We start from the raw sequence: 57671 nt of genomic DNA, 5'->3' as shown, positions 1-57671 counted from the left end.
GGGCGCTGGACAGCACGCCGGAGGCCATGCCCGCGTCGGCTGGGTCCGTCCGGGCCAGCACCGCGTTGAGCGACGGCGTGATGAGCAGCCCTCCCCCGACGCTCTGCAGCATGAGCGTCGGGATGACGACCGCCGGCGTGAACGGCAGGCCGCCGATCAGCACGGCCGCGGTGGTCGCGTACCCGATGGCGAGCACGACGGCCCCGATCTCCAGGACGCGACGGCCGTACCTGGGCACGAGCCGGCCGGCGACCATGCTGAAGACGAAGAAGGTGAGGGCGGCCGGCGCGTACACCAGCCCCGCCCCGAGGGCCGGCATGCCGAGCCCGTCCTGCAGGGAGATCGAAAGGACGAGGTAGTACGACGAGAGCAGCGCGTAGATCGCGAGGACGAGGGGGATGCCGACGGAGAACGACCGCGTGCGGAACAGGGAGATCCGCACCAGCGGATCGGCCGTCCTGCGCTCGACGAGGACGAAGAGGGCGAAAGCGGGGACGGCCGCGGCCAGGCAGGCCCAGGTCCACCAGGGCCATCCCGCCTGGCGGCCCTGGATGAGCGGGAAGGCCAGGAGGAACAGCGCGACGCTGAGCACGACGACCCCCGGCAGGTCGAGCCGGCGCGCGAGCGGCGCCCGTGACTCCGGCAGGAGCCTGGCCGCGAGCAGGATCGTGGCCAGGCCGATCGGGACGTTGATCCAGAACACGGGACGCCAGCCGGAGCCGAGCAGGTCGGCGCCGATCAGCAGGCCGCCGACGAGCTGGCCGCAGATCGTGGCGAGCCCCATGACGGCTCCGAGCACCCCGTACGCGCGGTGCCTGCCCTGCTCCGGGACCAGCACGGTGATGACCGCGTAGACCTGCGGGAGCATCAACGCGGAACCCAGGCCCTGGACCAGACGGGCCGCAATGAGGACCGGCGCGGCCGGGGAGAGCGCGCACGCGACGGACGCCACCGTGAAGAGGGCCATGCCGGCGACGAAGGTCCGTTTGCGGCCGCACAGGTCGCCGAGCCGGCCTCCGGTCACGAGGAACACCGCATAGGTGAGCTGGTAGCCGACCAGGATCCACTGCAGCTCGCCGCCGGAGGCGCCCAGGTCGGCCTGGATCGCCGGTCCCGCGACGATGACGATGTACGAGTCCAGAAGCGCCATGAACGCGCCGACCAGCACGATCGACACGGCGGCCCATGGCATGGCGGCCGCGGTGCGAGGCGTTGTTGTCATAGTCACGAAGAAAACGTACGATCGTTCGTACTTAAAGGCAAGTGACATGATGAGGGCTCATGAGCGAGCTAGAGCAACCCGCCCCCGCGACGGCCGCGATCTCCGACCAGCGCCTCCTGCGCGGCGCGCGGGCCAGACAGACGATCACGCGCCACGCCGTGGACGTCGCGTCACTGGAAGGGCTCAACGGGCTCAGCATCGGCCGGCTGGCCACCGACCTCGGGCTCAGCAAGAGCGGGGTCGCGACGCTCTTCGGGACGAAGGAGAAGCTGCAGCTCGCCACCGTGGCCTCGGCGCGCGAGGCGTTCCGCGACGCCGTCATCCGGCCCGTTTCGGACGTGCCGCACGGCGTGGCCCGGCTGCGCGCGCTGACCGAGCGCTGGATCTCCTACGCCGAGACGCCCCTGTTCGCGGGCGGCTGCTTCTGGGCGGCGAACCTCCCCGACTTCGACAGCCGGCCGGGGCCGGTGCGCGACGCGCTGGTCGGCCACCACCGCGACTGGCTCGCGCTCATCGTCGGCGAGCTGCGCGGCGCCGCGGCCGCGGGCGAGATCGCCGACCTGGACGCCGAGCTCGCGGCCTTCCAGATCGACGCGGTGCTCATGGCGGCGAACACCGCGCTGCGCCTCGGCGACGAGGAGGCCGTGAACAAGGTCCGCCGCGTGGTCGAGGGCTTCGCGGGTGCACGATCATCCTCGTCCTGACCTGGGCTTTGCCAAAGGGACGAATAAGGGACAGCAAAAATCCCCAAATCTCTCTAGTCCGGAATAGAGGACCCGAGCCGTGGATAGGGACATAGAGAGGAATTCGCGTCCTGCTAGGAGGGATCATGGCCGTCACCCAGCCGCGAGGGCGCACGACCGCCGGACCCGACGGGAATGGCACCAAGCGGTTCAGCCTGGACCTGCCGATGCTCGGCATCCAGGTCAAGCAGCCCGAAATGCGGATGCCACACATAGAAATGCCGAACATCGAGATGCCGCGGATGCAGATGCCACGCATCCCGATGCCACATGTCAGCAAGCAGGAGCTCGGTCACTACGTCGACGTCGCCCGGACATTCCTCCCTCCACCCGAACGCATGGCCTATTACGGAGCGCTCGGCGCGCTCGTCGCGGTCGGGATGCTCGAATGGCCCGTCGCCGCCGCCATCGGCGCCGGGACGATGATCGCGCGGCGGGGAATGCCGCGGACCACGTACGGCCGGCCGCGCACGACCACCACACCGACCGGTGAGCCGGCGGCCCGGAAGGAGACGACGACCCCGAGCAGGCGGACCACGACCGGGACGACCAAGCGGGCCACGACCGCCACGCGGCGTGGAACGGCCGGGACCACGACCACCGGCACGACCACCGGCAGGCGCAGGGCCGCCACGACCGGCGGCACGACCGGCACCACTGGCACCACCGGCACCGCCAAGAGCACGACCAGAAGCACCGCCGCCAAGCCCGCCACGACGACCGGCACCACCACAAGGCGCAGGGCCGCCACGACCAGCGGCGCCACCGGCACCACCAGAAGCACGGCCGCCAAGTCGTCTACGACGACCGGCCGCACCACCGGCAAGAGCACCGGCACCACGAGAAGCACCACGCGCAAGCCGGCCGAGACCGCCGGCACCACCACCAGTTAGACCACCTCGACTTCGAGCTCGACAAGCAGGCGAAAGAGCACCGAGCAGGTGACCACGACGCCGTAGACGGGAGACCACATGGCGTTGTTCGGCCTGCTCAACGCTGGCACGCTGCTGAACATGTTCCCGGAGCCGGTGCGGAGCGTCCTCCCGCGCTCCCGCCGGGTTCAGCCGTGCCCGGGCGGAGCTCGTATCGAGTTGCGCAACATCGGCGGCCCGCGCACCGAGCGCCGCGCCCGCGAGCTGGAAGATCGCCTCAGAGCGGTGGGAGTACCACGCGCCGAGGTGAACGGGGCGCTCGGCTGCGTCTTCGTGGCCTGCGACGTCACGACGGACGACATGGACAAGCTCGTGGCCGTCGTGGAGGAGTTCGACGAGGACGGGGACGGCGCCCCCGCCCCCGCCCGGGACGGCGCGGAGCAGCAGGACCGTGCCCTGGTCAGCCTCGGCCTGCACCTGGCCGGCACCGGGCTCGCCCTGGCCGCCCGGCTGGCCGGCGTCCCGCGGCTGTCCACGGCCGTGCCCGGCCTCCTCACGCTGGCCGAGCACACCCCCCGCGTACGCAGGGAGCTGGAGGAGCGCATCGGCAAGCCCGGCGCGGACGCGGTGGTCGCGGTGACCCGGGTCGTCTCCCACACGCTGGCCATGCGGCCCATGTCCCTGCTGGTCGACTCCGTCGCCGCGGCCGGCCGCTACATCGACTCGCGTGCCGGGCTCAAGGCGTGGGAACAGCGCGAGGAGCAGTTCGCGGCCGTGAGGGGGGCGTACCGCCACACCAGGGCCGCCGCGGCGCCACGCCCGGCCCGGCTCCCCCACGGGCCCGTGGAGCGCTACGCCGACGCCGCCAGCGCGATGTCGCTGGCGGGTCTCGGCCTGACCACGGTGCTCAGCAGCGACCGCGAGCGGGGCCTGTCCGTGCTGATCGCCGGCATCCCCAAGGCCGCGAACCTCGGCAGGGAGGCCTTCGCCAGCGCCGTCGCCCGCGCTCTCGCCGGGCGCGGCACGATCGTGCTCAACCGCGACGTCCTCCTCCGCATGGATCGCATCGACACCGTGGTCCTCGACGCAGGCCTGCTCACCACGGGCGCGTGGGCGATCGACGACGTGTCCTCGCTCGGCCCCGACGTGGACAGGGACGATCTGTACACCCGGCTCTACGCGCTGATCGACCTCGCCGACCCTTCGGCCCGGCGCGAGCGCGACGGGTGGAGCGCCGAGCCCCATGAGGCGGAGGACCGCACCACCGTCATGGTGAAACGCGACGGGACCCCGATCGCCCTGGTCCACCTGGTCCCCGAGCTGCATCCGCTCGCCGAGGCCCTGGTCGCGGCGGCGCGGGGCACCTGCGAGGTGGTCCTGGCCGGCGGGGAGCCCACTCTCGCCAGGCGGCTGCGCGTGGACCGCGAGGTCCACGCGCAGCGGCTGGGCGCGTCCGTGCGGGCGCTGCAGGCGGAGGGCCGCGCCGTGGCCGTGGTCTCGCAGCGGGGGCGGAGCGGGCTGCGCCAGGCCGACCTGGGCATCGGGGTGCTCGAGGGGGCGCGGCGGGTCCCGTGGGACGCCGATGTGATGGGCGGCCTCGAAGGCGTGCACCTGCTGCTGCAGTGCCTGCCGTCGGCCAGGAAGGCGAGCGTCCGTGCGGTGCTCGTGGCGGCCGCCGGCTCGGTCGTGGGCACCGGACTGGCGCTCCTCGGCCCGGCCACGATCGCCGTCGGACGTGCCAACCTGGCCCGCGACTGCACGGCGCTTGCCGCCCTCGCGGCCGGTGAGTGGACGGGACGCGGCGCCGGGAGCAGGCCCGCGCCGATACTCGCCGACCACACGCCCTGGCACGCCATGGCGGCCCGCGACGTCCTGGCCAGGCTCGGCACCTCGTCCGAGGGGCTGAGCGAGGCGGAGGCCGCGCGCCGCAGGACGGGCCCGGCATGGCCCGCGGCGGCCGGCCCGGAATCCCTGGTCAGCGCGACGCTGCACGAGCTGGCCAACCCGCTGAGCCCGGTCCTGGCCGCGGGCGCGGGGGTGTCGGCCGGGGTCGGCTCCGCGCTGGACGCCGTGCTCATCTGCGGCGTGATGGTGGTGGACGCCGTGCTCGGCGGCGCGCAGCGGCGCAACGTCGCGCGGGCGCTGAACCGCCTCACCGAGACCACCGCCGTCCGGGTACGGATCCGCCGTCCCACGGGCTCCGTGGCGGGCTTCGCCGACGACCTGGTGCCCGGGGACGTGATCGAGCTGCGCGCCGGCGACGCCGTACCGGCCGACGGGCGGCTGATCCAGGCGGCCGGGCTGGAGATCGACGAGTCCACCCTCACCGGCGAGTCGCAGCTCGTCACCAAGTCGGACACGCCGACCGCGGCGCCCGCCGTCGCGGACCGCACCTCGATGGTCTACGAGGGCACGACCGTCGCGGCGGGCCACGGGTTCGCCGTGGTCGTGGCCACCGGAGCGGCCACCGAGGCGGGCAGGACCGCCAGGCTCACCCAGGAGGGCCCGCCACCGAGCGGGGTCGAGCTGCGCCTGCGCGCGCTGAGCCGCCGGATCCTCCCGGCGGCTCTCGGTTCCGGCCTGCTCCTGATGGTCGTCGAGCTGGCCCGCGGCTCGGGGCTGTCGCAGGCGCTGGCCCCGGCGGTGAGCATGATGGTGGCGGCGGTCCCCGAGGGGCTGCCGTTCGTCGCCACCGCGGCCGAGCTGGCCTCGGCCAAGCGGCTGTCGGCCCACAACACGCTGGTGCGCAACCCGTCCACGATCGAGGCGCTCGGCCGCGTGGACGTGCTCTGCTTCGACAAGACGGGGACGCTCACCGAAGGCCACATCAGCCTGCGGCGGGTGTCGGACGGCCGGGCCGAGCAGTCGGTGGAGGAGGCCACGCCGCAGCTGCGGGCCATCGTGGGTGCGGCGCTGCGCGCGGGCCCCAGGTTCGAGGGCGGGCGGGCCATTCCGCACCCCACGGACCGCGCGATCGTGGAGGGCGCCGGCAAGCTCGGCGTCACCCCGAGGTACGGGCTGCGTACGTGGCACCGCGTGGACGAGCTGCCCTTCGAGCCGGCCCGCGGCTACCACGCCGTCCTCGGCCGGTCTGAGGCGGGCCAGCTGCTGAGCGTCAAGGGCGCTCCCGAGATCGTGCTCACCAGTTCCACGAGCATCGTCATCGACGGGGAGGCCGTGCCGCTGGACGATCGGATGAGGCGGCAGCTGGAGGAGGAGGTGGACCGGCTCGCCCTGCGGGGCTACCGCGTGCTCGCCGTCGCCGAGCGCCCCGCCTCCAGCCGCGCCGACCTCGACGAGTCGCGCATCGAGAACCTGCGCTTCCTCGGGTTCCTGGGCCTGGCGGATCCGGTGCGCCCGACGGCGAAGCGGAGCGTGGAGGACCTGATGCGGGCCGGCGTACGGGTCGCCATGCTCACCGGCGACCACCCCAGCACGGCGGAGGCCATCGCCGCGGAGATCGGCGCCCTGAACGGCCTGCGCGTGATGACCGGCCCGGAGCTGGAGCAGCTCGACGACGACGTGCTGGCCGAGGAGCTGCCGAAGGTGGCGGTGTTCGCCCGGGTCACGCCCGAGCACAAGGCGCGGATCGTCACCTGCTGGCGCAAGGCCGGCAAGGTCGTGGCCGTGACCGGCGACGGCGCCAACGACGTGCCCGCGATCCGGCTCGCCGACGTGGGCGTCGCCCTCGGGTCGCGCGCCGCGCCGGCCACCAGGGCCGCCGCGGACATCGTCGTGGTGGACGACCGCATCGAGACGATCATCGACGCGATCGTCGAGGGCCGGGCCATGTGGACCTCCGTACGCGACGCGCTGGGCATCCTGCTCGGCGGCAACGTCGGGGAGATCGCCTTCACCCTCGGGTCCAGCCTGCTCACCGGGCGCAGCGCGCTCAACGCTCGCCAGCTGCTGCTGGTCAACCTGCTCACCGACATGCTGCCCGCGATGGCGGTGGCCATCAGGCCGCCGAGCGCCGGGAGCCCCGAGAAGCTGCTGGCCGAGGGCCCGGAGGCGTCGCTGGGCGCCGCGCTGACCAGGGACATCTACCTGCGGGCCATCACCACGGCCGTGGCGGCGGGCGCGTCCTGGGTGCTGGCCCGGATGACCGGCACCCGGGGGCGGGCCGATACGGTGGGGCTCATCGGCCTGGTGGCGGCGCAGTTGCTGCAGACCCTGGCGCTGGGCGGCCGGGATCGCACGGTGGTGCTCGCCGCGGTGTCGTCCCTGGTGGCGCTGGGCGTGATCGTTTCCGTGCCCGGCCTCAGCCAGCTCTTCGGCTGCCAGCCCGTGGGGCCGCTGGCGTGGGGCATCGCGCTCGGGTGCGCCGGGGCCACGGCCCTGGTGGCGGCCAGGATCGAACGGTCGAACGCTCCGGGATAGCCATCTGTCGTTCACCCTATGGACATCCGGATTATCACCGTATATACATCTTTCTACCCAAATATGACTTGAAGCGTAGTTTCAATGAAGAGGTAGAGAGTTGTCCGAATTCCTGGCCTCCCTGCTCGCCAAGGCCGCCATGATGCTCCTCGAGGCCCTGCTCGCACGGTTCATCCAGAGCCTCGCCGCGTCGTTCTTCAGCCCGGCGGGCGTCCGGATCGCCTGACCGCCCCCGCGCCCGCCCGGCGTCCTCGCTTGCGTACACCGTTCCGCATGAGTACAGTGTTCGCATAGAAGGAACGCCGTACGCAGCGCGGGGAGATGACTGATGTCCAAGAGCACGAGCTGGGACATGAAGGGCACCTGGGACAGCAAAGGTGCCTGGGACAGCAAGGGCCGCTGGGAAGAGCACGAGCGGCCCGGCCTGTCACAGGCGGGGCTGGACCGGATGCGGCAGGTCCTGGCCGGACACGTCGGGTCGGGGGCCGTACCCGGGCTGGTCGCGCTGGTCGGCAGGGGTGACGAGACGCACGTCGAGGCCCTGGGCACCCTGCACGCGGGCGGCACCGAGCCGATGCGGCGTGACACGCTCTTCCGGATGGCGTCGCTGAGCAAGCCGATCACGGCCGCCGCGGTGATGCTCCTGGTCGAGGAGTGCCGGCTGCGGCTGGACGACCCGGTCGACGAGTGGCTGCCCGAGCTGGCCGACCGCCAGGTGCTCAGGAGCATCGACGCCCCGCTGGACGACACGGTCCCCGCGGCCCGGCCGATCACCGTGCGGGATCTGCTGACGTTCACCTTCGGGTTCGGGGTGGTGCTGGCGGCGCCGGACACGTACCCGATCCAGACCGCGATCCGCGAGCTCGGCCTGGACACCACCTCGCCGGGCTTCGGGCCGGACGAGTGGATCCGCCGGCTCGGCACGCTGCCGCTGATGCACCAGCCGGGCGAGCTGTGGCAGTACCACGTCGGCTCCGACGTGCTCAGCGTGCTCGTCGCCAGGGTGGCCGGGCAGCCGCTGGAGGAGTTCCTGCGCGAGCGGCTGTTCGGGCCGCTCGGCATGAAGGACACCGGCTTCCACGTGCCCGCCGACCGGATCCACCGCCTGCCCACCAGCTACGCGCACAACCCCGAGAACGGCGAGCTGGTCGTCTGGGACGAGGCCGCCGGCGGGAAGTACAGCCGCCCGCCGCTCTTCCAGGCCGGCGGCGACGGGCTGGTCTCGACCGTCGACGACTACCACGCCTTCTTCCGCATGCTCCTGAACAAGGGCACCTTCGGCGGCGCCCGCATCCTGTCGCGGGCCTCGGTCGAGCTGATGACGATGGACCACCTGACGCCGGGCCAGAAGGTCGAGAAGGACGCGTTCGGCGACCACTTCGGCCGGCACGGCGGGTACGGCTTCGGCCTGGCCGTCCGCACCCACCGCCGCGACCTGGCCTCGCCGGGCCAGTTCGGCTGGGACGGCGGCCTCGGCACCACCGGATACGCCGACCCGGCCGAGGACCTGGTCGGCATCCTGCTGACTCAGAGCGCGATGGACTCCGTCCACACGCCCCGCCTCCACAAGGACTTCTGGACCACCGCCTACCAGGCGATCGCCTGATCCCCGCCGCCACGCCCCCTCCAAGGCGTGGCGGCGGGTCATTCCTCCTATTCGTCGTAGAAGATGACCACGCGGGCCACCTGCCGCTCGTCCTCGACGGCTTCGCCGGGGCGGCGCCGGCCGCTCGCGACGACGTCGCCGGTGCGCGGGTCGACCACGCGGTAGGCGGCCGGCAGCCCGTCCTCGCGCGTCGGGCGCAGCGCGCCGCCGTTCTCCTGGTAGACCACGTGCAGGCGGCCGGGCACGCGGAAGGAGCGCGGGCTGATGAACGTCTCCCAGTCAGGCTCCATGTCGGTCGTGGGCAGGCCGTCCAGGATCTTGCCAAGCAGCCCGACGTACGCGGAGCCCTCGAAGTCGAGGGATTCGCGCCAGCCGCCGGACGGGGCCAGGAAGTACGGCGCGTGTCCCGGCTCGTCGCCGTGGAGCTTCCACTGCCAGATGTTCGCGGCGCCGTAGACCACGCCCATGGCCCCGCCCGCGCACAGGTTGCTCCACGCCTCGTGGCCCTGCCACCAGCCGGCGGCGTTGGTGGCGCTGCGGGTCTGCTCGTAGGTGGGCTCGCCGTTGGCGACGGCCTTGACGGGCGTGTCGCGCCGCATGACCGCGACCCGCTCGGGGACGTGCTCGCCGCCGTGGCCGGTCTGGCACCACTGGAAGTCCAGCCAGTCGGCGTCCTGGCAGGCCCGGTTGTCGGCATGCGGGCGGTAGTGGATGCCGGTGGGCTGGGCGTAGCAGTCCCAGGCGTGGACCTCGGCACCACCCGCCGCGATCTGCGGCTCGCGGCCGGAGCCGTCGGCGCCGACCAGGTAGATCGCCGGCCGGGCGCCGTAGCGGGCCACCAGGTAGCGGCAGTAGCGGGCGTACTCGGCGGGCGGCACGACGGTGCCCGCCACGTCGAGCCCCTTCCAGCCGAACCCCTGGAAGACCGGCTGGAGCACGGGCACGATCTCGTGCTCCACCAGGATGTCCAGGAGCCGGTCCAGGTACTGGAAGTAGCTGGGGTTGAGCGCGTTGATGTGCCCGGTGGGCAGGTCCTCGAAGGCGACGTCGAAGCCCTCGTCGGCTGAGCGGTCGCGCGGGCCGGCGGCCCGCATGTCGGGCTGGACCGACATCAGCAGCACCGCGTTGAAGCCCTTGGCCTGCCGGTCGGCCGCATAGACGCGGACCTGCTCCTCGGTGGCCCGCCAGGGCAGGCCCCAGGCGGTGTCGGCGACCATGATCGCCGGGGTGCCGTCGGCGTGGACGAGGCTGCGCCCGCCCGGCGACATGGTCCAGAAGCCGTGCCGCCGGAAGCGGTGCGCGGACTGCTCCGCGGCGTCCACCTCGATGATCCCGGACGCCCCGCGGAGCCCGCGGTCGTCGAGGGACGCGTCGGCGCTCCAGTGCCAGCGGCCGTGCGCCAGCGGCGAGCTGAACCGGATCCGCCAGGTGCGGCCGCCGTCGTAGAACGCCGGCCTGCGCAGGGCCAGCCCGCTGTCGTGGGTGAAGTCGGCCCACACCTCGACGGCGGTGTAGGCGTCGGGGAGGTCGGCCGAGGCGGTGAGCGTGATCTCCACCTCGCGCCAGGCTCCCCCGACGCGCGTCACGTCTCCCATCAGCCGTCCACCTGGGCGCTGAGCAGCGCCTTCCTTGCGATGCGCTGCGCGGCCAGGGCGTCCTGACGCGCCTGCGCCTCGGCGAGGGCGTCCACGTCGAGGACCTGCAGGGCCCGCCAGATCGTCCGCATGACCTCGATGCCGGCCCGGGCGGCCTCCACCGAGTCCTCGCGGAAGGGGAACTGGTCGAGCTGCCAGACGCCCTGCCAGCCGGCCTGGCGCAGGGTGTGGAAGAACTCGAAGGTCTCGACGAGGTGGATGGAGCCGACGACCATGTCGTCGTCCCAGCCGCGGAAGTTGTCGTTGACGTCGATGGCGTAGAGCCGGTCGTGATCGAGGATGAGCTGGGCCGCGTCGGCCGGGGACTCGAGGCCGTAGAGGGAGTGGCCGAAGTCGAGCAGGATGCCGACGTTGGGCACGTCCATCTTCTCGATGGCCAGCAGGGTGCGGGCGGCCGAGGAGAAGGTCATGCGGTTACGCGGCTCGCGCGGCTTGTACTCGATGGCGAAGCGCAGGTCGGGGTGGCGCTGGGCCAGCTCGCGGACGGCGTCGATGGACATCTGCCACAGCGCCTTGTAGTCGGCCTGGAAGGGGTAGTCCCAGCCGTCCTGGCCGGGCCAGAGCTTGACGTAGTCGCAGCCGAGGTGGCGGGCCAGGTCGGCGGACTCGCTGACCAGCTCGATGGCGTCGCGCCGGACGGCGGGGTCGGGGTTGGTGAAGCCGCCGCGGGCGAACTTCCTGGTGTAGATCTCCGGCGTCAGCGCGATGGCCCGCAGCCCGTTGGCCTTCAGCCGGTCCTCCAGCTGGTCCACGTCGAGGTCGGCGGGGTTGAACGGGTAGTTGATGTCGACCACGGACAGGCTGCCGACCTGGCCGGCGCGGTCGATCGCCTCCAGCGTGGAGACGGGCGGGCCGTACCCGTCCGTGGCGTAGCGGTCGCGGAACTGCCCGAAGTGCCAGAGCCCGGCGCCGAACAGTGGTTCTGCTGCCATACGGAATGGTCTCCTATCCCTTGATCGCGCCGGCGAGGGCGCCTTGTGTGAAGAAGCGCTGGAACATCAGATAGACGATGAGGACCGGGAGGATGGACATGATGATGAAGGCGTTGAGCTGCCCGTAGTTGGAGGCGAACTGCGACTGGAAGGCCTGCAGCGCCAGCGGCACCGTACGCGCGTCCTGGTCCTGCAGCAGCACCAGGGCCATCCCGTACTCGTTCCAGGTGGCGACGAAGTCCAGGATGAACAGGGCGGCCAGCGCGGGCTTGGCCAGCGGCAGGATCACCCGTACGAACAGGCGCCAGTTCCCCGAGCCGTCGATGCGGGCGGCCTCGTCGAGCTCTCGGGGCAGCGAGCGGAAGAACCCGTACAGGAAGAACACCTGGGACGGGATGCCGAAGGCCAGGTACGGCAGGATGATCCCGTTCGTGGAGTTCAGCAGCCCCATGCTGGACAGCGTGGTGAACATCGGGGCGATGGCGACCTGCACCGGCACCATCGCGCCCAGGGTGATCACGATGAGCAGCATCCGGTGCCGCTTGAAGCGCAGCCGCGCGATCGCGAACGCCGCCGCGGCCGAGATCATCAGGCCGAGCGGCACCTTGATGAGCGCGATGTAGGCGCTGTTCCTGGCCACGGTCCACAGCTCGCCCCGCTCTGCGGCGGCCGTGTAGTTGTCCCACCGCCACACCTCCGGCAGCGCCCAGATGGAGGAGCGGCCGATGTCGGCCGTGGACTTCAGCGAGGTCAGCACCATGAAGGCGAACGGCGCGAGCCAGATGAGCGCGCAGACGACCAGCGCGATCCACAGCCCGATGAGCGGGAAGTTGGCACGGCGGACAGCGTTCATCGCTCGTCCTCCTTCAAGGTCCACATCAGGTACGGCAGGACGAGCGCCAAGGTGATCACGAGCAGGATGACGGCCAGCGCGTTGCCCCCTCCGAAGTTGTGGTTGATGAACGACTGACTGTAGGACCACAGGGCCAGCACCTGGCTCGACTGGGCCGGACCGCCGTTGGTCATGCCGACGATGAGGTCGAACACCTTGAGCGAGCTGATGACGGTGAGCACCAGGACGACGGTGAAGGTCGGCCGCAGCGCGGGCAGGGTGACGTTCCGGAAGGTCTGCCAGGCGGAGGCGCCGTCGAGCTTGGCCGCCTCGACCAGGTCCGCCGGCACCGTCTGCAGCCCGGCCAGGAACAGCACCATGGAGAAGCCCGTCGTCTGCCAGACGAAGGCGACGAAGACGGAGTAGAGGGCGATCTGCGGGTCGCCGAGCCAGTCCTGGATCCACGACGACAGGCCGAGGGACGTCAACGTGCTGTTGACCAGGCCGGAGTTCGGGTTGTAGATCCACGTCCACATGGTCGCCACGGCGATCGAGGCCAGCACGGCGGGGATGTAGAACGCCGAGCGCAGCAGGTTGCGGCCGAGTAGCCGGTTGTTGAGCGCCAGGGCGAGCAGCAGGGCGAGCACCGTGGGCACGACGAGCGAGAGCACGACCCAGATGACGCTGTTGCGCAGGGCGGTGTGGAAGACCGTGTCGTTGGTGAAGATGTCCTGGTAGTTCGCCAGTCCCGCCCAGATCTGCGGCACGGTGGGGAAGCCGTTCCACCGCACGAAGCTGAGGTAGATCGCCGAGACGATGGGGAACAGCAGGAAGATCCCGTAGAGCGCCAGCGCGGGCGCCAGGAACGGCAGCGCGCCCAGGATGGGCAGGCCGCGACGTGGCGTGCGGGGGCGGTGCGAGTGGTGGGTGGGTCGTGACGTGGTCGGGGCGGTGGACACGGTGGCCAAGGCCGCTCCTCCTCGGTTGATCGGACCGGCCGAGGGGCGATCCCCTCGACCGGTCACGGCTGGTCAGTCCTTGTGGGTGTCGATGAACTTCTGCAGCAGCGCGCCGGCCTCCTTGGGGGCGATCGAGCCGCTGGTGACCCCGTTCTGGATGCGCCAGTACTCGGTCGTCACGTCGGTGGGGAAGTTCTGGTCGTTGTTGAGGAAGAACCCCTTGGCCTTGCCGGTCAGCTCGGCGATCTGCGTGTTGATCGGAGCGAGCGGGTTGGCTCCCTTGGTCTCCTTGTTCACCGGGACCGAGGAGAAGACGCCCAGGTACTTGCCCTCCACGGCGGCGGAGGTGAAGAAGTCCAGGAACTTGGCGGCCTCGTCCGGGTGCTTGCTCGTCTTGCTGATGTACATGCCCTCGGAGAAGCCGTAGAGCCGGTCGGTGCCCGTGGGCATCGGGAAGACGCCCACGTTGTCCTGGTCGTCGCCGGCGTCGATGTTCTGCTGGGTGAACCAGTCGCCCTCGAGCTGCATGGCCGACTTGCCCGAGTGGAACATCGCGCCCGCCTCGGCCACCGGCAGGCCGGCGAAGCCCTTGTTGAAGTAGTCGCCCGACCACTGCTTGAGCTGCTCGAAGGACTTGTCCACGCACGGCTGGCCGGCCCAGCTCGTCGCGCGGGTGTTGAGCTGGTCGCCCAGCTCGGCGCCGCAGTTGGTCTCGATGAACGTGTCCAGCAGGCGCATCACGTGCCAGTTGTCCTTGCCGCCCATGGTGATCGGGGTGAGCCCGGCGTCCTTGAGCTTCTGCGCCGCCGTGGCCCACTCCTGGTACGTGGTGGGAGGCGCGCTGATGCCCGCCTTGGCGAACTGGTCCTTGTGGTAGTAGACGACCTCGGTGCGCTGCGTCCAGGGCACGCCGTGGTAACCGCCGTACTGCGTGTACGCCGCCAGGGTCGACGGGTTGAACCGGTCGGCCCACTTGTACTGCTGGTAGTACTTGCTCAGGTCGAGGCTCACGCCCGACTTGACGAGCTCGCCGCCGAGGCCCGGCCCGGCCCAGTTGTAGTAGATGTCCGGGCCGGAACTACTGCCGGCCGTGGTGCGCAGCGCGTCCTTGTGCGCGTCTACCGCGCGGTACTGAAGATCTACCTTGACGTTCGGGTTCTGCTTCTCGAAGTCGCCGATAATCGACTTCAACGCGGCGGTCGCCGTGTCCGCGTTCTGAGTGACCATCCACCAGCTCAGCTTGACCTGCCCCCCGCTGGTCGCACTGGTGTCGTCTTGGACTCGGCCGCTGCAGGCGGTCAGGAGCAGCACAGATGCCGCAAGAGCTGCCGCTTTGCTTGGGGTCTTCATTGCATCTCCAGAGGGCTGGAGGCGATTGAATAGCTATTCAATACCGCCTGTCTATTCGAGCGGAATGTAACGTCGGCGACATACAGCCGTCAAGAAGCAGGCGAGTCGCAAGCTTCCGCACCTCATTGACATGAACGCGATGGCGGCCTTAGCTTCAAAATATGCCTAGTCATATTGGAATAGATATTCAAGACGTGGCCCGGTGATGTCGTTGCTTGCTGCCGATCCGACGCGTTCGGCCGTCTATCGCCAGGCGGCCGAGCGAATTCGCCGGGCCGACCGGCACACCGCGGCCGCGGAGCTGGACCATCTGGCCACGGAGGTGCGCCGGAGCATCATCCGCATGATCGACCGTGCCCAGATGGGGCACGTCGGGGGTGACCTGTCGGTCACCGACATCCTGGTCACCTGTTTCTACGGCGTGTTGTCCGTCGATCCGGAACGTCCGCAGTGGAGCGGGCGCGACCGTTTCGTGCTCAGCAAGGGACACTGCGCCGCCGCCCTGTACTCGACCCTCGCCCACTGCGGTTTCTTCCCCGCGGCCGAGTTGGACACCTTCATGGCCCCGCTGTCGGCGCTCAACGGTCACCCCAACCGCATCAAGGTCCCCGGCATCGAGACCAACACCGGCGCGCTCGGGCACGGCCTGCCCGTGGCCACCGGGTGCGCGCTGGCCGCCAGGCTCGACGGCGCGGACTGGCGCACGTTCGTCGTGCTCGGCGACGGGGAGCTGCAGGAAGGCAGCAACTGGGAGGCGGCCATGGCGGCCGCCCACCACGGCCTGTCGTCGCTGACCGCCGTCATCGACCGCAACCGGCTGCAGCAGGGCGCCAGGACGGAGGACACCAACGCGCTCGGCGCGCTGGACGACAAATGGCGCAGCTTCGGCTGGGAGGTACGCGAGGTCGACGGCCACGACCACCTCGCCCTCCTGCAGGCGATGAGCGGCTCGTCGACCGGCAGGCCGGTCGCCGTCATCGCCCACACGATCAAGGGGAAGGGAGTGTCGTTCATGGAGGACCGGGTGGAGTGGCACCACAAGGTGCCCAGTCCCGACCAGGTCGAGGCGGCCCTCGCGGAGCTGGCACGATGACCGTGACCGACCAGCAGACCGCCTTCGACTGCCGGCAGGACTTCGCCGCGGAGCTCCTGGCCCTGGCCGCCGAGGACGAGCGGATCGTGGCCGTCTGCAACGACTCCGTGGGCTCCAGCAACCTCGTCGGCTTCCGGGAACGTTTCCCCGACCGGCTGATCAACGTCGGCATCGCCGAGCAGGACCTCGTCGGCGTGGGCGCGGGGCTGGCCAACGCCGGCAAGATCCCCTTCGTGTGCGCGGCGGCGCCGTTCCTCACCGGCCGTGCCCTGGAGCAGATCAAGGCCGACGTCGCCTACAGCGAGGCGCACGTCGTGCTCTGCGGGCAGAGCCCGGGCATGGCCTACGGCGAGCTCGGCCCCACCCACCACTCGATCGAGGACCTTTCCTGGATGCGCGCGGTCGCCGGGCTCGACGTGATCGTCCCGGCCGACTCCGTCCAGACCCGCGCCGCCGTCCGCTGGGCGGCGGCCTCCGGCAGGCCCAGCTACGTGCGCATCCCGCGCTTCAAGGTGCCCGTGGTCACGCCCGAGGGCGCGCCCTTCGAGCCGCGCAGGGCGGTGCTGCTCGCCGACGGCGACGACGCCACGGTGATCGCCATCGGCTCGCTGACCTCCCGCGCGCTGCAGGCGGCCGCCCGGCTCCGCGAGGAGGGCGTCTACCTGCGGGTCCTCAACATGCCCTTCCTCGACCCGCTGGACGAGGAGGCCATCGTGGCCGCCGCGCGGGAGACCCGCGGCATCGTCACGGCGGAGGAGGCCACCATCAGCGGCGGGCTCGGCGCGGCCGTCGCCGCCACCGTCGTCACCCGCCACCCCGTCCCCATGCGCATCCTGGGCGTGCCCCGCGTGTTCGCCCCCACCGGCGACACCGCCTTCCTGCTCGACCACTTCGGCCTGTCCGCCGACGGCATCGTCAGCGCCGTCAAGGACCTGCTGCGCCATGGCTAGCCCGCTCATCCTGGCCATCGACCAGGGCACCAGCTCCACCAAGGCGCTGCTCGTCGACGAGAGCGGCCGCGTCGTCTCCCGCGCCGTCGTACCGGTCGCCGAGAGCCAGCCCCGCCCCGGCTGGGTCGAGCAGTCCGCTGGCGAGCTGTGGCAGAGCGTGCGGCGGGCGGTCGCCGAGTGCGTCGCCCCCGAGCAGGCCGCCCGGGTCGCCGGCGTGGGGTTCAGCAACCAGCGCGAGTCGCTGGTGCTGTGGGAGCGCCGCACCGGCGAGCCGGCCGGGCCGCTGATCAGCTGGCAGGACCAGCGCACCGCCGCCCAGTGCCACGAGCTGGCCGCCACCGGGGCCGCCGATCTGGTGCGGTCGGTGAGCGGGATGCCGCTGGACCCGATGTTCTCCGCGCTCAAGGCCCGCTGGCTGCTCGACGCGTACGATCCGGACCGGCGGCGGGCCCGGGCGGGCGAGCTGTGCCTGGGCACCGTCGACTCCTGGCTGCTCAGCCGCCTGGGCGGGGAGCATGTCATCGAGGTCGGCAACGCCTCGCGCACCCAGCTGCTCGACGTCGGGACCGGGGACTGGGACCCGCGGCTGCTGGAGCTGTTCGGGGTGCCGGCCGAGGTGCTGCCGCGGGTGGTCGCCTCCTGCGGCGCCTTCCCCGCCGTCCGCGACCTCGCGCCGCTGCCCGACGGGGTGCCGGTGCTGGCGGTCATGGGCGACTCGCACGCCGCGATGTTCGCCCATGCCGGCTGGCGGCCCGGCGTGGTGAAGGCCACCTACGGCACCGGCTCCTCGGTGATGGCCATCGGCGACTGCGGTCAGGCCCCCGGGCTGTGCCGCAGCGTCGCCTGGGACATCGACGGCCCGGTGCTGGGCGTCGAGGGCAACATCCGGGCGACCGGCCGGACGGTCAGCTGGCTCGCCGAGCTGTTCGGCGTACGCACCGAGGAACTGCTGGCCGAGGCCGCGGACACCGGCCCGGAAGGCGTGCACTTCGTGCCGGCCTTCGGCGGGCTCGGCGCCCCGTGGTGGGAGCCGGACGCCACCCCCGTCGTGACCGGCCTGACGCTGGGCACCCGGCGCGGCCAGCTCGTCGCCGCCGCCCTGGAGGCCGTGGCCTTCCAGGTCGAGGACGTCGTGACGGCCATCGAGCAGGCCGTCGGCCAGGTGAGCGTGCTCATGGCCGACGGCGGGCTCACCCGCAGCGACCGGATGATGCGGCTGCAGGCCGACCTCGGCGGCCGCACCGTAGCCCGCTCCGGCGAGCACGACCTGTCGTGCCTCGGCGTGGCCGACGCCGCCGGGCTCGCGGCCAAGCTGTGGACGCTCGGCGAGCTCGAACGGCGCCCGCGCCCTGCCGACCGGTTCGAGCCCGCCCTGGACGAGACGGATCGCGCGGCCAGGAAAGCCGCCTGGCACGAGGCCGTGCGCAGGTCCCGGCCCTCCGGTGAAGGGAGCACCACATGACCGCAACGGCGCCGACCCCCCGTCGGCGCGTCCCGATCCGCTGGATCATCGTCGCGGCCTTCGCCGCGCTGGTCGTCCTCATGGCCGTCAGCACCGAGTACCGGACGGCCGAGACCGCGGCCGCGGCGGCGCCGAAGAAGTTCGACCCGGCCGCTTTCGGGGCCCAGAACTACGAGGCCAAGATCGTCCCTGCCGTCAAGAGCGCCGCCGTCGACCTGCCCGTCCTGCTCGACGCCCTGGCCGCCGACAAGGACGCCGCGAGCCAGAAGTACGGCAAGCGCCAGGGCACCGGCCCCTACACCTTCGCCGTCAAGGTCACGGGCGAGGCCGGCGCGGTCAAGTCCGGCCTGCTGCCCGTCACCGTCAAGGGCCTGCCGGACGGCACCCGGGTCTCCGTGCAGATCGGCCCGGCCATCAACGGCACCGCGCTGCGTGACGCGGTGGGATTCATCACGTTCGGCCAGTTCACCAACCAGGTGGAGTACGCCGACGCCGCCACCGCCCTCAACAACCAGCTGCGCGACAAACTGCTCAAAGGGCTGGACGCGACGGCGCTGGACGGCAAGCAGATCTCCGTCACCGGGGCGTTCACCCTGCTGACACCGCAGACCGTGACGATCACGCCGGTGGCGATCTCATGAGCGGGCCGGTCCTCAGGGCCCGCGAGGTCGCCAAGGTGTACGGCGGCACGCACGCGCTCAAGGGCGTCGACTTCGACGTCGCGCCCGGCCGCGTGACCGCGCTGTTCGGCGAGAACGGCGCCGGCAAGTCGACCCTGATGAAGATCCTGGCCGGGATCGAGCGGCCGACCACCGGGCACGTCGAGCTGGACGGGCGGCCCGTGCGGCTGCACTCCTCCCGCGACGCGGCCGACCAGGGCATCTCCATCATCCACCAGGAGCTCAGCCTCTGCCCCAACCTCAGCATCCAGGACAACCTGTTCCTGGCCCGCGAGGTCCGCACCGCGTACGGCTCCATCGACCGCAAGGCGCAGCGCGAGGCCACGGCCGCGGTCCTGCACCGGCTGGAGGAGGACGTCGACCCCGACCGGCTCGTCGGCGACCTGCGGCTCGGCCAGCAGCAGCTGGTGGAGATCGCCCGCGCGCTGCTGCAGCAGGCCCGCGTCCTCATCATGGACGAGCCGACCTCGGCCCTGACCGCGCCCGAGGTGGACGTGCTCTTCCGGGTGATCAGGGAGCTGACCGCCGCGGGCGTCGCCGTCGTCTACATCTCCCACCACCTGGACGAGGCGCTGGAGATCGCCGACGACGTCGTCGTGCTGCGCGACGGGCGGCTGGTCGCCACGGCTCAGGCCGGCGAGGTCGACATCCGCTGGATCGTCGAGCAGATGGTCGGCCGCGACCAGGACACGTTGTTCCCCAGCCGGGATCCGGTGCTCGGCGAGGAGGCGCTGGCCGTGCGCCGGCTCACGGTGGCCGACCCGGCCGTCCCCGACCGGCTGGCCGTGAACGGGTTGTCCCTCAGCGTGCGCGCGGGCGAGATCGTCGGTATCTACGGGCTGATGGGCTCCGGGCGCACCGAGTTGCTGGAGACGCTGGCGGGCCGCCTGCGGCCGTCCTCCGGCGAGGTCCTGCTGGACGGGACGCCCCTGCACGAGGCCGGGATCCGCGACCGCATCGGGCGGGGCGTGGTGCTGGTGCCCGAGGACCGCCAGCGCGACGGGCTCGTACAGACCATGTCGGTCGGGCAGAACCTGTCCCTGGCCGCGCTCGGCACGTTCGTCCGCGGCCTGTTCGTCTCCCAGGAGCGCGAGCGCGCCGCCGTCACCCGCACCATCGCCGACGTCACCGTCAAGACCAGCGGCGCCCAGGCGGCCATCGGGTCGCTGAGCGGCGGCAACCAGCAGAAAGTGATCATCGGCAAGGCGCTGCTGACCGGGCCGCGCGTCCTGCTGCTGGACGAGCCGTCCCGCGGCGTGGACGTGGGCGCCAAGGCCGACATCTTCGAGCTGATGGCGGCCCAGGCCAGGCGGGGCCTGGCCGTGCTGTTCACCACATCCGACGCCGAAGAGGCCCTGCACATCCCCGACCGGCTGCTCGTGCTCGCCCGCGGCGCCCTCGTCGGCGAGTTTCGGCGCGGCGAGCTGACCCGGGAGGAACTGATGCGCGTGTCCGACGGCGGAACTCAGGACGGTTCGTCATGACGGCGACGGCGACCACCGCGGCCCCTGAGCAGGCCGCCACCCGGGCCCGCCGCCTCTCGCTGCTGAACGTGGCCTTCGAGCTGCGCGCCTTCATCGCGCTCGCCGTGCTCATCGTGATCTTCGGCCTGCTGTCGGACTCCTTCCTCACCGTCCCCAACCTGATCACGATGACCAAGCACGTCGCCATCAACGGCGTGATCGCGCTCGGCATGCTGCTGGTCATCCTCAAGGGCGGCATCGACCTGTCCGTCGGCTCCATCGTGGGCCTGTCCGGGGTGGTCGCCGGCGAGCTCCTGCAGGGGCTGCACGTCGGCGGCGTGATCGCCTACCCGCCGGTGTGGGTGGTGATCGTGCTGTGCGTCGCGGTCGGCATGGCGGTCGGCCTGATCAACGGGATCCTCGTCACCCGCTTCAACGTGGCGCCGTTCATCGCCACGCTCGGCATGCTGTACGTGGCCCGCGGCGCGGCGATGCTCATCTCCAACGGCGCCACCTACCCCAACCTGGGCGGCAACCCGGCACTCGGCAACACCGGCTTCGAACTGCTCGGCAGCGGGCGGCCGCTCGGCCTGCCCACCTCCATCTGGATCATGATCCTGCTGGCCGTGGCGGCGGTGCTGCTGCTGGCCAAGTCCCCGTTCGGCCGCTGGCTGTACGCCACCGGCGGCAACGAGCGGGCCGCGGACCTGTCCGGCGTGCCGATCCGGCGGGTCAAGACGATCGTGTACGTGATCTCCGGGGCCTGCGCGGCGGTCGCCGGGCTCATCATCGCCTCGGAGCTCACCTCGGCCGCCCCGCAGGCCGGGGAGACGTACGAGCTCAATGCCATCGCGGCGGTGGTCATCGGGGGCGCCGCACTCAGCGGCGGCCGGGGAACCGTGCGCGGCACCCTGGTCGGCGCGTTCGTCATCGGCTTCCTCGCCGACGGCCTGGTGATCCTGGGCGTGTCGACGTTCTGGCAGATCCTCATCAAGGGCGCGGTCATCATCCTCGCCGTGATGCTCGACCAGGGCCAGCAGCGATTCAAGCGACGGGGAGCCACCGCGGCGGCGGTCGCCGCAAGCAAGAAGCAAGACTGAACCACAAGGAGACATCATGCCCCCCACCCGCATCGTCACTTTGGCACTCTCCGTACTGCTCGGATGCACCACGCTGGCCGCCTGCGGCAGCGGCGGCGACCAGCCCGCGAGCACCGCGAAGGCGGGCGGCAGCAGCAGCGCCGCGGCCGGCGGCGGCCTGATCGCGATCATCACCCCGTCGCACGACAACCCGTTCTTCAAGGCCGAGGCCGAGGCGGCCAAGGCGCAGGCCGAGAAGCTCGGCTACCAGACGTCCGTGGCCTCCCACGACGACGACCCCAACAAGCAGAGCGAGCTGATCGACGCCGCCATCTCCCGCCAGGCCAAGGCGATCATCCTGGACAACGCGGGCGCCGACGCCTCCATCGGGCCGGTCCGCAAGGCCGCGCAGGGCGGCGTCCCGGTCTTCCTGATCGACCGGGAGATCAACGCCACCGGCGTCGCCAAGGCCCAGATCGTCTCCAACAACTCCCAGGGCGCCCAGCTGGTCGCGCAGTCGTTCGTGGAGGCCATGAAGAGCAAGGGCAACTACGTCGAGCTGGTCGGCAAGGAGTCCGACACCAACGCCAGCGTCCGCTCCAAGGGCTTCGCCGACGTGATCTCCCAGTACCCGGACATGAAGCCGGTGGCCAAGGAGAGCGCCAACTGGGACCAGCAGGAGGCGTTCACCAAGATGGAGACCATCATCCAGAAGAGCCGCGACATCCAGGGCGTCATCGCCGGCAACGACACCATGGCCCTGGGCGCGGTCGCGGCGCTGAAGGCCGCTGGACTGCTGAAGAAGGTCGTGGTCGTCGGCTTCGACGGCAGCCCCGACGCCATCGCCGCCATCAAGGCGGGCGACATGCACGCCACCGCGCTGCAGCCCGCCGCCCTCGGCGCCACCAGCGCCGTGGACCAGGCCGACCAGTTCATCAAGACCGGCAAGACGGGCAAGGACGAGAAGCAGTCCATCGACTGCGAGCTCGTCACGGCCGACAACGCCGACGAGTTCGGGGTGTTCGCCAGGAAGTGACCCCACCGGAGGTCTCCCCCATGGCGCTTCGGACAATAGGCTTCATTCAGGAGTGAATAGAAAGGGGTGCGCGGTGGTCCAGAACGCGGAACGTAGGCGCGACACGACCAAGGATCACCTGCGCCTCCTGGCCCGGGTGGCACGCATGTACCACGAGCAGAACATGCGCCAGCCCGAGATCGCCGCCACGCTCAACATCTCACAGCCCCGCGTGTCCCGCCTGCTCAAGGAGGCGGTCACGCGGGGCATGGTCCGCACGGTGGTCACGCTCCCCGAAGGGGTGCACACCGAGCTGGAGGAGGAGCTGCAGCGCCGCTACGGGCTGCGCGACGCCGTGGTCGTGGACGTCGAGGACTACCAGGACGACGTGATCCCGCCGCTGGCCTCGGCGGCCGCCGCCTACCTCGGCGTCACCTTCACCGGCGGCGACGTGATCGGCATCTCGTCCTGGAGCGAGACCCTGCTGGCCACGGTCGAACGCCTGCCGCAGAAGAACTCCCAGGTCGCCGACCGCGTCATCCAGCTGGTCGGCGGCGTCGGCAGCCCCGAGGCGCAGGTGCACGCCACCCGTCTGGTGGCCCGCCTCGCCAACCTCACCTACGCCCGGCCGATCTTCGTACCCCTGCCCGGCGTGGTCGCGACCACCGCGATCCGCGACGCGCTGCTGGAGGACCCCAGCGTGAAGGACGTGCAGGCGCAGTGGCACGACCTGACCGTCGTGCTGGTCGGCATCGGCAGCCTGGAGCCCTCGCCCCTGCTGCTCAGCAGCGGCAACGCGGTCAGCCAGGCCGACCAGGAGGAGCTGCGCGGGCTCGGCGCCGTCGGCGACGTCTGCCTGCACTTCTTCGACGCCACGGGCAAGCCCGTCGACTCGGGCTTCGACCAGCGCGTCATCGGCATCGACGCGCCGACCTTCCGCGCCGTCGAACGGCGGGTCGGGGTCGCGGGCGGCATGCGCAAGCTCTCCGCGATCAAGGCCGCGATCGAGGGCGGCTGGGTCAACGTCCTCATCACCGATCTGACGATCGCCCGCCTGCTCTGCTCCTGATCACGTTACGCTGGATTCATCTGACAGGGGTGATGCCGATGTCCCATCTTCACGCTCGTGCAGCGCCGGCCAACCGCCTGGCCCGCCGCCTGGCCGCGGCGATGGGCGTCTCCTGGTTCGTCGGCGTCGTGTGGATCGTCCTGTACTACGTGGACCCCACTCTCCCGATCCTGTCGGACCTCGGTAACTGGAACCTGCTGGCCGGGTTCGGCCTCTTCCTGCTGGGCGCGGCGTTCGCCCTGGCCCTGCTGGTGACGGTGATCGTGCGGTCAGGGCGCCGGCACTAGGCGGGACGCCACACAGGTCCAGGGCCAGCGTGGCCGCCGCCAGCCCGAGCGCGCCCGCGACCTTGAGGGCGCCGATCGGGAAGACCAGCCACGACTCGGGCACTCCCGCCGTCTTCAGTGCGGGGCCGAGCGTCCGCATGACCGGTTTGAGCCGGGTCATGGCGGCGAGTGTGACATCGCCCGCGGCGACCGTCTGCGAGCCCCGTCTGCGGGCCCCGCGCGTGGCCGGTCAGGACGTCTTGGCGGTGGGCTCCCCGGTCGGTTCGCCGAGCTTGTCATCGGATTCCTGCCGCGCCCTGCCGGTCGGCTTCCCGGTCGGCTTGCCGAGCTTGTCGGCGGGCGGCCGGCGTACCTGGTCGGTGGGGGGAGCGGTTACCGAGACGGGGGTGCCGAAGTCGCTGAAGTCCATGACGTTCCGGTTGCCGGAATCGCCGAAGACGACTTCCATGTGCCTGATCCGGCCCTGGTCGTCCACGTCCACGGTGCCCGTCGCCGCCTCCGCCGTTCCCGCCTTCACATCGGTGCCGCCCTCGGCCTCCAGTGAGAACGCGAACCGCCGCCCGGCCCAGCCCTGCCCGGAGGCCGTGCCGGTCTCGCGGACGTCAGTCGCCGTACGGAGCCGCTGCAGGGCCGCATGAGGGTCGATGGGAGCGAGCTTGACCAGGGCGATGACCGGCGGCGCGCCCGCCAGCTCGGCGTCGGCGCGCGGCGAGACCAGCCACGTCGCGGCGCCGCTCTCCCGGATGTACATCAGGTCGTCGACGAACCGGGTTTCGGCCCCGTCATTCCTCGTGATGACGCCCATCCGCCGGACGGGGTCGATGGCGCCGTCGAACTCCTTGGTATCGGACGCGACATGTATGCGGTATCTCTCCTGGCTGGTGTTCTCGACCGCGGCGATCACCTGGGCCTGTGCCGACGACTGGGTCGCGGGCAGCACCACCGCCACCGCGGCCACCGCGGCGGCGACGGCCAGTGCGGCGACCGGGAACAGGACCCTGGCCAGCCGGCGCCTCGGCATCGCCGGCATGAGGTCGATGCCCGCCGGCCGGTCCTCGGTCGCGGTGATGAGCAGCGTGCGGAGTTCGTGCTCGTTCATGGACGGCTCCTCGTGTCGGTGTCTCACCGGATCCCACTCCCTTCGTCCTCGGTTCGGTTGACCAGCGTGTCGGGAGAGATCAGCCGCCGCATCGCCTGCAGGCCGCGATGCGTGTGGGTCTTGACCGTCCCCGGTGAGCAGCCCATCAGCTCGGCGACCTCGGCTTCCGGCAGGTCGGCGAAGAACCGCAGCACCAGGGCCGTCCGCTGCCTGACAGGCAGTCGCGCCAGCGCCTTGCGTACGTCCTCGGCCACGGCCCGGGTGTCCCCCACATCACCGGGACCGGGCGACTCGGGCAGTTCGGCGCGCGGGATCTCGCGACGCCACCGAGCACGCCACCAGGATCTGTACGTGTTGACCAGGATCCGGCGCAGGTAGGCGTCAGGATCGCTGCTGGTGTCCAGCCGATGCCACACTCGATACAGCTTGCCCAGGCAGGACTGGACCAGATCTTCGGCCGTGTGCCAGTCCCCGGTGAGCAGGACCGCCGTTTTCAGGTGGTGGTCTCCCCGGTGCCGCACGAAACTCACGAATTCCGCATCCACCCGCGCGCTCCTCTCGTCGGTCGAGCCACCTCCTGACACGCCCTGAGCCTCGCGTCAGGTTGACCGGAGAGCACCGGAAATATCCCCGCCCGGCCGCGAGTCACGCTGAGACCCGTCACCGGGGCGGCGTAGCGCTTCGCCCACATCTGTGCCACAGTTATAGAACAGTCGGAAGAGTTATAGATGGGTGAAGCGCATGACGACAGAAGTCCTGGCGACGCGGCCAGGTGTGATGGAGGACCCCGGCGAGCGGGGCAGGTTCGGGGAGTACGGCGGGCTCTACGTGCCGGAGTCGCTGGTCGCGGCCTGCCGGCAGGTGGAGGCGGCCTACCGGGAGGCGCGGACCGACCCGGCGTTCCGCGAGAGCCTCGCGGAGTCGCTGGCCCTGCACGTGGGGCGGCCCACGCCGCTGACCCCGGCTCGGCGGCTGTCCGCGGAGCTCGGCGTGACCCTGCTGCTCAAGCGGGAGGATCTCGCCCACACCGGGTCCCACAAGATCAATAACGTGCTGGGCCAGGCCCTGCTGGCACTCCGGATGGGCCGTACCCGGCTGATCGCCGAGACCGGCGCGGGGCAGCACGGCGTCGCCGTCGCGACCGCCGCCGCGCTGATGGGGCTGCGGGCGACCGTGTTCATGGGGGAACGGGACATCGAGCGGCAGGAGCTGAACGTGTTCCGGATGCGCATGCTGGGCACGGAGGTCGTGCCGGTCGGCACCGGCAGCCGCACCCTCAAGGACGCGACCAGCGAGGCGATGCGCCACTGGGTGACGGCCACCGAGGAGGCGTACTACTGCGTCGGCTCGGTCATCGGGCCCAACCCGTACCCGTGGATGGTGCGCGAGTTCCAGCGGGTCATCGGCGACGAGGCGCGCGAACAGTGCGCCGGGGCGCTCCCGGCCGCCGTGCCCGACTACGTCGTGGCCTGCGTGGGAGGCGGCTCCAACGCGGCGGGCACGTTCGCCGGCTTCGTCGACACCGCGGCCCGGCTCGTCGGGGTGGAGGCGGAGGGCGGCGCCGGGGCGGCCAGAGGCAGTCTCGGCGTGCTGCACGGCTTCCGCTCGCTGTTCCTCCAGGACGACCACGGGCAGATCACCGAGGCGCACTCCATCGCCGCCGGCCTCGACTATCCGGGGGTCGGGCCGGAGCACGCCCACCTGCGCGACCTCGGCCGGGCGCGCTATGTCACGGTCTCCGACGAGGAGGTGGTGGACGCGGCGGTGCGGCTGGCCCGCGCCGAGGGCATCGTGCCCGCGCTGGAGTCGGCGCACGCGGTCGCGTGGGTGATCCGCGCGGTGCGTACGGGCGAGCTGCCGCCGGGTGCGGCGGTCCTGCTCACCCTGTCCGGCAGGGGCGACAAGGACATCTCGACCCTGAAGGAGCTGGTATGAGCACCGGACTGCTCGAAAGGCCGCTGCGCGCCCGGCGCGACGGCGGCCACAAGCTGCTCATGCCGTACGTGACCGGCGGCATCGCCCCAGGCTGGACCGGCTACCTGCGGGCGTTCGCCGCCGCCGGCGCGGACGCGATCGAGCTCGGCCTGCCGTTCTCCGACCCCACGCTCGACGGCGCCACCATCCAGGAGGCGTCGGACGCGGCGCTGGCCCGGGGCGCGACGGCCCATGGCATCCTGGCCGAGGTCGCCGAGCTGCGCCTGGACGTGCCGCTGGTCGCCAGCACCTACTACAACCTGGTGCTGCGCGACGGACCCGTGCAGTTCTGCCGGGCGCTGCGCCGGGCGGGGATCGCCGGGCTCATCGTGCCCGACCTGCCGCTGGACGAGGCCGGCGAGCTGGCGGACGCGGCCGCCGCCACCGGCGTCGACCTGGTCCTGCTCGCCTCCCCCGCGACGCCGCAGCAACGGCTGGACGAGATCGCGCGCCGCAGCCGGGGCTTCGTCTACGCCGTCTCGGTGATGGGCACCACCGGCGAGCGGGCCGCGCTCGCCGAACCCGCCGCCGCCCTCACCGAACGGATCAAGCAGGGCAGCGACCGGCCGGTCTTGCTAGGATTTGGCATTTCCACGCCGGAACAGGCCGTGGAAGCCACCCGGCGCGCCGACGGTGTCGTCATCGGTGCCGCGATCATGCGCCGGATCCTCGACGGGGCGGGGCCGGACGACGTCGGCGCCTACCTGACGGGCCTGCGGCGGGCCCTTGACCAGGAGCGTGACGAAAGACGATGGCCCGCGACGCCGGACACGAAGCGAGGTACCGCGCCATAGCCGCCGACCTCGCCGCGAGGATCCGGTCGGGACATTACGCCCCCGGCGAGGCGCTGCCCTCCCAACGCGAGCTGAGCGCCTCGTACGGGGTCACCCTGATGACGCTTCGCCAGGCGCTCCGGCAGCTCAGCGACGAAGGGCTGATCGTGCAGCAGGCCGGTCGGGGCACGTTCGTGTCCCCGCCGCACCTGGCCTACCAGCTGGGCTCCCTGCAGAGCCTCGCCGACGACCTCAGGAAGCAGGGCCACGAGGTACGCACCGTCGTGCTCGGGCGTTCCCTGCGCCGGGTCCCGGCCGGGGTCGCCACGCAGCTGCGCACCGCTCCCGGCGAGAGCGCGCTGCGGCTGGAACGGGTGCGCGAGTTCGCCGGCCGCCCCGCGATCCACCAGGTCTCCTGGATCCGGCGGCCGGCCGCCGAGCGGATCCGCGATCGCGACTTCACCGCCGTCTCCCTCTACGGCGCCCTCGCCGACTGCGGCGTGGCGGTGGCGCGCGCCTCGGAGAAGATCCGGCCCGGCGTGCTCGACCCGGCCGTCGCGGCGCACCTCGGGGAGCCTCCCGGCAGCCCGGTCTTCCTCAGCGAGCGGATCACGTACGCGCTCGACGCCACCGCGCTGGTCGCCGACCACGCCACCATCCTGGGCAGCATGATGGAGATCCGCACAGAACGGGCCGCCACCGGCCTCTCCCTCACCTGGGGCCCGAGCACCTGACCCCAACGCACAAGACCGCCCAGGTAGATCTTGGTCAATGTTTTCGATCTACGTCGGCGCAGCTCAGCGTGTCAGTTGCCAGGGACGATCGATCGGCTGCGACGTTGGTGCTCCAGGTCTCACCCTGCGTTGGAGCACAAAATGATCAATCTCGGCTTCGTCGGGCCCAGCCGTCCCGCCAACGACTACAAGCTCACCGATGTGACCGACGGCGACACCCCGAAGATCGAAATGTCGATCCGCATGGTGTCCATCGACACCCCGGAAAGCCACTACGGAGGCAACCCGGCCACGGCCCAGGCGGCGCTCGAGCGCACCAAGGCCCGCCTGCAGGACGGCACGTACAACGCCATCCCCGAGCATCTACGCGAATACCTCATCTCGCGCATCACCCCGAACGCCGCGGATCACCACCTGACCGCCGGCCAGCTGGCGGCCGAGGCGCACAAGACCATGGTCAAGACCCGCCTGACCCGCCCGGACGGCACCACGCGCAAGCTGGCCGTCGTCGCCACCGGCGAGCTCGTCGAGAACCACGGCCGCCTGCTGGCCTACACCGCGCCCTGGTTCGCCGGCGGGCCGTCCGACCCGATGCCGCCCCGCGACGACCCGCAGCGCCGCACCTTCAACCTCGACATGCTGTCACTCGGATGGGCCGCCAGCTTCCTCATCTACCCCTCCATCCCGCCGACCTTCGACCTGAACCTGATGCTCGACGAGGCCGAGGTGGCCTGGCAGCAGAAGCGCGGCGCGTGGCAGCAGTTCGGCCCGGAGCTGCTGCTGGGTTACGAGTACCGGGCCTGCATCAAGCTCGGCACGAAGGACCTGAAGAATCCCGTGGAGGCCGTCGCGAACGCCTACGAGCGCGTATGCGTGGACCTGCGCACCCTGACCGAGGTCGGCCTGTACGGCTACCACCAGGTCCCGCCGCCGAACCGGCTGTGGATCTGGAAGAAGGACCTGGAGCAGGCCCGCAAGGACCTGCCCATCAAGCACTAGGTCCGGCGCTCACGCCGCCGTGCCGATGATGCCCAGGGCCTCATCGACACGGTCGGCGTGGGTGCGGAAGCTGAGCACGCACAGGCGCAGGAAGAACCGCCCGTCGACGGTGGTGCTGCTCAGGAACACGCGCCGGGTGTCGTTGACGTCCGCCAGGAGCCGCCGGTTGCGCTCGTCCGTGCCACGTAGCCGGAAGAACGTACGCGTGCGGCGGCATGCCGTACGCGCGCCTGAACGAGCGCAACAGCGCGAACGGCGTGACCCCGGCCGCGGCGGCCAGCTCGTTCAGGCGGGGCGGGTCCGGCATGGTCGCGTGCAGCAGGTCGCGGATCCGGGCCATGCTCCTGCACCCGGCCGAGCGGGCCGGGCGCCTCGGGCGGCGCGTGCCGTACGCGCCGAGCACGAAGGTCAGCAGTGCGTGCAGCTGGGAGTCGGCGGCCAGCGACGCGCCGGACTCCGCCGCGCGATGGGCGGCCGTCACCCGCCGGGCCACCCGTACGTCGGACACCACCCTCCGGTCGAACGACGGGATCCCGGCGGGCACGCCGAGCTCGTCCGCGACCTCCCGCATCTGCTCGACGCCCGGGTACAGCACCCGGTACGTCCACCCGTCGGCGGTCGGGGGCTCGCCGGTGTGGACGATGCCGGGCTCGATCAGCACGACGTCGTCCGTGACCGCGTACTCGACGCCGTCGGCGAAGCGGATCTCCTCCAGGCCCGCCTCCAGCGTCCCGATCGCGTACGTCTCGTGGCTGTGCCGGGCGAACCCGCGCCGGACGAAACGCGCCCGCATCAGATCCAGGCCGCCGAGGCCGCGATAGCGCCAGTAACTGGCGAACTCTCCGGATGCCATGACGTCCTCTCCGCCGAGCCCGTCGTCACCGGACCAGAGTAGGCGTTCCCTACGATCTCATCTCGTGCTACCTTTCGCATAAATCGAGAAAGGTTGGAGATGTGATGGCAGCCGACCCGGCGGCGACCGCCACGACGGTCGTCGAGATGGCCCGCGAGGGACGCTTCACGGAAATCGAGGACCTGTTCGCGGGGCCTCTACGGGCGCAGGTGTCCGCCGAGGCGCTGCGGACCGTCTGGGCCGCCGAGATCGGGCCGGTCTCCGCCGTCGGGGAGCCGCTCTGCGAGCCGATCCGGGCGGGGCTGGTCCGGGTGAGCGTTCCGGTGACGTGCGAGCGTGGAGGGCTCGCGGTCGTCATGTCGGTGGACGACGCCGGCCTGCTGAACGGCCTGCGCCTCGCGCCCCTGGACGCCGCCGTGTGGGAGCCGCCGGTTTACGCCCGCCCGGAGCGGTTCGAGGAGCACGAGGTCACCGTCGGATCCGGCCCGCTGGCCGTCCCCGGGACGCTGAGCCTGCCGCGCGGTCAAGGCCCGTGGCCCGCTGTCGTGCTGCTCAGCGGTGGTGGCCCGTTCGACCGCGACGCCACCAGCGGGCCGAACAAGCCGCTCAAGGATCTGGCCTGGGGTCTGGCCGGCCGGGGCGTGGCGGTGCTGCGCTACGACAAGGTGACCCACGTCCACGCCGACCGGCTGGCCGGCGACTTCACGATGGCCGACGAGTACGTCCCGCACACGGTCGCCGCCGTCCACCTGCTCCAGCGGCGGCCGGACGTGGACCCCGCGCGGGTCTTCGTCCTCGGCCACAGTATGGGCGGCAAGGCGGCCCCGCGGGTCGCCGCCGCCGAGCCGTCCGTGGCCGGCCTGGTGATCATGGCCGGCGATGCCCAGCCGATGCACGAGGCGGCCGTACGCGTCGCCGGCCACCTCGCCTCGGTGAGCCCCGACTGGCAGGCGGCGGTCGAGATGATCACCCGGCAGGCCGCCGTGGTCGGCAGCCCGGACCTGTCGCCCGCCACGCCGGCCGCGGACCTGCTGTTCGGCTTCTCCGGCTCGTACTGGCTGGACATGCGCGGCTACGACCCCGTTGCGACCGCGGCGGCGCTGGACAAGCCGATGCTCATTCTCCAGGGCGCCCGCGACTACCAGGTGACCGTCGACGACGACCTGGCGCGGTGGCGGGCCGGGCTCGCGCACCGGCCGGACGTCACCTTCCGCGTCTACGACGCCGGCAACCACCTGTTCTTCCCCGGCGCCGGCCCCTCGACCCCGGCGGAGTACGAGCCGCCCCAGCACGTCGACCCGGCCGTGGTCGCGGACCTCGCCGAGTGGCTCTCACCGGGTCAGCGGGAGATCACCTGACTTCTGCCCCGCCTCAAGGGCCGACTCGCTCTCGCTCCGCTGCGCGAGCAACTCGGGAACGGCCTCCTCCTCCGCGAGGGCGGGCCGCTCGGGCCGGACCCGTTCGGAGCCGACCGTGGCGGGCTCGGCCGGTGCGGCGTTCGGCGTCGCCCGTTCGAAGAAGCGCAGCAGCTCGACCGGCAGCGGCATGATCAGCGTGGAGTTCTTCTCCGCGGCGACCTCCACCACGGTTTGCAGCAGGCGCAGCTGGAGCGCGCCCGGCGTCTGGGCCATGATGCCCGAGGCGTCGGCCAGCTTGCTCGCGGCCTGCAGCTCACCGTCGGCGACGATCACCCTGGAGCGCCGCTCCCGCTCGGCCTCGGCCTGGCGGGCGATCGACCGCTTCATGGCCTCGGGCAGCTGCACGTCCTTGATCTCCACGCGGTCGATGTGGATGCCCCAGCCGAGCGCCGGGCTGTCGATCATGAGCGCGAGACCCCTGTTCAGCTCCTCGCGGTTGGTCAGCAGGTCGTCCAGCTCGCTCTTGCCGATGATGGACCGCAGCGAGGTCTGCGCCACCTGCTCGACGGCGAACAGGTAGTTCTGCACCTCGATCGCGGCCCGCATCGGGTCCTGCACCCGGAAGTAGGCGACGGCGTCGACCCGTACGGAGATGTTGTCCCTGGTGATGCCCTCCTGCGTGGGGATCGGCATCGTGACGATCTGGACGTTGACCTTCCGCATGCGGTCGACCCCGGGAATCAGGAACCTCAGGCCCGGCTGGCGGATCTGCTGCTGCGCCCGGCCGAAGCGGAAGACGATGCCGCGTTCGACCTGGTTGACGACTCTCACCCCGGTGACCACCACCAAGAAGAGGAAGAAGGCGATGACTCCGAGCACGATGTTGATGTCCATGGACCTATCCCTTCTCTTACGAGAGTAGGTCCAGATCTCATCCTCCGCAGCCGCAGCTGCGCCGCGGGACGAGGGCGGCGCGAGTGGCGAGCGGGGCCGCCGCCTCGTCGAACAGCAGGGCGACGGCCTGCTCCGCCATGGCCTGGAGCGGCTGCTCGGTCACCGTGAGCGCCGGAGCGGTGTGGGCGCTCTCCGGGGTGCCGTCGAGGCTGATCACGGCGAGCCGGTCGGGGACGGTCAGGCCGCAGGCCCAGGCGCCGGACAGGACCCCGATGGCCTGCTCGTCCGTGGCGGTGACCAGGGCGCCCGGCAGGGTGCCCGCGGCGGCGAGGCGGCGGGTCAGGGCATCCGCCGCGGCCCGCGAGTAGTCGCAGCGCAGGAGCTCTGCGCCGGGGTCGCCGGCGACGGCCGCGTGCCAGGCCGCCCGCCGCACGCCCACGGGGCCCACGTCGTCCTGGCCGGACAGGAAGGCGATGTGCCCGTGCCCGTGCCCGCGCAGGTGCGCGACCGCCTCCCGTACGGCGTCCTGGTTGTCGGCCGCCGCCACGGGCGCGCCCGGAGGCCCGTTGTGGACGTAGACAGCGGGTACGCCAGCCGCCTCGGCCACCTCGGCCACGTCGCCCACGGAGTCGGCCGAGACGATCACCAGACCGTCGACCTGGGCGGCCAGGAAACGTTCGACGAGATGCCGCTGGCGCTGCGCCGAGTAGCCGGCGTTGCCGACCAGCGTGAGCAGGTCGCGGCCCTCCAGAGCCCGCTCGACGTGCCTGGCCAGGGCCCCGAAGTAGGGGTTGGACGCGTCGGCCAGCACCAGCCCGGCCACGCCCGTGGTGCGAGAGCGAAGCGCGCGGGCGATGCGGTTGGGCCGGTAGCCGAGCTCGGCCGCCGCGGCCAGGACCCGCTCGCGCGTGGCGGCGGCCACGGGACGGGGCCCGTTGTTCATCACATAGCTGACCACCGCCGTCGAGGTCCCCGCTTTGCGGGCCACATCGGCCAGAGTGCTCGGACGTTTCCTCATGGCGGTTTACATTCTCGCATCTAATCGATTAGATATGCACTTGGCAGTTCTAAACGATTAGACAAGAGGTGACCGTGCTGCCCTTGATCGTCGACACCGACACCGGCTCGGATGACGCCGTGGCGCTGCTGCTGGCCGCCGCCAGCGGCCTGGGCGACGTACGTGCGGTGACGACGGTGGCGGGCAACGTGCCCCTGACGACCGCCACCCGCAACGCGCTCATCTCCCTGCAGACGGCCGGCCGCCCGGACGTCCCCGTCCACGAGGGCTGCGAGAGCCCCATGACCCGCGCGCTGTCCACCGCCCAGCACGTGCACGGCCAGGACGGGATGGGCGACCTGGGCCTCCCCGATCCCTTGGGGGCCGCCGAGCGGGAGCACGCCGTGGACGTCCTGCTGAACGCGCCCCGCCGCCTCCCCGGCGAGCTCACGCTGGTGACCCTGGGACCGCTCACCAACCTCGCCGCCGCCCTGCTCCGCGACCGCGACCTGCTCTCCCGGTACCGGCACGTGTACTGCATGGCCGGCGCCGCGGACCTGTGGGGCAACGTCTCGGCCACCGCCGAGTTCAACGTGTGGGCCGACCCGGAGGCCGCCCGCGTGGTGCTCCAGGCCGCCACGCCGGACCAGGTGACCTGGATCGGCTGGGACGTCTCACGCCGGGACGCCGTCATGACGCCGGCGGACCAGCTCCGGCTGGAGCGGATCGGCACCCCCATGGCCACCTTCGCCCACCGCGTCAACCGGACGGTCGCCGAGTGGGCCCGCGACGTCACCGGCCTGTCCGGCTACGACCTGCCCGATCCCATCGCCATGGCCGTGGCGCTCCGGCCCGAGCTGGCCGTCGAGCGGGAGCACGCGTACGTGGACGTCGCGCTCGGCGACGAGACCCGCGGCCAGCTCATCATCGACCGCCGCCGCTCGGCCCCCGCCCCGAACCTGACACTGGTGCGGCGGGTCGACGAGACCGCTTTCAAGCAACTGCTCTTCGACACCTGTGAGGGACCGCGATGAACCGGCGTTACGAGCTGCACTGCCACCTCGACGGATCGGTACGCCCGAGCACGATCGCCGATCTCGCGCGCGGTCAGGGCATCACCCTGGAGGCCCCCGTCGAGCAGCTGGTGACGGCGCCCGCCGGGTGCGGCAGCCTGAGCCGGTTCCTGACGTACATCGAGGTGCCCCTCCAGGTGCTGCAGACGCCGGACGCGCTGAGCAGGGCCGCCCGCGAGCTGGTGGAGGACTGGAGCGCGGACGGCGTGGTCTACGGCGAGGCGCGCTTCGCCCCGCAGCAGCACAGCCGCCAGGGCATGACCATCGACGAGGCGGTCGAGGCCGTCGCCGAGGGCCTGGCGGCGGGGGAGGCGGCGACGGGCGTGCGTACCGGGCTGCTGCTGTGCTGCCTGCGGCAGCAGACGCCGGAGCAGAGCCTGGCCGTCGCCGAGACGGCGCTGCGGCACCGCGACAAGGTGGCCGGGCTCGACCTGGCAGGCGACGAGCGGCTGTACGCGGCCACGCCGCACCGGGCGGCGTTCGACCTCGCCCACGCGGCCGGCCTCCCGTGCACGGTGCACGCCGGCGAGGCGGCGGGCCCGGAGAGCATGTGGGAGGCGATCGACGTGCTCGGCGCCCGCCGGATCGGGCACGGCGTCCGCTGTACCGGCGACGCCGCGCTGCTCGAACGGCTGCGCCGCGACCGGATCGCCCTGGACATGTGCCCGATCAGCAACGTGCTGACCGGCGCCGTCCCCGGCATGTCCGAGCACCCCGCGATCCCGCTCCTGGAGGACGGGCTGGCGGTCACGATCAGCACCGACACGCGTACCACCGCCGGGACCACGCTGGAGCGGGAGTTCGCCGGGTGGACGGCCGAGCAGGAGAGGCTCGCCCAGGCGAACGCGGCGGAGGCGGCCTTTCGGAACTGAAAGTTTCACCGGGTCTTGACAGGCTCTGTTGCGAACCTCAACACTCTATGCCGCTCCAAAATATGTGACATAACGCACAGTGTTAGCGCTAACACAAAGAGCGGCTCCCGGAGGTTCCGAATGAGACGATTGCGGGCGGCGGCGGTCGCCCTTCTGATGCTTGTCACCGCGTTCCTCGCGACCACCCCGGCGGCCACGGCAGCGGCGAAGACCGTCTTCATCCCCGCGCGCTGGCAGAGCACGGGCGAGGTGCCGTGGGCCAGCGACCGCACGAAGGAATCCGCGAACTTCATCTTGTTATGGGGCGACCGATCGGGCACGAACCCCAAGACCGCCCCATCCCCGTACAACTTCGACCCCGACAACATGCTGAGCCAGCTTGAGAGCCTCTACTCCTTCTACGTGAACACCATGAAGTTCACGCCGGAGACCGGGCTGCTGGCGCAGTACAAGATCATCGTCATCGTCACCAGGACCTGGTCGAACGCGCCGCTCGACGCGTGGGCGACCGGCGGCTCGACCGACGGCAAGGTCGGCGTCATCAACATCGCCCCCGCCGCCGCGCTCCCCGGCTCCTGGGGGCTGGCGCACGAGCTGGGGCACGTGTTCCAGAACTACACGTTCCTCGGCAGGCCCGGCTTCGGGTTCACGGACGCGAGCGCGGGCACGTTCTGGGAGACGAGCGCCGAGTTCATGGCCATGCAGGTCTACCCGAAGACGGCCGCGGGCGACCTGACGAGGTTCATCCGCACGGAGAACCTCGCCTACAGCAGCAGCCGGCACCACTACGGCAACTGGATGCTGCTCCAGTACATCAAGGACCGCGACGGCCTGGCCATGTTCAACCGCCTGTGGAACGAGGCCAGGAGCAACGAGCACCCGCTGGAGACCTACCGCCGGATCGCCGGCATCGACCAGGCGGAGCTCAACCGGCGGCTGGGTGAGTACGCCCAGCACAACGTGACGTGGGACTACTCCAACCGCGCCGACTTCATGCCGTTCATCAACAGCCTGTATCCCTTCGTCACGGCCTACAACGGCGTGGAGGTGCAGGCGGTCAACGCGGCGGCCGGGCACTTCCGCATCTCCGACGCCATCGCCCCCTCCGACTACGGCTACAACAAGATCCGCCTCGTCCCGAGCAGCGACGGCGCGCTCATCCGGATGCGGTTCAGGGGCCACGTCAACTCCGCGGCCGGTTCGGGCTGGTCGTACGGGTTCGTCGCGGTGAAGAACGGCACGCCCCGCTACAGCCCCATCTACAACTCCTCGAACGGCGAGGTGACCTTCCAGACCCAGACGGGCGAGAAGGACGTCTACCTCGTGGTCGTCGGCGCGCCGAGCGCCGTGCACAAGTACGCCTTCCTCGACGGCTACCCGAAGAACTACCGCTACCCGTACCAGTTCCGCCTGCAGGGCGCCACGCCGTGGGGCTTCGAGCCTGGTCACGTGAAGCCGGCCGCGCCGGGCGGCGGCCACTGGCACTCCAACGGCGGCGGCTGGGTGGACAACCGCGCCAACGTGGCCGCCACCGCCTACGTCGGCCCCCGGGCCGCCGTGTACGGCAACAGCACGGTCAGCGGCAACGCCCGCATCGAGGACCTGGCCTGGGTCAACAGCGGCGCGACCGTCGGCGGCAACGCCGTGGTGAAGAACAGCGCGCTGGTCCAGGGCGGCGCCAACCTCGGCGGCAGCGTGGTCATCGGCGGCGACGCCGAGCCCGCGACGGCCTGCTCCGCGGGCACGTACCTGATGTTCAACCCTGACCGGCGCTGCGACGGCGGCGGTGGCGAGGCGGACGTCAACCCGTCCCACCCGATCTTCAGCGACGACGACCTCGCCTTCGGCGGCGGGGGCGGCAACCCCTCGCCCGTCAACCTGGCCTCGAGCGCCACGCCCTCGGCCTCCTACACCTCGCCCTGGGAGAGCGTGGCGGCCATCAATGACGGCCTCGTGCCCAGCCCGCGCTGGGGCACCTGGCCGGAGACCGGCACCCAGTGGGCCGAGCTGACCTGGTCCTCGACTCAGACCGTCAAGTCGGCCGAGGTCTACTTCTTCGACGACGGCGGCGGCGTGCGCGTGCCCGCCTCGTGGAAGCTGCAGTACTGGAACGGCAGCGCGTACGCGGACGTGCCCGGGGCGAGCGCGTACGGGATCACAGCCGGGGCGTACAACCCGGTCACGTTCACCGCCGTCAGCACCACCAGGCTGCGGGTCGTACTGCAGAGCGGCCAGGGCTCGGTCGGGCTCCTGGAGGTCCGCGCCTTCGGCTGACGCGCTCTGCGACCGGGCACTGCGGATCGATCCGCGGTGCCCGGTGCGGTCGTTCGAGCCCGTCCCGGAGCCGCGACTTAAGGGCTGGTCTCGGTCCGTACGTCGTCGTACTCGACCGCGTAGTCCTGCTTCGACCGGTCCTTCAGGGCGAACGCCGCAACCACGCTGATCAGCGCACATATCGCCATATAGACAGCTATGGCGAACGAGCTCTGATACGTCGCGTACAGCCAGACCGCGATCAGCGGCGCGGGCCCGCCCGCCGTCACCGAGGCCAGCTGGTAGCCGAGCGAGGCCCCGCTGTAGCGCAGCCGCCCGGTGAAGCTCTCGGCGATGAACGTGGCCTGCGGGCCGTACTGGATGTCATGGATGGGCGCCGCCAGCACGATGGCCAGCAGGACCAGCGAGGGGACGCGGGTGTCCAGCAGCGGCCAGTAGATGAACGACCAGACCACCATGGCCGCCGCACCGATGATGTAGAGCTTCCGGCGCCCCACGATGTCCGAGACGTATCCCCAGAAGGGCACGGTGAACAGCGACACGACCCCGGCGGCGATGACGTACGGGTAGATGTCGCCCGCCTTGAACCCCAGGGTCTTGGTGGCGTACGTGAGGATGAAGACGGTGAAGATGTAGAACGGCGCCTGCTGCCCGGTCCGGAGCAGCGCGCTCAGCACGATCTCCCGCCAGTTCCTGACGATGACCTCGCGTACGGGGACGCGTTCGACCCTGTTCTCCTGGAGGACCTTGGTGAAGACCGGCGTCTCCAGGATGCCGAGCCTGATGTAGAGGCCGACGGCGGCCATCAGGATGCTGAGCAGGAACGGGATGCGCCAGCCCCAGTAGGGGTCGAGCGGCTGGAACACCTCCAGGGCCAGGTAGCCGAGCACGAGCCCGACGGGCACCCCGAACTGCGGCCAGCTGCCCAGGAACCCCCGCCGCCCGCCGCGCGACTGCCCCCACTCGGTGGCCAGCAGCACGGACCCGCCCCACTCACCGCCGACGCTGATGCCCTGCAGCAGCCGCAGCACGGTCAGCAGGATGCCGCCCCAGATGCCGATCTGCTCGTACGTCGGCACCAGCCCGACCAGGGCGGTGGCGATGCCCATGCTCAGGAGCGTGATGATGAGGGTGGCCTTGCGGCCGATCCGATCGCCGTAGTGGCCGAAGATCGCCGCCCCGATCGGGCGGGCGGCGAATCCTCCGAAGTAGGTGCCGAGTGACAGGAGCAGGCCCGTGGTCGGGTCGCTCTTGGGGAAGAACAGCTCCGCGAAGATCGTGCTGGCGGCGAAGCCGTACAGGAAGAAGTCGTACCACTCGATCGAGGTCCCCACGGCGGAGGCGATCACCGCCCGGACCAGTTGCCTTCTCGTCTGCTGCTGTCCTGTCGCGTCGGGTCGCTGCTCCTCTGACATCTACCGCTCCTCGGTAGGTCTTACCTTTCCCGCGACGTTACATGACACAACAATGGTGGTCACGAGGCTGTTGTGAGGAGCTTTTCTTCAGAAGTATTTCGGGGCCAGGTCAGTGGTGGGCCACGTCTTCACGGTGCCGATCGCCTCACCGAGGATGGGGTCGATCGCGTCGAAGTCGGGAGTGCCCTCCTCCTCCCTGCGGTTGAAGATCGCGCAGTAGCTGACGCCGTTCTGCACCCGCGCGAGGAAGCTGAACGTGCCGGGCATGCTGCCGTTGTGCCAGGTGTTCAACCCTCCGACGTTGTTGTTGCGCACGTTCCAGCCGAGGCCGTACCAGGAGCCGTTGGCGTTCACGCCGGTCTCGGGCTTGGCGAAGATCCGGGAGATCGACGTGGAGTTGAGCACGGGCCCGGCGGCGTTGAAGACGAAGCCCCACTTGACCATGTCGACGGCCGAGGCGAGCCAGCCGCCGTTCGCGTCCTGGTTGGGCATGTTGAAACCGCCGTAGGGGTACGGCACGACGGCGCCCGACTGGTCGACGACGCTCTTGTTGGTGTACTTCGAGGCGTAGGTCACCTCGGTGGAGAAGGCCTCGGAGCGGAGGCTGCGGCCGAGCCGCGGCCGGGTGATCCCTATGGGGGCGAGGAGCTTCTGCCGCACGTACGACTCGTAGCTCATGCCGGAGACCTTCTCGATGATCCGGCCGGCCAGCATGTAGCCGTAGTTGCTGTAGACGAACTTCGTGCCCGGGTCGAAGTCGAGCTTCCTCGCGGTGACGTACTTGATGATGTCGGCGTGGTCGATCGGCAGCGGCGCGTCAAGCGACGCGGAGATCGTGTGGTCGTTCCACAGCGGGTCCTTCGTCACGTTCCTGTCCCAGCCGCCGAGGTGCTGGAGCAGGCGCCACAGGGTGACGTTCGCCAGCCGGGGGTCCGCCGTGGTGGACAGCCCCAGCAAGGGGGCGATCTTGGTGCCCAGCGTCAGCTTGCCGTCCTGGACCAGCCGGACGATCGCGGCCGCCGTGAGGCTCTTGCTGAGGCTGGCGATCCGGAACAGCGACGTCGGCTGCACCCGCACGATGGCGGCGCCCGGCTTGGAGTAGAACCCGTAGCCGCGTGCGAGCAGGATCTTGCCGTTCTTGGCGACCGCGAGCTGGGCGCAGGAGATGTCCCGTTCCGTGATGAACGTCTTCATCGCCTTGTCGAACCCGGCCATCGCGCTCGGCACGACCCCGGTGGTCAGCGGCTCGGCCGCACTGGCCGACGCGGGACGCGCCCCGAGCGCGATCGCCGGTACGGCACCCGCGCCCGCCTGGAGGAGCCGTCGGCGGCTGAGCGTGGTCACATTTCCCCCTATTGTCACAAAAACCTCAATAGTGGCCTTTACTACCACAATCGAGCGAGTCGAGGCGCTCGGCGGCACCCAGGCCGCCCAAGTGGTAGGCGGCGCTCAGGCGAGCCGAGATTGTTGCCGGCGCTCAGGCGGCCTCTGCGGCGCGGAAGGTCTTGAGCGCCTCGGGGCCGAAGTAGGAGCCGTAGCTGGTGGTGCTGTTACGCAGCGCGTGGGTGGAGATCTGGTAGCCGATGCCGGTGATCTTGTTGAAGCTCTGGAACCACGGGCCACCGCTGGAGCCCCCGCCCATGTCGCACAGCAGCGCGTACTTCATGCCGTACGCCGGGGTCGCCGAGGCACCGCTGCAGTACTGCAGGGTCTGTCCGCCGTTGCCGTTGCTCGGATAGCCGAGCAGCAGGTTGGAGGAGCCGGCGGCGGTGGAGTTGAACCTGATGCCCTGGCCGCCCACGGTCTGCACGGCCGTCTTGCTCTTCACCGGCTTGACGACCAGCATGCCGAAGTCAAAGGGCGGCTGGTGAGCGCCGTTCTTGTAGTAGCCGGACCAGATGAACATGGTCCGCGCCACGAACTTGCCGTACGGCGCCGCGCCGTTCTTGTACGCCGGGACGAAGACCAGGTTGGTGCTCCACCGGCCCTCGCCGTCGATCAACGCGTGCCCGACGGTGACGACGACGTCCCCGTCCGCGCTGGTCACGACGTTGCCGGAGGCCACGAAATCCCTGCCGTTGCCGCCCGTGCCGAACACCTTGCCCGCCGTCTTGGCGATGAGCCCGCCGGACCTCCACGTCCGCTGCTTGGCCGCCGAGGTGACGTACGGGGTGGCCCAGCGCTTCGTACCGGCCGACGGGGTGGGCGCGATGTCCACCTGCTCCTGCGCGGCCAACGGTGTCGCACTCTTGGTCGCGCCCCTCGCCGCATCGTCGGGGGCGGCAAGCGGCTGAGCGGCACGCATCCGCTCGGGGGTCCAGTAGTCACTCCCGGCCGCGAACGTCGTCGGCACCTGATGCGCGAGCGGCGCGTCCTCCGCCTTGGCGTCCGGGGGCTCGGCGACGGCGGCGTGGGTACCCAGCCCGAGCATCAAGGTGGTCAAACCGATGATAGGCAAGGTACGCATGGGGCCTCCGTGACAAGCGTGACGGAGAAGATTTACCACACTTGTCACGAAAATGGACAATCGTCACAGACGGACTGCCGCCACGGCGCCGACTGCGGCGCGCCACCCCGGACAGCTCATCCGCCAGGCTCACGAACCCGCGCGTGACCGGCGCCCCGCAGGACCACTCCAAGGGCCGGCAGCCGTCGATCCAGTCCAGCCGGTCGAGCAGCATCGGCCGCTCTGTCGGTGCCGCGCTTCATACTCGCCATCAGACACCGGTCTTCCAGGAGGGACCCATGGCGAGGGGATCCAGACGGGGCAGCAAGCGGCGAAAATCCAACGGCATCGGCGATCTTCGAGTGATGGGACTGGCGGGAGCCGTCGTCGCGATCGCCGTCGTGGTCTACTTCGTCACGCGATACCCGGGATGGGCGGTGGCCATCACCGTCATCCTGATCGCGGCCCTGAGCGGCGGGCTCTTCCTGCGGCACCGGGTCATCCAGGCCCGCCGTCTGCAGTTCCTCGCGGCCAACGCGGCCCTGGAGAAGGTCGACCTCATGACGGGGCCGCAGTTCGAGCAGCTGGTCGCCGAGCGCATGATCGCCGAGGGGTTCCGCCGGGTGCAGATTCGGGGCGGCACCGGGGACGGCGGTGTGGACATCACGGCCGTCGCACCCGACGGCACGCGATGCGCCGTCCAGTGCAAGCGCTACAACCAGAGCGTCGGCGCACCGGCGGTGCGCAACTTCCTCGGGGCCCTGGCCAACGCCTTCACCGGGCACACCGGCGTGCTCGTCACCTCGGGGCGCCTCACCCGCCCGGCCCGCCAGGAGGCGATCAACGCGCGCCAGACGCTACTGCTCGTCGAGCGCGACCTGCTCGCCGACTGGCTGACCGGGAGGTTCGCACTGCTCCCCAAGCCGGCGCCGTTGGTCGAAGGCGACGAGTTGGCAACCTGAACAGCCCTCCCAAGCAATCCGGCTCCCCGCCTGCCCGCCCGGAATCGACAGCCGACACCTCAACGCCTGCGGCATCAGCCCGCCCGGGACCGGCGGCCGACACCTCAACGGCTGGCTTTTCCCGTGGCGGCCCCGTGCGCCCGGCCGTGGCCACGCGGCCAAGCTGCGCGGCCGAGCCGGGCAGTCGGCCGACTCGGACCGGAGCCACGGCCATGCAGCCGGGCGGTCAGCCGGATCCGGTGCCCGTCACGGAGACGAAGCCGGAGCCGGCGCGGTAGTTGGGTGACTGGTGGCGGAAGTAGGTGTTGTAGACCTCGCAGTAGCGGCCCCCGCGGGCCAGCAGGGTCGCGTGGTCGCCCTCCTCCACGATCCGCCCGTGGTCCAGCACGATGATGCGGTCGACGTGCTCGATCGTCGAGAGCCGGTGCGCGATGACGATCGAGGTGCGCCCGGCCAGCACCAGGTCGAGGCCCTCCTGGATCTGCGCCTCGGTCAGCGGGTCGACGCTGGCCGTGGCCTCGTCCAGGACCACGATCGCCGGGTCCTGGATCAGCAGCCGGGCCAGCGCGACGAGCTGCCGCTGCCCCATCGACAGTGCCCGCCCGTGCTCGCCCACGTCCGTCTCCAGCCCATGGGGCAGGGCCTCGATCCAGTCGCCGCCGCCCACCGCGGCGGCCGCGGCGCGTACCTCGTCGTCGCCCGCCTCCGGCCTCGGGTAGCGGATGTTGTCGGCGACCGTGCCGCTGAACAGGAACGGGGCCTGCGGCACCGCTCCGATCTGGCTGCGGTAGGCGCCCAGCTCAAGGGTGCGGATGTCGCGCCCGTCGATCAGCAGGCGGCCTTCCTGGAACTCGTAGAACCGGGTGATCAGCTTGCTGAGCGTCGACTTCCCGGCGCCGGTGTGGCCGACGAGCGCCACGGTCTCCCCTGCCTCGATGAGCAGGTCGAAGTCGCGCAGCACGGGGCTGGCGGCGTCGTATCCGAAGGTGACGCCCTGGAACTCGATGCGCCCGGCCAGCCTGCCCGGCGACTCGGCGGCGGTCTGCACCACCCGCGGCGGGGCGTCGATCAGGGCGAAGACGCGCTCGGACGCGGACAGCCCCTGCTGGAACTGGGACCAGAACGCGGCGATGGACGTCAGCGGGAACCAGAAGAGCGACACGCCCTGCAGGAACAGGTACCAGTCGCCCGCGGACAGCCCGCCGTCGAGCACCTGTGCGCCGCCCATCCGGACCAGGCCCACCGTCGCGAGCCCGGCCACCAGGAAGAGCACGGGGAAGATGGTGGAGAAGACGAATCCCTGCCGGAGCGTCACCTGGTAGCTCTGCCGGTTGATCGGCCCGAACTCGTCGTAGACCTGCTGCTCCTGGCGGAAGTTCTTGGCGACCGCGATGCCGCCCATGGTCTCCTGCAGGTTGGCGTTGACCCGGCTGAGCGAGCGCTGCGCCCTGCGCGTGCTGAGCCTGGCCAGCCGCCGGAACATCAGCGCCAGGCCCACCACGATCGGCACCACCAGCAGCGTCAGCAGGGCCAGCTCGACGCTGCGCACGAACAGCAGGACCGTGACGAAGCCGACCATCAGCACCTGGCTGATCAGGTCCATCGTCAGCGTGGAGACGGTGGCGAAGTCGTCGGTGTCGGACGTCACCCGGCTGACGATCTTGCCGGACGGGGTCTCGTCGTAGAACGACAGGTCGCGCTCCAGCACCGCGTCGAACGCGTCCTCGCGCAACCGGAGCACCACGTCACCGGTCACCTGCGCGCTGTATTTCTGCCGGATGAAGTTGAACACCCACGAGAGCATCCCCGTGACCAGGATCCCCGCCGTGAGCTGCCAGCCCACCGAGCCGATGGTGCCGTCGGAGACCGCGTCGACGGCCAGGCTGCCGAGGGCCGGCACGGCCGCCTGGCTCGCCGAAAGCAGCACGATCATGGTGGCGACCAGGACCATCGACCCCAGCTTGGGCCGGAAGTACGACATGATCCGGCGCAGCAGGGCACGGTCGCTGTAGGTGCGGTCGTAGTCCTCGCCGTCGAGGCCGTCCATGATGAAGCCCATCAGCGCACCCCTCCCTGCTCGGCGGCCAGCACCCCGTCCACGGCTGCATCGCCGTCCAGCTCGACCTCGTCGTAGTGCGCGAAGATCCGGCGGTAGAGCCGGCTGCGCGCGATCAGCTCGTCGTGGGTGCCGAAGTCGACCACTTCGCCGCGTCTGAGCAGCAGCACCTTGTCGGCCCACCGGATCTGCGAGAGCCGGTGAGTGATCAGCAGCGTGGTGCGCCCCTCGAGGATGCGCCCGATCGCCTGCTGGATCTTGTCCTCGGTGGCGGAGTCGATGGCGCTGGTCGAGTCGTCGAGCACGAGGATCGCCGGGTCGGTCAGCAGCGCCCGCGCGATGGCCAGCCGCTGCCGCTGCCCGCCGGAGAGCGTGACCCCGCGCTCGCCGATCACGGTCTCGTAGCCGTCGTCCAGCTCGGCGATGAACTCGGCGGCCTGGGCGTCCTCCGCCGCCCGCACCACGGCCTCGTGATCGGCCCGCTGCCCCAGGCTGAAGGCGATGTTTTCGGACACCGACCGCGAGAACAGCACGATGTCCTGCTCGATGGTGGAGATCTGGGAGCGCAGCGAGTCGAGGTCCCAGTCGCGCACGTCAACGCCGTCGACGAGGATCCGCCCGGACGTGACGTCGTAGATGCGTGGCACCAGCTTGGTCAGCGTGCTCTTGCCCGAGCCGGTCTCGCCGACGATCGCCACCGTCTCCCCCGGCCGCACGGTGAACGTCACCCCGCGCACCGCCGGATCCTCGTCGTCCTCGTAGCCGAACGTCACGTCCTCGAAGACGATCTCCCCGCTGATCGGCGCGGCGTGCCCGTCGGCCCGCTGCTCGATCTCGCTGTCGGTGGTGATGACGCTCAGGATCCGGCGCGAGGACACGATGCCGATCTGGATCAGGGAGAACGTGAAGATCGACATCTGGGTGGGGAACCCGAGCATGCCCATGAGCCCCATGAACGCCACCAGCTCGCCGATGGTGATCGCCCCGATGCCCTGGAGGTGGAGGCCGTGCCACAGCGCCCCGGCCATGGCGACGGAGAACAGCAGGGTGGGCAGGTAGCGGGCCTGGACCAGCCCGTTGCGTACGAAGAGGTCGCGGTAGAGCCGCGCGTCGGTGCGGAAGCGCCGCCGCTCCTGGGCCTCCTGCGCGGTCACCTTGATCACCTCGATGCCCCGCACCGCCTGGTTGAGCCCGGCGTTGAGATCGCCGAACTGCTCCCGCATGCGCGTGGCCACCGGGTTGAGCTGCCGCATGTAGTGCCAGAGCGCGACCGCGAACACGACGGCGAACAACCCGGGCGCCAGCAGCAGCCGCGGATCGATCGCCCCGATGAAGAAAATGGGCACCAGCCCGGTGAGCCCCGAGTCCACGATCAGGTCGACCCCGGGCGTGATCATGATGGAGAGCTGCCGGATGTCGTTGGCGGCCCGGGCCATCAGATCGCCGACCCGCTGCCGGTTGTGGAAGGTCTGGCTCTTGCCGAGCAGGCTCACGTACAGCTCGTCGCGCGCGTCCCGCTCAAGGCGCTTGGCCAGCACCTCGCTCGACAGCCTGGCCACGAGGTCGAACAGCCCCCGCGCCAGCACGATCGCCAGCAGCGCCAGCGCGATGAAGCCGAGCGCGTCCAGCGGCTCGCCCCGCTGCCCCAGCACGGAGTCGAAGGCGTCGCCGGTGAACTGCGGCACCATGGCGTTGAGCACCACCATGACCAGCGACCCGCCGAGGAACCCGACCAGGTGCACCGGATGCCGGCGAAGGTGGGACCAGAGCCAGCGCACCGGCCCGCGCCGGTTGTAGCTCGGGCCGGAGACAGAGAACTCCGAACTGCTGGTGGTCACTGGCAGGCCCTCCCCCGGGCGCGAGCACGCGAGTATCGAACCTGCTTTCTATCACCGGGCACCGACAGTTTCCCATCGGTTTTCACCCGGCCCGGCCGAGGCGGACGACGATGTCAATGAGAGGTCCGATATCCGCCGTCGTTCCGCCTCCCGATCGGGCCAAGATGACCGCCATGATCGAACATCCCCCTGGTCAGGCGTACGAGGTCCGCGGCGGCCGGCGCATCTGGACCGAACAGCACGGGGACGGCGACGCCGTGGTGCTGCTCGCCGGACTGGGCCCCGCGGGGTCGCACGTGATCTTCCACCCGCACTTCGACGCCCTGGCGGCGGACCACAGAGTGATCTACGTCGACCTGTTCGGCCGCGGTCGCTCCGGCCGTCCCCGGCACCTCTCCGAGATCACCTTCGCCGACGACGTCGCCGACGTGGCCGCGCTGCTCGAACGGCTGGGCCCCGCCCACCTGTACGGCTTCTCGTACGGCGGGCTGATCGCGCAGGCGATCGCCCTGGACCATCCCGCCGTGGCGCGTACCGTCACCCTGGCCAACACCCTGCACAGCCCCGAGATGTGGCAGCTCAACCACGCCAACATCAACCGCGAGCTGGCCACTCAGCTCCCCGAGGTGTGGGAGCGGATCCAGGCGCTGCGGCTGGACGGGCTGCGCTCCACGGACGAGCCGCTCAGGCGGGAGTTCGCCAAGGCGGCGGCCCTGGTCCGCTTCTACGACCCGGCCAACGCCGCCCTGCTGGCCGACGAGCCCGGCGCCAGGAACCAGGAGCTCTATCCGATCTTCTGCGGCGACGACGTCGATTTCGTGATCGGGGGTGAGGTGGCCAGGATCCCCGACTTCCGGCCCCGGCTCAAGGAGATCGGCGTTCCCCTGATGGTGCTGGCCGGCCGCTACGACCGGGCGCTGCACCCCGCGCTGCAGCGCGACTTCCGGCTCTTCGCGCCCCAGGCCCGGTTCCACCTGCTGGAGCGCAGCGGCTCGTTCGGCCACGTCGAGGAGACGGAGACCGTCCACTCCCTGCTGCGGGACTTCTGGCGGCAGGCATGACCGCCATGACGGAGACGACCGGACGTACGGCCCGCCGGGATTTCGGGCTGCTGTGGGCCGGGCAGTCGTTGTCGCTGTTCGGGGACCAGTTCATGACGCTGGCGCTGCCGCTGCTCGCGGTGACGGTGCTGGGCGCGACTCCGGCACAGGCCGCGTTGCTGCCGTTCGCCCTGTTCCTGCCCTTCCTGCCGCTCGGTCTGCCGGCCGGCGCCATCGTGGACCGGTTGCCTCGCCGTACCGTCATGCTGGTCTGTGACGGCGTACAGATGATCGCGTTCGGTGCGATCTGGGTCACGGCGGTCACCGGCGTGCTCAGCTTTCCCCTGTTGTTCGCGCTGGTGCTGCTGAGCGGTTGCGCGGTGGTGTTCTTCCAGGTCGCCTACACCTCGTACCTGCCCGGGCTCTTCCCCGACCCGGGCGAGCTGCACACCGGCAACACCCGCCTGGCGCTGTCGGAGTCGACCGCCAAGGCGGTCGGGCCGATGGCCGCGGGGCCGGTCATCGGGCTGCTCGGCGTGGCCGGCGCGCTCCTGGCCAACACCCTCAGCTTCGCCGCCTCGCTCGTCACGCTGGTCGCGATCCGGCACCGCGAGGCGCCGCCCGCCGTCACCGCGCGGGAGCGGGGCTGGGTACGGCGCGACGTCGCCGCCGGGCTCAGGTTCGCGCTCGGGCATCCGGTCCTGGAGCCGGTCCTGTCCTGCGGCACCCTTTACGTGCTGTTCCTTTCCATGGTCGAGACCAGCCTGGTCCTGTACTGCCGCAACGTCCTGGGGCTGTCGCCGCAGTGGATCGGGATCGTGGTGGGCGCCGCCGCGGCCGGCTACCCGATCGGCAATCTGGCCTCGGCCTTCCTCATCAGGCGTCTGGGCAGTTCGCGCGCGCTGATGCTCGCCGCCACCGTGTCGGTGCTGGGCATCGTGGCCATGCCCGTGCTGGGGGCGCACGGCAGCCTGGGCGCCGCCGGCCTGGTCATCGGCAGCATCGTGCACTGCGTGGGCGAGGGCGCGTTCAGCCCCACCTCGCTGACCCTCCGCCAGACCCAGACGCCGCCCGAACTCCTCGGCCGGGTGTCCGCCGTGCAGCGGTTCCTGCTGTGGGGCGCGGTCGCGCTCGGCGCCCTGCTCGCCTCCGTGGCGACCGCACTCGCCGGTCTGGAGTCGACGGTGTGGATCGGCGCGCTCGGCACGATCCTGTGCCTGCCCGCTCTCCTGCGCCGCGGCATCCGCACCGCCGTACTCACCCGTGCTGTCTGATCAGACCCGCACGGGGCCACGGGCCCAAGCCCATGGCCCCGTGCCGTTCAGCAGCCGCCCCGGTTGTACACCCTGAACACGTTGCTCCACCTGCCGACGTACTTCGACTCTCCCGGTGCCACGCAGAAATAGGTGTTTCCGCCCAGCAGGTAGGTCACGAAGATGTTCTCGCCGGCACCGGTGCAGTTCTTGTACATGGCCGCGTCGCCGTCCCGGTAGAGGCCGCAGTCGGCCGCCAGGCGGGTGCGCTCCTTGACGGTGCCCGTCGCGGCGGCGGTCGCCGGGGCCGCGGCGATCAGCGTGGCGGCGACGGCCAGGAGGACAGTGGGGGACAGCTTCTTGATCTTGACTGACATGGGTTGGGCTCCTGTTCTGGTTCATCGGCCGCCCCCGGACCACTGGGCGGCCGGGGCGTGAGGCTCAGCAAAGCCACCGCGGCCAGGTGTCCAACAGAGGCCCGGACACACCCGTCCAGGCTCGGACAGCACCAGACCCGGCTACGAAGGCCCCTCCCCCGTGTCGCACCTGGCCGAGGTCAGCGACTTCCCCTCGAACATGCGCATGGGCCCCTGGGCCATGGGAGCGCTCGGCTGGCCCTTGACCAGGGCTCGGGGCGCGATCCGGTCCGGATGGCGGCCTTCTTCCAGTCCTTCGCGGTGGCGGGCAACGGTCCCGAACAGCGTCTTGATCCTGAGGTCAGCGCCTGCGCTTCTTGCCGTGACCGGAACGGCGGCCGCGCGCCCCCGGCCGAGGCCCCTCCACGAAGCGGAGCGTGTGAGAACGGGTAAGCAACGGCTTGGCCACCAGCCTGCGTAGCTCGTCCATGCCGACCATGGCGGGATGACCGGATTGCGTCACCGCCTCGATGATCTGTGGCGCCTCCCTGCCCGCCATCTGGCCGAGCTGCGTCACGACCTCCTCCGGACCGGCCAGCTCCAGCAGGTTGAGCAGGCCTTCGGTCATGAGCAGGAGTTGCTCGGAGGAGGACAGATCGTCGCGTCCCACGGCTCCGGCGTCGTGCAGCAGCGTAATGGCGATGGGCCCGAGCACGCGGTCCTCGCGCAGGCGCGCGAGGAGCGATCGACCGCCGGGATGGGTCCCGACCAGGGTGGTGAGCATGGCGGACGCGCGGGTGCGGAACGGGCAGGCCCGTATGGCATCCAGCAACGGCTCGACGTCCCCGCCGTGTGCGGCGAGCCAGCCCTCCAGCTCCGTCGCGGCCTCCTCCGGCGGGTAGTGCTCCGCGAGCACGCCGAGCAGTTCGCCCGGCGCGGCCTCCGCCAGCTCCCCCACCAGCGGTGCGTCCCGGCCCTCGGCGAGCATCCGCTCGCGCACACCCCGCATGCCGAGCGGTGTCAGGCTCACGAGCAGCCCCGGCTCGGCAAGGATGGCACGCAGCCGGGTCCGCGCGTCGAGCGGCAAGGGCTGTCCTTCGTCGTCATCACCCAGGTCGCTGAGGTAGAGGGCCTCGGCGACGCCGTGGCTCAGCTCCACCGCGCCGAACTCGGCCAGGGTTTCCAACGCCGCGACCAGGTCGTCGTCGACCTTCCGCCGCAGCGGGTCGTGCGTCCGATCGCCCAGCATCAGGTATTCGCGGCAGGCCAGCCACACCGTCTCCTGGAGGCGGGCCACGGGGACCTGGCCCGGGAGGCCGTACACGCTGTTCAGTACGTCCGCCATCACCTCGTCGAAGACCTCCGCCAGCAGCGACTGGACGTCCCACCCCGAGGCGGAGGCGCCGATCATCGGACCGAGGTCGAAGAAGGCCTCAAAGGCCCGTGACCACAGCCGTTCCGGATCATCCAACAGGGGCGCGGCCTTGGCCACCCGTAGAAGGCGGCCTTTGCGCACGCGGACCAGGCGGGCGGCCTTCGCCCATTCGACGACGAGGTGCAGCTTGGGCATGTGCGTGGCGCTGCGAACCTTGAGGTCCTGCTCGCCGGTGCCAAGAAGCTCCGCCAGCTCGCGAGCGTCGGCCACGCGGAGATTTCCGGCGCCGGTCAGTGACCTGCCGTCCGCTCCGGCCCAGTTGGCCAGTGCCGCCAGCCTCCGTACGGTCTCGCTTCGCGACGCGGCGGCGGCGATCTCCGGCGCGGGTGGCAGGACGATGGGCGGCTGCGGGAACGCCCGTTCCTCATCGGGCCCGAATCCGAGGAAACGGGCCTGCGCCACCTTGTCGAGCACGTCCGCGTCGTACGCCACCCGCCCCGCGTCGACATTGCGCTGAAACTTCGTCAGGGCCTTGTGGTCGCCCGGGTCGACACCGTTGTCGATGGCCACCTGCGCCCAGAACCTCGCCAGCCCTTGGCGGTACGGGTCCGCCAATGCCGCTGGGTATTCCTTCACGGCCTCGGCCACGGCCTTCTCCAACTCGGCCGTCGTGGCGCCGCGCGGGTCGCGGATGCCGGTTGCATCCAGGTAACGCAGCAGCGTGATCAGGCTCAGCGGGGCGGCCTCGAGGTCCTCCCGAGGCGCGGCGACATACCGGGGGATCCACTCCAGCAGGAACCGCCGCACCTGTGCGGCATCCCAGAAGGCCAGCCGTCCGTCTCTGCTGCGATGGCGGGAGTCCAAGGCCGCCGTCAGCACCAAGTCGTCAGCGGCCAGGCCGCGGTCGTCGGCCCAGTCCAGGCAGCGGCGGATCAGCAGATCCTTGGCCGCCTCGAACTCCTCTTCCTGGTCCGGCTCGAAAAAGGTCCGCATGATTCCCCACCGTGGTTCCGCCTGCCCCGGGCTCGAAACCGCGCGGGCCGATGATTCTCCATGATGAACCATCAACCCGACGTACGTGCCCTGCAAGGATCACGCACACTGCCGGACTCGACGTGCACCGGAGGCCGTGCGCGAGGTGATCGGCGAGGAGCGGATCGACAACCCGATCAAATCTGTCACCGCTTGATGCCACACTGTGACGGTGACCAGGCCCAGGTACTTCAACACCACCGGACCGTGCGACCCCCGGCTCCACTACGTGCTGCCATCGCAGCCCCGGCTGCCGGAGGCGCGCGAGTTGATCGACGTGGATCGCTATTTCGTGATCCACGCTCCTCGTCAGTCGGGTAAGACGACCATGCTGCATTCCCTGCAGCGTGAGCTCACCGAAGAAGGCGCTGCCGTGGCGGTGACGATCTCCTGCGAGGCCGCCTCCGCGGCGGGCGACGACTACGAGGCTGCGGAGCTGATCCTGCTGGACGAGTTCCGGTCGAAGACCGACGCAGCGCCTGACCCCTGGCCCGAGGCAACCCCAGGTGCACGGCTGGCCGCCGCCCTCCGGGCGTGGGCAGCTCAGTGTGAGCTCTCGCTCGTGTTGCTCATCGACGAGATCGACGCGCTGAGCGGGAGGACCCTGATGTCTGTCCTTCGGCAACTACGCAGCGGCCACAACAGCCGCCCGGAAGGCATTCCGTTCCCCAACTCCGTGGTGTTGTGCGGGCTGAGGGACGTGCGGGACTACAAGATCGCCTCCGGTGGCGACCCCTCCCGGCTCGGCGCGGTCAGCCCTTTCAACATAGCGGTCGAGTCGTTTCGCCTGTCCGACTTCACTCCTGAGGACGTCAGGGAGCTGTACGGCCAGCACACCGCGGAGACCGGGCAGGAGTTCACCAAGGAAGCCCTCGCCGCGGCCTTCGAATTCACCCGCGGACAACCCTGGTTGATCAACGCGCTGGCTTATCAGGTCACCCGTAAAATGCGGGTTCCTCCAGAGGAGCCGATCACCGCCGGGCACATGGAGCAGGCCAAAGAGCAACTCATTCGCGCCCGCGCCACCCACCTGGATTCTCTCGTCGCCAAGCTGCACGAACCCCGGGTCAAGCGAGTGCTCGAACCGGTGCTCGCAGGCACGCTGGTCCACGTCGACGAAACCTTCGAGGACGACTTCTCCTACGTTCGTGACCTCGGCTTGGTAGCCCAAAGGCCCTCTCTCAACATCGCCAACCCCATCTACCGCGAGGTCATCCTCCGCGTGCTGGGTAGCGGTGTGGAAGCCGTCATCCAGGCCGATTCGCGGTCTTTCGTCCTCCCCGACGGCCGTCTGGACCTGCTCAAGCTGTTGCGCGAGTTCACCGCCTTCTGGAAGCAGCACGGCGAGATCCTGGTCCGTGGCGCCGCCTACCACGAGGCCGCATGCCAGATCATCCTCATGGCCTACCTGCACCGAATCCTCAACGGCGGCGGCTTTCTCGACAGGGAGTACGCGGCGGGCACCGGGCGGCTGGACGTCTACCTGCGCTGGCCGTACGGCGAGCGGCAGGTGCAGCGGGAGGCCATGGAGCTCAAGGTGTGGCGGCCCGGTCAGCGGGATCCGCTGACCGAGGGGCTCGCGCAGCTCGACCGCTATCTGGACCGGCTTGATCTCGACACCGGTTACCTGGTGGTCTTCGATCGCCGTCCTGAGGCGTCCCCGATGGAGGAGCGCGTCCGGTTCGACCAGGACCGCACCCCGGCGGGGCGGCAGGTCACCGTTCTGCGGGCGTGAAGGGCGGCCCCATCCCGAGCCCACGCAGAAACGATCTGTGCGATGCCATCCCCCGCTCGGGCGGGTCTGACGGATGCGCAATGGACGACGCTGAAGCCCTTGCTGTGCCCGTCGGACGCAATCCGGATCAGGTGAGCCGATCGACTACCGGAGGGCGGCGCCGTCATCTTCAGTCTGCACGGCTGATGACGCAGGTGCTTCGGCGATCCTGGCGGCACGTCGTTGGAGCACCAGCGCCCAGACCGTGGACAGGAGCGCGAACGCGCCGAGGGTGGCGAAACCGGCCCCCGCGCTGGTGTGATCGGTGACGGTGGCCACGAGCAGCATGACGACGATGGTCGCGGCGAGCCCGCCGCCGTTGGCCAGGCCGAAGACCCGGCCTATGTCCGCACGACCGGCCCGGGCCATCAGCAGATTCCGCGACGAGATCCTCGCCTGGCCGAAGACGAACGCACCCATGGGGACCAGCACGGCCAGCCCGGCGACGCCCAGTCGTCCCTGAGCGACGATGAGCAGGCTGCACGCGAAGAAACCCACCACGGCGATGCGCAGATCGGAGTACCGCTGGGCGAACAGCCGGTATCCGGCGGCGGCGGCCAGAAAGCCGAGGCTGCCCAGGGCGTCGATGGCCCCGAAGGTCCCCGCGCCGCGATTGAGCTCGACCAGGACATACATGGGCAGGAGGGCGTTGAAGACGGTGACCACGACGCTGCCCTGCGCGTACAGCAGGATCAGGCTGCCCATCGGAAGCGGCAGCCGATCCGGGGCTGCGACCTCCACCGGCTCGGCGGCGAGCCCGCCGACAGCCTGAGTACGGCCGACGGCGGTCACGCACAGGGCCGATACGGCGAAAGTGGCCGCGTTGAAGACGAGCAAGGGGACGGCGCCGAAGACCTGGACGGCGAGCCCGCCGACGGTGGCGGACAGCAGCATCCCTGCCTGGGTGGCCATCTCGTAGCGGCCGTTGAACCGGCGCAGGACGGCACCACCGGGAACCCGCTCCTTGATCAGCGCCGCGCTCGCCGGCACGAAGATCGCGCTGACCAGGGCGAGCGCGAAGTTCGCGGCGTAGATGCCGGCCTCGGCCGCACCGCCCGCGACCAGCCACAGCGGCAGGCCGAGGGCGACGATCGCGCTCGCCGTGTCACAGGCGATCCACAGAACGCGGCGCTCCAGGCGGTCCGCGAGCCGCCCCAGATAGGGGGACAGGACGGCCTGCGGCAGCGCGACGGCGATGAACAGCCAGCCCACGGCCATCATGGTCTGCTGCTCTCTGGCCAGCAGCAGCGCCCCGGTGATGAGCTGGATGTTGTTGCCGAGCGCGGTGGTGAAGGCCGCGGCGATCAGCAGCCGCATGGTCGCGCGATGGGGGATCTGAACGGACATGCGCACAGTCTCCACATCTTCACTGACACCAAATGTCAGTGAAGATGTGACCCGAGATCTTGTGTGACCTGGTTCATGACCTCGTCGGGGCCGCCCAGCTCAAGCAGCGTGAGCAGTCCTTCCCCATCAGCAGCAGTTGCTCCTCCGGAGTGAGGTCGTCGGGGAGGAGAGCCGTCACGGCGATGAGCCCCAGTGCCCGATCGTGGGGCGCCTCACTCATCGTCCAGCAGGTCGTACAGGTCCAGGCCGCTCTGCTCCGGAAGCAGGGCAGGTGATGGGCGCACGAGGGGTTGTTCGGTCCAGATGCACTTGCCGGAGTCGGTGAAGCGGGTGCCCCAGCGATGGGAGATCGCGGAGACCAGCTGGAGCCCGCGGCCGCCCTCGTCGGTGTCGGCGGCGCGGCGGATGCGGGGCGTGGTCAGGCTGCCGTCGGAGACCTCGCAGGTGAGCACGTTGCTGCGGAGCAGGCGCAGGTGGATGGGGCCCTTGGCGTGGCGGACGACGTTGCCGACCAGCTCGCTGGCCAGCAGTTCGGTGGTCATCGACAGGTCGTCCAGGTGCCAGGCGCTGAGCTGGGCGCGGACGTGTTCGCGGGCCTCGCCGGCGGCCTTGGGGTGTTCGGGCAGCGGCCAGCTGGCCATGTCGTCCTTCGGCAGCGCGTGAGTGCGGACGACCAGCAGCGCGGCGTCGTCGGCTGTCCCCTGCCTGACCGGCAGCAAAGTGGTGACGAGACTGTCGCACAGAGATTCGAGGCACTCGGCGCAGTGGAGCCTCGTCGCGTCCGGCGTGGCGGCATGATCCTCGTGCCCGGACAGAGCTCCTGAGATCGTGCCGCTGAGCGTCCTGGCCAGATGGGCCATGCCCTGGTCGATGTCGAGGGTGGCGGATTCGACCAGGCCGTCGGTGTACAGCACCAGCAGACTGCCTTCGGGCAGCTCCATCCGTACGGTGTCGAAGGGCGGGGTGGCGGCGCCGAGGGGCGAGTTCGGATCGGCGTCGGGGAAGTGCACGCTGCCGTCGGGGTGGACGACGGCGGGCGGCGGATGGCCGGCGCGGGTGAGCACGCAGGAGCGGGTGGTGGCGTCGTAGACCAGGTACAGGCAGGTGGCGTAGAAGTCGTCGCCGAGGTCGCTGACCACGTCGTTGAGGTGGGTGAGCAGCTCGTCGGGAGGCAGTTCCAGGTCGGCCAGGGTGCGGACCGCCGTGCGCAGGCGGCCCATGGTGGCCGCCTCGGTCACGCCGTGTCCCATGACGTCGCCGATGACGATGGCGACGCGGTCCGCCGACAGCGGGATGACGTCGTACCAGTCGCCGCCCACCTCCATGTCCTTGCCGGCGGGCAGGTAGCGGGCCGCGGCGGTGACCGCGGGCAGGCGGGGCAGCTCGCGTGGGAGCAGCCCGCGCTGCAGTTCCTGGGCGCGCGTGTGCTCCCTGTCGTACAGGCGGGCCCGTTCCATGGCCTGGGCGACCAGCCCGCTGAGCGTGGTGAGCAGGTTGCGCTCCTCGCCGGTGAACTGGCGCGGATCGGTGAAGGAGACGACGCAGCTACCCACCGGACGTCCCGAGGCGATCAGCGGCAGGAAGGCCCACGCTTGTTTGTCTCCCACCACCGGAAGATCGGCTGTCATGGGGTAGCTCTCGATGCACTCCTCGAGCGAGCTGATGAATATCGGGGAGTGCTCCCGCAGGACCCCGGTGATCGGGAGCCCCCAGGAGGCCGGCATCCGGGCCACCTGATCGATGACCTCCGTCGGATACCCGGTGAACCCGACCGGCCGCAGGTGGTCACCCTCCAGGAAGGCGAGTATCAGCCCGGAGGCGCCGAACAACGGCAGGATGTGATCGGCGGCGGCGTCCACGACGTCCCGAACGGCGACCGCCTCGGCCAGCGCCCTGGTCAACTGCCTGATATGGGAGGCCCGCGCCACGGAAGCGCGCTCGGCGTCACGCGTCTGCGGTTCCATGACCGTCTCCAGGACGTCATGGGTCTTGGTGACGTTCCACAGGGTGCCGACCATGTGTGCCGCTTCACCGTTCTCATCGAACACCGGCCGGCCACGGACCCGCACCCAGCCGGACGTCCCGTCCGGGCAGCACACTCGATACTCGGTGCTGTGCATCCTCCCCGTGCGGATCGCCTCGTCTATGTCGGACAGCACCCACGGCAGATCCTCGGGGTGGATGGTGCCCATCCAGGTCTCGATTCGCCCGTAGGTGCCCGGATCGAGGCCGAGCACGGTGAGCATCGCGTCGTTCCAGATGACGTCACCGGTCCAGATGTTCCAGTCCCATGTGCCGACCGCCTGCAGGTCCTGCTGCGGATGCGCGTCGGTGGGCTGTTCCGGAAGGGCCGGACCGGGTGGAGGCGCGGTGGACTTGCTCAGACGCTCGCCGGCCCAGCGGCCCAGCGTGTCGAGAAAGGCCCGTTGCCCGGCCGACGGCTCGTGCGGGGAGACCGTCACGATCGAGAGCGTGCCGATCGGACCGCCGGGGCCGAGCAGCGGGACGGCCGCCATCGCCGTGCCGACCGGCCAGGACCAGGATTCGGCTGCGGCCCTGTCCGGTCGCCGGCTCGCCGTCGCGCCATCCTCGGGTATCCCACCGGCGAGCTTCGCCATGGACACCCGTACGAACCCACCGTCCCGGAACGCGCGCGCCGGGGCGAGTGGACCGTTCCCGTCAATGCGCTCCCACACCCGGGTGAAGGCCGGGGGGAGTCCGCTGGTCACCGCCAGGCGCAGTCCGCCGCCGTAGCCGGGACTGCCGAGATGCACCATGCCGCCCAGCCCGGCAAGATCGGCCACCGCCTGCTGGATCGCGAACCGCAGGACCTCGATCCCCCGCAGATCGTCACCGACCACCGCCAGGAGCCGTTTCCGCTCCTCGGAAACCAGGTCCGTCCACATGATCTGCTGATCTTGCGCACGCCGTTCGCCCATCCCCATTCCCTGCCCTTCACCACGTCACCAGGGTCTCCAGCGGGGTCAAGTGCGATCCTGCGGAGCCCGGGCCTTGGGACGCGCCTGCGGCACTGATTCGAGAGGAATCTGCATATTTATGGCGATATATACAGACTACAACTACGAATGAGGCCGCCTGCGGCGTAGGAGTTTCCGAGCTGCTGGGACGTCCCAGCTCGCCGGGGTCAAGAGCTGCTCGAGGGTCATCGACCGTCGGTGGCGAGGCGGTCCAGGGGCGTGGTGGGCAGGGCGATCCAGCCCTCCGTGG

Annotated in this window: 47 protein-coding genes (2 of these 47 only partly in view); 26 read left to right on the top strand and 21 right to left on the bottom strand. The window is 70.7% G+C overall.

Features of this window, described 5'->3' with window-relative positions:
* Positions 1-1222, bottom strand: the 5' portion of a protein-coding gene (locus tag ACIBI9_RS38555) for an MFS transporter (RefSeq protein ID WP_397229768.1). 185 nt of this gene lie to the left of the window's left edge; only the first 1222 of its 1407 coding nucleotides appear in the window; the start codon lies at positions 1220-1222; its stop codon lies beyond the left edge, outside the window.
* 59 nt (positions 1223-1281) lie between these two features.
* Here ACIBI9_RS38555 and ACIBI9_RS38550 point away from each other — a divergent pair, with 59 nt between their 5' ends.
* From ACIBI9_RS38550 to ACIBI9_RS38530, 5 genes are all read left to right on the top strand, one after another.
* A complete protein-coding gene (locus tag ACIBI9_RS38550) occupies positions 1282-1926 on the top strand; it encodes a TetR/AcrR family transcriptional regulator (RefSeq protein WP_397229766.1) in 645 nt (214 codons plus the stop codon).
* Positions 1927-2051: 125 nt separating this feature from the next.
* On the top strand, positions 2052-2858 hold the full coding sequence (locus ACIBI9_RS38545; RefSeq protein ID WP_397229764.1) for a hypothetical protein: 807 nt from the start codon (positions 2052-2054) through the stop codon (positions 2856-2858).
* Positions 2859-2936: 78 nt separating this feature from the next.
* On the top strand, positions 2937-7217 hold the full coding sequence (locus ACIBI9_RS38540; RefSeq protein WP_397229762.1) for an HAD-IC family P-type ATPase: 4281 nt from the start codon (positions 2937-2939) through the stop codon (positions 7215-7217).
* Positions 7218-7317: 100 nt separating this feature from the next.
* Positions 7318-7443, top strand: a complete 126-nt coding sequence (locus ACIBI9_RS38535; protein WP_397229760.1) for a hypothetical protein — start codon at positions 7318-7320, stop codon at positions 7441-7443.
* Between the two features lie 102 nt (positions 7444-7545).
* A complete protein-coding gene (locus ACIBI9_RS38530) occupies positions 7546-8823 on the top strand; it encodes a serine hydrolase domain-containing protein (RefSeq protein ID WP_397229758.1) in 1278 nt (425 codons plus the stop codon).
* Positions 8824-8870: 47 nt separating this feature from the next.
* Here ACIBI9_RS38530 and ACIBI9_RS38525 read toward each other — a convergent pair whose 3' ends face one another.
* From ACIBI9_RS38525 to ACIBI9_RS38505, 5 genes are all read right to left on the bottom strand, one after another.
* Positions 8871-10418 (bottom strand): DUF4038 domain-containing protein, encoded by a 1548-nt coding sequence (locus ACIBI9_RS38525; RefSeq protein ID WP_397229756.1) that lies wholly within the window; start codon positions 10416-10418, stop codon positions 8871-8873.
* Positions 10418-11410 (bottom strand): sugar phosphate isomerase/epimerase family protein, encoded by a 993-nt coding sequence (locus tag ACIBI9_RS38520; RefSeq protein ID WP_397229754.1) that lies wholly within the window; start codon positions 11408-11410, stop codon positions 10418-10420. Before ACIBI9_RS38520 ends, ACIBI9_RS38525 begins: the two co-directional genes overlap by 1 nt.
* 13 nt (positions 11411-11423) lie before the next feature.
* The gene (locus tag ACIBI9_RS38515; protein ID WP_397229752.1) at positions 11424-12263 is read right to left on the bottom strand and encodes a carbohydrate ABC transporter permease; all 840 of its coding nucleotides are present in this window, start codon (positions 12261-12263) and stop codon (positions 11424-11426) included.
* A complete protein-coding gene (locus ACIBI9_RS38510; RefSeq protein ID WP_397229897.1) occupies positions 12260-13201 on the bottom strand; it encodes a carbohydrate ABC transporter permease in 942 nt (313 codons plus the stop codon). Before ACIBI9_RS38510 ends, ACIBI9_RS38515 begins: the two co-directional genes overlap by 4 nt.
* 72 nt (positions 13202-13273) lie before the next feature.
* The gene (locus ACIBI9_RS38505; protein ID WP_397229750.1) at positions 13274-14428 is read right to left on the bottom strand and encodes an ABC transporter substrate-binding protein; all 1155 of its coding nucleotides are present in this window, start codon (positions 14426-14428) and stop codon (positions 13274-13276) included.
* A 328-nt stretch (positions 14429-14756) separates the two neighbouring features.
* On the opposite strand from ACIBI9_RS38505, the gene ACIBI9_RS38500 reads away from it, so the two are divergent.
* The 9 genes from ACIBI9_RS38500 to ACIBI9_RS38460 all read left to right on the top strand — a co-directional run bounded on the left by ACIBI9_RS38500 (position 14757) and on the right by ACIBI9_RS38460 (position 23649).
* Complete coding sequence (locus ACIBI9_RS38500) at positions 14757-15644, top strand: transketolase (RefSeq protein WP_397229748.1); 888 nt, start codon at positions 14757-14759, stop codon at positions 15642-15644.
* Positions 15641-16594: a transketolase C-terminal domain-containing protein gene (locus ACIBI9_RS38495; RefSeq protein ID WP_350726103.1), complete on the top strand. Its 954-nt coding sequence runs from the start codon at positions 15641-15643 to the stop codon at positions 16592-16594. The genes ACIBI9_RS38500 and ACIBI9_RS38495 overlap by 4 nt, the downstream gene beginning before the upstream one ends.
* Entirely contained in the window at positions 16587-18056 is a 1470-nt protein-coding gene (locus ACIBI9_RS38490; protein WP_397229746.1) for a glycerol kinase, read from the top strand. Before ACIBI9_RS38495 ends, ACIBI9_RS38490 begins: the two co-directional genes overlap by 8 nt.
* Positions 18053-18697, top strand: a complete 645-nt coding sequence (locus ACIBI9_RS38485) for a DUF2291 family protein (protein ID WP_397229744.1) — start codon at positions 18053-18055, stop codon at positions 18695-18697. The genes ACIBI9_RS38490 and ACIBI9_RS38485 overlap by 4 nt, the downstream gene beginning before the upstream one ends.
* Positions 18694-20220: a sugar ABC transporter ATP-binding protein gene (locus ACIBI9_RS38480; RefSeq protein ID WP_397229742.1), complete on the top strand. Its 1527-nt coding sequence runs from the start codon at positions 18694-18696 to the stop codon at positions 20218-20220. Before ACIBI9_RS38485 ends, ACIBI9_RS38480 begins: the two co-directional genes overlap by 4 nt.
* Positions 20217-21299 carry an ABC transporter permease gene (locus tag ACIBI9_RS38475; RefSeq protein ID WP_397229740.1) on the top strand — a complete coding sequence of 361 codons (1083 nt, stop codon included), beginning with the start codon at positions 20217-20219 and terminating at the stop codon, positions 21297-21299. Before ACIBI9_RS38480 ends, ACIBI9_RS38475 begins: the two co-directional genes overlap by 4 nt.
* A 16-nt stretch (positions 21300-21315) precedes the next feature.
* Complete coding sequence (locus ACIBI9_RS38470) at positions 21316-22314, top strand: D-ribose ABC transporter substrate-binding protein (RefSeq protein WP_397229738.1); 999 nt, start codon at positions 21316-21318, stop codon at positions 22312-22314.
* A gap of 73 nt (positions 22315-22387) precedes the next feature.
* The gene (locus tag ACIBI9_RS38465; protein WP_355197750.1) at positions 22388-23362 is read left to right on the top strand and encodes a sugar-binding transcriptional regulator; all 975 of its coding nucleotides are present in this window, start codon (positions 22388-22390) and stop codon (positions 23360-23362) included.
* Between the two features lie 38 nt (positions 23363-23400).
* The gene (locus ACIBI9_RS38460) at positions 23401-23649 is read left to right on the top strand and encodes a cell division protein CrgA (RefSeq protein WP_397229735.1); all 249 of its coding nucleotides are present in this window, start codon (positions 23401-23403) and stop codon (positions 23647-23649) included.
* Positions 23650-23878: 229 nt separating this feature from the next.
* On the opposite strand, the gene ACIBI9_RS38455 is transcribed toward ACIBI9_RS38460, so the two are convergent.
* Both ACIBI9_RS38455 and ACIBI9_RS38450 read right to left on the bottom strand, forming a co-directional pair.
* Entirely contained in the window at positions 23879-24748 is an 870-nt protein-coding gene (locus ACIBI9_RS38455; protein ID WP_397229733.1) for a hypothetical protein, read from the bottom strand.
* A 23-nt stretch (positions 24749-24771) separates the two neighbouring features.
* On the bottom strand, positions 24772-25293 hold the full coding sequence (locus ACIBI9_RS38450) for a SigE family RNA polymerase sigma factor (protein WP_397229731.1): 522 nt from the start codon (positions 25291-25293) through the stop codon (positions 24772-24774).
* Between the two features lie 196 nt (positions 25294-25489).
* Here ACIBI9_RS38450 and trpB point away from each other — a divergent pair, with 196 nt between their 5' ends.
* The 4 genes from trpB to ACIBI9_RS38430 all read left to right on the top strand — a co-directional run bounded on the left by trpB (position 25490) and on the right by ACIBI9_RS38430 (position 29228).
* Positions 25490-26683: a tryptophan synthase subunit beta gene (trpB, locus tag ACIBI9_RS38445; protein ID WP_397229729.1), complete on the top strand. Its 1194-nt coding sequence runs from the start codon at positions 25490-25492 to the stop codon at positions 26681-26683.
* Positions 26680-27516, top strand: a complete 837-nt coding sequence (gene trpA, locus ACIBI9_RS38440) for a tryptophan synthase subunit alpha (protein WP_397229727.1) — start codon at positions 26680-26682, stop codon at positions 27514-27516. The genes trpB and trpA overlap by 4 nt, the downstream gene beginning before the upstream one ends.
* The gene (locus ACIBI9_RS38435; protein WP_397229725.1) at positions 27474-28229 is read left to right on the top strand and encodes a GntR family transcriptional regulator; all 756 of its coding nucleotides are present in this window, start codon (positions 27474-27476) and stop codon (positions 28227-28229) included. Before trpA ends, ACIBI9_RS38435 begins: the two co-directional genes overlap by 43 nt.
* 141 nt (positions 28230-28370) lie before the next feature.
* The gene (locus ACIBI9_RS38430; protein ID WP_397229723.1) at positions 28371-29228 is read left to right on the top strand and encodes a thermonuclease family protein; all 858 of its coding nucleotides are present in this window, start codon (positions 28371-28373) and stop codon (positions 29226-29228) included.
* Between the two features lie 40 nt (positions 29229-29268).
* Here the strand turns inward: ACIBI9_RS38430 and ACIBI9_RS38425 are convergent, their stop codons facing one another.
* Positions 29269-30081: an AraC family ligand binding domain-containing protein gene (locus ACIBI9_RS38425; protein ID WP_397229720.1), complete on the bottom strand. Its 813-nt coding sequence runs from the start codon at positions 30079-30081 to the stop codon at positions 29269-29271.
* A gap of 104 nt (positions 30082-30185) precedes the next feature.
* Between ACIBI9_RS38425 and ACIBI9_RS38420 the strand changes: the two genes are divergently transcribed.
* Positions 30186-31439 (top strand): alpha/beta hydrolase family protein, encoded by a 1254-nt coding sequence (locus ACIBI9_RS38420; RefSeq protein ID WP_397229718.1) that lies wholly within the window; start codon positions 30186-30188, stop codon positions 31437-31439.
* Here the strand turns inward: ACIBI9_RS38420 and ACIBI9_RS38415 are convergent.
* Together ACIBI9_RS38415 and ACIBI9_RS38410 are read right to left on the bottom strand one after the other, a co-directional pair.
* Entirely contained in the window at positions 31413-32333 is a 921-nt protein-coding gene (locus tag ACIBI9_RS38415) for a slipin family protein (RefSeq protein WP_397229716.1), read from the bottom strand. The genes ACIBI9_RS38420 and ACIBI9_RS38415 overlap by 27 nt on opposite strands.
* Positions 32334-32370: 37 nt before the next feature.
* Entirely contained in the window at positions 32371-33351 is a 981-nt protein-coding gene (locus ACIBI9_RS38410) for a LacI family DNA-binding transcriptional regulator (RefSeq protein WP_397229714.1), read from the bottom strand.
* Positions 33352-33425: 74 nt separating this feature from the next.
* On the opposite strand from ACIBI9_RS38410, the gene ACIBI9_RS38405 reads away from it, so the two are divergent.
* The 3 genes from ACIBI9_RS38405 to ACIBI9_RS38395 all read left to right on the top strand — a co-directional run bounded on the left by ACIBI9_RS38405 (position 33426) and on the right by ACIBI9_RS38395 (position 37549).
* Positions 33426-34364 (top strand): nucleoside hydrolase, encoded by a 939-nt coding sequence (locus tag ACIBI9_RS38405; RefSeq protein ID WP_397229712.1) that lies wholly within the window; start codon positions 33426-33428, stop codon positions 34362-34364.
* Complete coding sequence (add, locus tag ACIBI9_RS38400) at positions 34361-35275, top strand: adenosine deaminase (protein ID WP_397229710.1); 915 nt, start codon at positions 34361-34363, stop codon at positions 35273-35275. Before ACIBI9_RS38405 ends, add begins: the two co-directional genes overlap by 4 nt.
* Before the next feature lie 120 nt (positions 35276-35395).
* Complete coding sequence (locus tag ACIBI9_RS38395; RefSeq protein WP_397229706.1) at positions 35396-37549, top strand: DUF6055 domain-containing protein; 2154 nt, start codon at positions 35396-35398, stop codon at positions 37547-37549.
* 77 nt (positions 37550-37626) lie between these two features.
* Here ACIBI9_RS38395 and ACIBI9_RS38390 read toward each other — a convergent pair whose 3' ends face one another.
* From ACIBI9_RS38390 to ACIBI9_RS38380, 3 genes are all read right to left on the bottom strand, one after another.
* Complete coding sequence (locus ACIBI9_RS38390; RefSeq protein WP_397229704.1) at positions 37627-38964, bottom strand: MFS transporter; 1338 nt, start codon at positions 38962-38964, stop codon at positions 37627-37629.
* A gap of 87 nt (positions 38965-39051) precedes the next feature.
* A complete protein-coding gene (locus ACIBI9_RS38385) occupies positions 39052-40308 on the bottom strand; it encodes a serine hydrolase domain-containing protein (protein WP_397229702.1) in 1257 nt (418 codons plus the stop codon).
* A 133-nt stretch (positions 40309-40441) separates the two neighbouring features.
* Complete coding sequence (locus tag ACIBI9_RS38380) at positions 40442-41431, bottom strand: trypsin-like serine peptidase (protein ID WP_397229700.1); 990 nt, start codon at positions 41429-41431, stop codon at positions 40442-40444.
* A 344-nt stretch (positions 41432-41775) separates the two neighbouring features.
* Here ACIBI9_RS38380 and ACIBI9_RS38375 point away from each other — a divergent pair, with 344 nt between their 5' ends.
* Positions 41776-42372 (top strand): restriction endonuclease, encoded by a 597-nt coding sequence (locus tag ACIBI9_RS38375; protein ID WP_397229698.1) that lies wholly within the window; start codon positions 41776-41778, stop codon positions 42370-42372.
* Positions 42373-42598: 226 nt separating this feature from the next.
* Here ACIBI9_RS38375 and ACIBI9_RS38370 read toward each other — a convergent pair whose 3' ends face one another.
* On the bottom strand, positions 42599-44431 hold the full coding sequence (locus tag ACIBI9_RS38370; protein ID WP_397229696.1) for an ABC transporter ATP-binding protein: 1833 nt from the start codon (positions 44429-44431) through the stop codon (positions 42599-42601).
* Positions 44431-46266 carry an ABC transporter ATP-binding protein gene (locus tag ACIBI9_RS38365; protein WP_397229694.1) on the bottom strand — a complete coding sequence of 612 codons (1836 nt, stop codon included), beginning with the start codon at positions 46264-46266 and terminating at the stop codon, positions 44431-44433. The genes ACIBI9_RS38370 and ACIBI9_RS38365 overlap by 1 nt, the downstream gene beginning before the upstream one ends.
* A 173-nt stretch (positions 46267-46439) precedes the next feature.
* Between ACIBI9_RS38365 and ACIBI9_RS38360 the strand changes: the two genes are divergently transcribed.
* Complete coding sequence (locus ACIBI9_RS38360; RefSeq protein WP_397229692.1) at positions 46440-47327, top strand: alpha/beta fold hydrolase; 888 nt, start codon at positions 46440-46442, stop codon at positions 47325-47327.
* On the top strand, positions 47324-48580 hold the full coding sequence (locus tag ACIBI9_RS38355; protein WP_397229690.1) for an MFS transporter: 1257 nt from the start codon (positions 47324-47326) through the stop codon (positions 48578-48580). Before ACIBI9_RS38360 ends, ACIBI9_RS38355 begins: the two co-directional genes overlap by 4 nt.
* Positions 48581-48627: 47 nt before the next feature.
* Here ACIBI9_RS38355 and ACIBI9_RS38350 read toward each other — a convergent pair whose 3' ends face one another.
* Both ACIBI9_RS38350 and ACIBI9_RS38345 read right to left on the bottom strand, forming a co-directional pair.
* The gene (locus tag ACIBI9_RS38350) at positions 48628-48936 is read right to left on the bottom strand and encodes a DUF6355 family natural product biosynthesis protein (protein ID WP_397229688.1); all 309 of its coding nucleotides are present in this window, start codon (positions 48934-48936) and stop codon (positions 48628-48630) included.
* Between the two features lie 340 nt (positions 48937-49276).
* Positions 49277-51283: a hypothetical protein gene (locus tag ACIBI9_RS38345; protein ID WP_397229686.1), complete on the bottom strand. Its 2007-nt coding sequence runs from the start codon at positions 51281-51283 to the stop codon at positions 49277-49279.
* A gap of 211 nt (positions 51284-51494) precedes the next feature.
* Here ACIBI9_RS38345 and ACIBI9_RS38340 point away from each other — a divergent pair, with 211 nt between their 5' ends.
* Positions 51495-53057: an ATP-binding protein gene (locus tag ACIBI9_RS38340; RefSeq protein ID WP_397229684.1), complete on the top strand. Its 1563-nt coding sequence runs from the start codon at positions 51495-51497 to the stop codon at positions 53055-53057.
* A gap of 144 nt (positions 53058-53201) precedes the next feature.
* Here the strand turns inward: ACIBI9_RS38340 and ACIBI9_RS38335 are convergent, their stop codons facing one another.
* From ACIBI9_RS38335 to ACIBI9_RS38325, 3 genes are all read right to left on the bottom strand, one after another.
* On the bottom strand, positions 53202-54443 hold the full coding sequence (locus tag ACIBI9_RS38335; RefSeq protein WP_397229682.1) for an MFS transporter: 1242 nt from the start codon (positions 54441-54443) through the stop codon (positions 53202-53204).
* 212 nt (positions 54444-54655) lie between these two features.
* Positions 54656-57382, bottom strand: coding sequence for a SpoIIE family protein phosphatase (locus ACIBI9_RS38330; protein WP_397229680.1), 2727 nt, complete (start codon positions 57380-57382; stop codon positions 54656-54658).
* Between the two features lie 224 nt (positions 57383-57606).
* Positions 57607-57671, bottom strand: the 3' portion of a protein-coding gene (locus ACIBI9_RS38325) for a DUF429 domain-containing protein (RefSeq protein WP_397229678.1). The gene runs 691 nt beyond the window's last position; only the last 65 of its 756 coding nucleotides appear in the window; its start codon lies beyond the right edge, outside the window; the stop codon is at positions 57607-57609.

This window comes from Nonomuraea sp. NPDC050451 (assembly GCF_044458585.1).
The sequence above is the reverse complement of the archived record's forward strand: the minus strand, read 5'-3'. Positions and strand labels throughout refer to the sequence as shown.

What these genes read in the sequence shown, in the direction of transcription:
- ACIBI9_RS38350 (WP_397229688.1), bottom strand. Translation starts at nt 48,936, where the DNA reads ATGTCAGTCAAGATCAAGAAGCTGTCCCCCACTGTCCTCCTGGCCGTC.
- ACIBI9_RS38460 (WP_397229735.1), top strand. Translation starts at nt 23,401, where the DNA reads ATGTCCCATCTTCACGCTCGTGCAGCGCCGGCCAACCGCCTGGCCCGC.
- ACIBI9_RS38330 (WP_397229680.1), bottom strand. Translation starts at nt 57,382, where the DNA reads ATGGGCGAACGGCGTGCGCAAGATCAGCAGATCATGTGGACGGACCTG.
- ACIBI9_RS38380 (WP_397229700.1), bottom strand. Translation starts at nt 41,431, where the DNA reads ATGCGTACCTTGCCTATCATCGGTTTGACCACCTTGATGCTCGGGCTG.
- ACIBI9_RS38490 (WP_397229746.1), top strand. Translation starts at nt 16,587, where the DNA reads ATGGCTAGCCCGCTCATCCTGGCCATCGACCAGGGCACCAGCTCCACC.
- ACIBI9_RS38345 (WP_397229686.1), bottom strand. Translation starts at nt 51,283, where the DNA reads ATGCGGACCTTTTTCGAGCCGGACCAGGAAGAGGAGTTCGAGGCGGCC.
- ACIBI9_RS38525 (WP_397229756.1), bottom strand. Translation starts at nt 10,418, where the DNA reads ATGGGAGACGTGACGCGCGTCGGGGGAGCCTGGCGCGAGGTGGAGATC.
- trpA (WP_397229727.1), top strand. Translation starts at nt 26,680, where the DNA reads ATGAGCACCGGACTGCTCGAAAGGCCGCTGCGCGCCCGGCGCGACGGC.
- ACIBI9_RS38420 (WP_397229718.1), top strand. Translation starts at nt 30,186, where the DNA reads ATGGCAGCCGACCCGGCGGCGACCGCCACGACGGTCGTCGAGATGGCC.
- ACIBI9_RS38455 (WP_397229733.1), bottom strand. Translation starts at nt 24,748, where the DNA reads ATGAACGAGCACGAACTCCGCACGCTGCTCATCACCGCGACCGAGGAC.
- ACIBI9_RS38410 (WP_397229714.1), bottom strand. Translation starts at nt 33,351, where the DNA reads ATGAGGAAACGTCCGAGCACTCTGGCCGATGTGGCCCGCAAAGCGGGG.
- ACIBI9_RS38505 (WP_397229750.1), bottom strand. Translation starts at nt 14,428, where the DNA reads ATGGTCACTCAGAACGCGGACACGGCGACCGCCGCGTTGAAGTCGATT.
- ACIBI9_RS38360 (WP_397229692.1), top strand. Translation starts at nt 46,440, where the DNA reads ATGATCGAACATCCCCCTGGTCAGGCGTACGAGGTCCGCGGCGGCCGG.
- ACIBI9_RS38480 (WP_397229742.1), top strand. Translation starts at nt 18,694, where the DNA reads ATGAGCGGGCCGGTCCTCAGGGCCCGCGAGGTCGCCAAGGTGTACGGC.
- ACIBI9_RS38495 (WP_350726103.1), top strand. Translation starts at nt 15,641, where the DNA reads ATGACCGTGACCGACCAGCAGACCGCCTTCGACTGCCGGCAGGACTTC.
- ACIBI9_RS38550 (WP_397229766.1), top strand. Translation starts at nt 1,282, where the DNA reads ATGAGCGAGCTAGAGCAACCCGCCCCCGCGACGGCCGCGATCTCCGAC.
- ACIBI9_RS38395 (WP_397229706.1), top strand. Translation starts at nt 35,396, where the DNA reads ATGAGACGATTGCGGGCGGCGGCGGTCGCCCTTCTGATGCTTGTCACC.
- trpB (WP_397229729.1), top strand. Translation starts at nt 25,490, where the DNA reads ATGACGACAGAAGTCCTGGCGACGCGGCCAGGTGTGATGGAGGACCCC.
- ACIBI9_RS38390 (WP_397229704.1), bottom strand. Translation starts at nt 38,964, where the DNA reads ATGTCAGAGGAGCAGCGACCCGACGCGACAGGACAGCAGCAGACGAGA.
- ACIBI9_RS38485 (WP_397229744.1), top strand. Translation starts at nt 18,053, where the DNA reads ATGACCGCAACGGCGCCGACCCCCCGTCGGCGCGTCCCGATCCGCTGG.
- ACIBI9_RS38430 (WP_397229723.1), top strand. Translation starts at nt 28,371, where the DNA reads ATGATCAATCTCGGCTTCGTCGGGCCCAGCCGTCCCGCCAACGACTAC.
- ACIBI9_RS38335 (WP_397229682.1), bottom strand. Translation starts at nt 54,443, where the DNA reads ATGTCCGTTCAGATCCCCCATCGCGCGACCATGCGGCTGCTGATCGCC.
- ACIBI9_RS38530 (WP_397229758.1), top strand. Translation starts at nt 7,546, where the DNA reads ATGTCCAAGAGCACGAGCTGGGACATGAAGGGCACCTGGGACAGCAAA.
- ACIBI9_RS38415 (WP_397229716.1), bottom strand. Translation starts at nt 32,333, where the DNA reads ATGGACATCAACATCGTGCTCGGAGTCATCGCCTTCTTCCTCTTCTTG.
- add (WP_397229710.1), top strand. Translation starts at nt 34,361, where the DNA reads ATGAACCGGCGTTACGAGCTGCACTGCCACCTCGACGGATCGGTACGC.
- ACIBI9_RS38355 (WP_397229690.1), top strand. Translation starts at nt 47,324, where the DNA reads ATGACCGCCATGACGGAGACGACCGGACGTACGGCCCGCCGGGATTTC.
- ACIBI9_RS38540 (WP_397229762.1), top strand. Translation starts at nt 2,937, where the DNA reads ATGGCGTTGTTCGGCCTGCTCAACGCTGGCACGCTGCTGAACATGTTC.
- ACIBI9_RS38425 (WP_397229720.1), bottom strand. Translation starts at nt 30,081, where the DNA reads ATGGCATCCGGAGAGTTCGCCAGTTACTGGCGCTATCGCGGCCTCGGC.
- ACIBI9_RS38470 (WP_397229738.1), top strand. Translation starts at nt 21,316, where the DNA reads ATGCCCCCCACCCGCATCGTCACTTTGGCACTCTCCGTACTGCTCGGA.
- ACIBI9_RS38475 (WP_397229740.1), top strand. Translation starts at nt 20,217, where the DNA reads ATGACGGCGACGGCGACCACCGCGGCCCCTGAGCAGGCCGCCACCCGG.
- ACIBI9_RS38520 (WP_397229754.1), bottom strand. Translation starts at nt 11,410, where the DNA reads ATGGCAGCAGAACCACTGTTCGGCGCCGGGCTCTGGCACTTCGGGCAG.
- ACIBI9_RS38375 (WP_397229698.1), top strand. Translation starts at nt 41,776, where the DNA reads ATGGGACTGGCGGGAGCCGTCGTCGCGATCGCCGTCGTGGTCTACTTC.
- ACIBI9_RS38370 (WP_397229696.1), bottom strand. Translation starts at nt 44,431, where the DNA reads ATGGGCTTCATCATGGACGGCCTCGACGGCGAGGACTACGACCGCACC.
- ACIBI9_RS38500 (WP_397229748.1), top strand. Translation starts at nt 14,757, where the DNA reads ATGTCGTTGCTTGCTGCCGATCCGACGCGTTCGGCCGTCTATCGCCAG.
- ACIBI9_RS38435 (WP_397229725.1), top strand. Translation starts at nt 27,474, where the DNA reads ATGGCCCGCGACGCCGGACACGAAGCGAGGTACCGCGCCATAGCCGCC.
- ACIBI9_RS38545 (WP_397229764.1), top strand. Translation starts at nt 2,052, where the DNA reads ATGGCCGTCACCCAGCCGCGAGGGCGCACGACCGCCGGACCCGACGGG.
- ACIBI9_RS38515 (WP_397229752.1), bottom strand. Translation starts at nt 12,263, where the DNA reads ATGAACGCTGTCCGCCGTGCCAACTTCCCGCTCATCGGGCTGTGGATC.